The organism is Porcipelethomonas ammoniilytica, from assembly GCF_025567485.1.
GTDB lineage: Bacteria > Bacillota > Clostridia > Oscillospirales > Ruminococcaceae > Porcipelethomonas > Porcipelethomonas ammoniilytica.
This window is the reverse complement of record NZ_JAOQKH010000008.1, coordinates 1-57,671: the sequence shown is the minus strand read 5'-3', so window position 1 is coordinate 57,671 and position 57,671 is coordinate 1. Positions and strand designations below refer to the sequence as shown.

Annotated in this window: 53 protein-coding genes and 1 riboswitch (1 of these 54 running past the window's edge); of the genes, 23 read left to right on the top strand and 30 right to left on the bottom strand. The window is 36.3% G+C overall.

The window, feature by feature from the left end; translation table 11 throughout:
• Together OCV67_RS07965 and asnB are read right to left on the bottom strand one after the other, a co-directional pair.
• On the bottom strand, positions 1-426 hold the 5' portion of the coding sequence (locus OCV67_RS07965; RefSeq protein ID WP_147643455.1) for an HD domain-containing protein. 243 nt of this gene lie to the left of the window's left edge; only the first 426 of its 669 coding nucleotides appear in the window; its start codon is at positions 424-426; the stop codon falls past the left edge of the window.
• Positions 427-445: 19 nt separating this feature from the next.
• A complete protein-coding gene (asnB, locus tag OCV67_RS07960) occupies positions 446-2,320 on the bottom strand; it encodes an asparagine synthase (glutamine-hydrolyzing) (protein WP_147643454.1) in 1,875 nt (624 codons plus the stop codon).
• Positions 2,321-2,523: 203 nt separating this feature from the next.
• Here asnB and OCV67_RS07955 point away from each other — a divergent pair, with 203 nt between their 5' ends.
• The 7 genes from OCV67_RS07955 (at position 2,524) to OCV67_RS07925 (ending at position 9,259) form a co-directional block, all read left to right on the top strand.
• Entirely contained in the window at positions 2,524-3,381 is an 858-nt protein-coding gene (locus OCV67_RS07955; protein WP_147643453.1) for a GDSL-type esterase/lipase family protein, read from the top strand.
• Between the two features lie 14 nt (positions 3,382-3,395).
• Positions 3,396-3,878 (top strand): DUF4358 domain-containing protein, encoded by a 483-nt coding sequence (locus OCV67_RS07950; RefSeq protein ID WP_147643452.1) that lies wholly within the window; start codon positions 3,396-3,398, stop codon positions 3,876-3,878.
• Between the two features lie 214 nt (positions 3,879-4,092).
• On the top strand, positions 4,093-4,512 hold the full coding sequence (locus OCV67_RS07945) for a MarR family winged helix-turn-helix transcriptional regulator (RefSeq protein ID WP_147643451.1): 420 nt from the start codon (positions 4,093-4,095) through the stop codon (positions 4,510-4,512).
• 67 nt (positions 4,513-4,579) lie between these two features.
• Complete coding sequence (locus OCV67_RS07940) at positions 4,580-6,331, top strand: ABC transporter ATP-binding protein (RefSeq protein ID WP_147643450.1); 1,752 nt, start codon at positions 4,580-4,582, stop codon at positions 6,329-6,331.
• Positions 6,324-8,258 carry an ABC transporter ATP-binding protein gene (locus tag OCV67_RS07935; protein WP_147643503.1) on the top strand — a complete coding sequence of 645 codons (1,935 nt, stop codon included), beginning with the start codon at positions 6,324-6,326 and terminating at the stop codon, positions 8,256-8,258. The genes OCV67_RS07940 and OCV67_RS07935 overlap by 8 nt, the downstream gene beginning before the upstream one ends.
• Positions 8,259-8,441: 183 nt before the next feature.
• A complete protein-coding gene (locus OCV67_RS07930) occupies positions 8,442-8,891 on the top strand; it encodes a SufBD protein (RefSeq protein ID WP_147643449.1) in 450 nt (149 codons plus the stop codon).
• 35 nt (positions 8,892-8,926) lie between these two features.
• Complete coding sequence (locus OCV67_RS07925; RefSeq protein WP_147643448.1) at positions 8,927-9,259, top strand: DUF3795 domain-containing protein; 333 nt, start codon at positions 8,927-8,929, stop codon at positions 9,257-9,259.
• Positions 9,260-9,383: 124 nt separating this feature from the next.
• Here OCV67_RS07925 and secA read toward each other — a convergent pair whose 3' ends face one another.
• On the bottom strand, positions 9,384-12,113 hold the full coding sequence (gene secA, locus OCV67_RS07920) for a preprotein translocase subunit SecA (protein WP_147643447.1): 2,730 nt from the start codon (positions 12,111-12,113) through the stop codon (positions 9,384-9,386).
• Positions 12,114-12,283: 170 nt separating this feature from the next.
• A complete protein-coding gene (locus OCV67_RS07915; protein ID WP_147643446.1) occupies positions 12,284-13,852 on the bottom strand; it encodes a sodium:solute symporter family protein in 1,569 nt (522 codons plus the stop codon).
• A gap of 184 nt (positions 13,853-14,036) precedes the next feature.
• Here OCV67_RS07915 and OCV67_RS07910 point away from each other — a divergent pair, with 184 nt between their 5' ends.
• From OCV67_RS07910 to OCV67_RS07885, 6 genes are all read left to right on the top strand, one after another.
• Complete coding sequence (locus OCV67_RS07910) at positions 14,037-14,465, top strand: bis(5'-nucleosyl)-tetraphosphatase (RefSeq protein WP_147643445.1); 429 nt, start codon at positions 14,037-14,039, stop codon at positions 14,463-14,465.
• Positions 14,458-15,096: an endonuclease III gene (gene nth / locus OCV67_RS07905; RefSeq protein WP_147643444.1), complete on the top strand. Its 639-nt coding sequence runs from the start codon at positions 14,458-14,460 to the stop codon at positions 15,094-15,096. The genes OCV67_RS07910 and nth overlap by 8 nt, the downstream gene beginning before the upstream one ends.
• Positions 15,097-15,160: 64 nt before the next feature.
• Entirely contained in the window at positions 15,161-16,030 is an 870-nt protein-coding gene (locus OCV67_RS07900; RefSeq protein ID WP_147643443.1) for a DUF5685 family protein, read from the top strand.
• Between the two features lie 23 nt (positions 16,031-16,053).
• Entirely contained in the window at positions 16,054-16,749 is a 696-nt protein-coding gene (locus tag OCV67_RS07895) for a J domain-containing protein (protein WP_147643442.1), read from the top strand.
• A 54-nt stretch (positions 16,750-16,803) separates the two neighbouring features.
• Positions 16,804-17,376: a J domain-containing protein gene (locus tag OCV67_RS07890; RefSeq protein WP_147643441.1), complete on the top strand. Its 573-nt coding sequence runs from the start codon at positions 16,804-16,806 to the stop codon at positions 17,374-17,376.
• Positions 17,377-17,380: 4 nt separating this feature from the next.
• The gene (locus OCV67_RS07885) at positions 17,381-17,926 is read left to right on the top strand and encodes a hypothetical protein (RefSeq protein ID WP_147643440.1); all 546 of its coding nucleotides are present in this window, start codon (positions 17,381-17,383) and stop codon (positions 17,924-17,926) included.
• Positions 17,927-17,967: 41 nt separating this feature from the next.
• Here the strand turns inward: OCV67_RS07885 and OCV67_RS07880 are convergent, their stop codons facing one another.
• Positions 17,968-19,053 (bottom strand): leucine-rich repeat domain-containing protein, encoded by a 1,086-nt coding sequence (locus tag OCV67_RS07880; RefSeq protein WP_262644425.1) that lies wholly within the window; start codon positions 19,051-19,053, stop codon positions 17,968-17,970.
• A 148-nt stretch (positions 19,054-19,201) separates the two neighbouring features.
• Here OCV67_RS07880 and dpsA point away from each other — a divergent pair, with 148 nt between their 5' ends.
• The 6 genes from dpsA (at position 19,202) to proS (ending at position 26,670) form a co-directional block, all read left to right on the top strand.
• Positions 19,202-20,086 (top strand): dipicolinate synthase subunit DpsA, encoded by an 885-nt coding sequence (gene dpsA, locus OCV67_RS07875; protein ID WP_147643439.1) that lies wholly within the window; start codon positions 19,202-19,204, stop codon positions 20,084-20,086.
• On the top strand, positions 20,079-20,660 hold the full coding sequence (locus tag OCV67_RS07870; protein WP_147643438.1) for a dipicolinate synthase subunit B: 582 nt from the start codon (positions 20,079-20,081) through the stop codon (positions 20,658-20,660). The genes dpsA and OCV67_RS07870 overlap by 8 nt, the downstream gene beginning before the upstream one ends.
• A gap of 196 nt (positions 20,661-20,856) precedes the next feature.
• On the top strand, positions 20,857-23,532 hold the full coding sequence (locus OCV67_RS07865) for a YfhO family protein (protein WP_147643437.1): 2,676 nt from the start codon (positions 20,857-20,859) through the stop codon (positions 23,530-23,532).
• Between the two features lie 76 nt (positions 23,533-23,608).
• On the top strand, positions 23,609-24,832 hold the full coding sequence (locus OCV67_RS07860; protein WP_147643436.1) for a MarR family winged helix-turn-helix transcriptional regulator: 1,224 nt from the start codon (positions 23,609-23,611) through the stop codon (positions 24,830-24,832).
• Between the two features lie 136 nt (positions 24,833-24,968).
• Positions 24,969-25,226: a hypothetical protein gene (locus tag OCV67_RS07855; RefSeq protein ID WP_147643435.1), complete on the top strand. Its 258-nt coding sequence runs from the start codon at positions 24,969-24,971 to the stop codon at positions 25,224-25,226.
• Entirely contained in the window at positions 25,213-26,670 is a 1,458-nt protein-coding gene (gene proS / locus OCV67_RS07850) for a proline--tRNA ligase (RefSeq protein ID WP_147643434.1), read from the top strand. The genes OCV67_RS07855 and proS overlap by 14 nt, the downstream gene beginning before the upstream one ends.
• A 128-nt stretch (positions 26,671-26,798) precedes the next feature.
• On the opposite strand, the gene OCV67_RS07845 is transcribed toward proS, so the two are convergent.
• From OCV67_RS07845 to OCV67_RS07750, 20 genes are all read right to left on the bottom strand, one after another.
• On the bottom strand, positions 26,799-27,134 hold the full coding sequence (locus OCV67_RS07845; RefSeq protein WP_147643433.1) for a PadR family transcriptional regulator: 336 nt from the start codon (positions 27,132-27,134) through the stop codon (positions 26,799-26,801).
• A 113-nt stretch (positions 27,135-27,247) separates the two neighbouring features.
• Positions 27,248-28,120 carry a DUF4097 family beta strand repeat-containing protein gene (locus OCV67_RS07840; RefSeq protein ID WP_147643432.1) on the bottom strand — a complete coding sequence of 291 codons (873 nt, stop codon included), beginning with the start codon at positions 28,118-28,120 and terminating at the stop codon, positions 27,248-27,250.
• Positions 28,117-28,719, bottom strand: a complete 603-nt coding sequence (locus tag OCV67_RS07835) for a DUF1700 domain-containing protein (protein ID WP_147643431.1) — start codon at positions 28,717-28,719, stop codon at positions 28,117-28,119. Before OCV67_RS07835 ends, OCV67_RS07840 begins: the two co-directional genes overlap by 4 nt.
• A gap of 362 nt (positions 28,720-29,081) precedes the next feature.
• Positions 29,082-32,579, bottom strand: coding sequence for an AAA domain-containing protein (locus OCV67_RS07830; RefSeq protein WP_147643430.1), 3,498 nt, complete (start codon positions 32,577-32,579; stop codon positions 29,082-29,084).
• A gap of 132 nt (positions 32,580-32,711) precedes the next feature.
• Positions 32,712-33,458: a MerR family transcriptional regulator gene (locus OCV67_RS07825; RefSeq protein ID WP_262644422.1), complete on the bottom strand. Its 747-nt coding sequence runs from the start codon at positions 33,456-33,458 to the stop codon at positions 32,712-32,714.
• A gap of 115 nt (positions 33,459-33,573) precedes the next feature.
• Entirely contained in the window at positions 33,574-35,688 is a 2,115-nt protein-coding gene (locus OCV67_RS07820; protein WP_147643500.1) for a polyribonucleotide nucleotidyltransferase, read from the bottom strand.
• 165 nt (positions 35,689-35,853) lie between these two features.
• A complete protein-coding gene (gene rpsO, locus OCV67_RS07815) occupies positions 35,854-36,120 on the bottom strand; it encodes a 30S ribosomal protein S15 (protein ID WP_147643429.1) in 267 nt (88 codons plus the stop codon).
• 135 nt (positions 36,121-36,255) lie between these two features.
• Positions 36,256-37,161: a DUF624 domain-containing protein gene (locus OCV67_RS07810; protein ID WP_147643428.1), complete on the bottom strand. Its 906-nt coding sequence runs from the start codon at positions 37,159-37,161 to the stop codon at positions 36,256-36,258.
• Positions 37,162-37,181: 20 nt separating this feature from the next.
• Entirely contained in the window at positions 37,182-37,802 is a 621-nt protein-coding gene (locus OCV67_RS07805) for a hypothetical protein (RefSeq protein WP_147643427.1), read from the bottom strand.
• A 71-nt stretch (positions 37,803-37,873) separates the two neighbouring features.
• Complete coding sequence (proC, locus tag OCV67_RS07800) at positions 37,874-38,677, bottom strand: pyrroline-5-carboxylate reductase (RefSeq protein ID WP_147643426.1); 804 nt, start codon at positions 38,675-38,677, stop codon at positions 37,874-37,876.
• A 95-nt stretch (positions 38,678-38,772) separates the two neighbouring features.
• On the bottom strand, positions 38,773-39,354 hold the full coding sequence (locus tag OCV67_RS07795; RefSeq protein WP_147643425.1) for a folate family ECF transporter S component: 582 nt from the start codon (positions 39,352-39,354) through the stop codon (positions 38,773-38,775).
• A 67-nt stretch (positions 39,355-39,421) separates the two neighbouring features.
• Positions 39,422-39,526, bottom strand: a riboswitch (THF riboswitch).
• A 36-nt stretch (positions 39,527-39,562) separates the two neighbouring features.
• Positions 39,563-40,525, bottom strand: a complete 963-nt coding sequence (gene pfkA, locus OCV67_RS07790; protein ID WP_147643424.1) for a 6-phosphofructokinase — start codon at positions 40,523-40,525, stop codon at positions 39,563-39,565.
• A gap of 177 nt (positions 40,526-40,702) precedes the next feature.
• Positions 40,703-44,179, bottom strand: a complete 3,477-nt coding sequence (locus OCV67_RS07785) for a DNA polymerase III subunit alpha (protein WP_147643423.1) — start codon at positions 44,177-44,179, stop codon at positions 40,703-40,705.
• Positions 44,176-45,105 carry a DNA-binding protein WhiA gene (gene whiA, locus OCV67_RS07780; RefSeq protein ID WP_147643422.1) on the bottom strand — a complete coding sequence of 310 codons (930 nt, stop codon included), beginning with the start codon at positions 45,103-45,105 and terminating at the stop codon, positions 44,176-44,178. The genes OCV67_RS07785 and whiA overlap by 4 nt, the downstream gene beginning before the upstream one ends.
• Positions 45,106-45,127: 22 nt before the next feature.
• A complete protein-coding gene (gene rapZ, locus OCV67_RS07775; protein WP_147643421.1) occupies positions 45,128-46,009 on the bottom strand; it encodes an RNase adapter RapZ in 882 nt (293 codons plus the stop codon).
• A gap of 59 nt (positions 46,010-46,068) precedes the next feature.
• Positions 46,069-46,980, bottom strand: coding sequence for a UDP-N-acetylmuramate dehydrogenase (gene murB, locus OCV67_RS07770; protein WP_147643420.1), 912 nt, complete (start codon positions 46,978-46,980; stop codon positions 46,069-46,071).
• A gap of 19 nt (positions 46,981-46,999) precedes the next feature.
• The gene (locus tag OCV67_RS07765; RefSeq protein WP_147643419.1) at positions 47,000-47,728 is read right to left on the bottom strand and encodes a phosphatase; all 729 of its coding nucleotides are present in this window, start codon (positions 47,726-47,728) and stop codon (positions 47,000-47,002) included.
• 15 nt (positions 47,729-47,743) lie between these two features.
• On the bottom strand, positions 47,744-48,703 hold the full coding sequence (hprK, locus tag OCV67_RS07760; protein ID WP_147643418.1) for an HPr(Ser) kinase/phosphatase: 960 nt from the start codon (positions 48,701-48,703) through the stop codon (positions 47,744-47,746).
• Positions 48,704-48,885: 182 nt separating this feature from the next.
• The gene (locus OCV67_RS07755; protein WP_147643417.1) at positions 48,886-50,103 is read right to left on the bottom strand and encodes a homoserine dehydrogenase; all 1,218 of its coding nucleotides are present in this window, start codon (positions 50,101-50,103) and stop codon (positions 48,886-48,888) included.
• A gap of 24 nt (positions 50,104-50,127) precedes the next feature.
• Positions 50,128-50,571 (bottom strand): ACT domain-containing protein, encoded by a 444-nt coding sequence (locus OCV67_RS07750; protein ID WP_147643416.1) that lies wholly within the window; start codon positions 50,569-50,571, stop codon positions 50,128-50,130.
• Between the two features lie 201 nt (positions 50,572-50,772).
• Between OCV67_RS07750 and lepA the strand changes: the two genes are divergently transcribed.
• From lepA to hemW, 3 genes are read left to right on the top strand one after another with little or no spacing between them, the layout of a single operon-like run.
• Complete coding sequence (gene lepA / locus OCV67_RS07745; protein WP_147643415.1) at positions 50,773-52,575, top strand: translation elongation factor 4; 1,803 nt, start codon at positions 50,773-50,775, stop codon at positions 52,573-52,575.
• A gap of 12 nt (positions 52,576-52,587) precedes the next feature.
• On the top strand, positions 52,588-52,908 hold the full coding sequence (locus OCV67_RS07740) for a hypothetical protein (RefSeq protein WP_147643414.1): 321 nt from the start codon (positions 52,588-52,590) through the stop codon (positions 52,906-52,908).
• Positions 52,905-53,984 (top strand): radical SAM family heme chaperone HemW, encoded by a 1,080-nt coding sequence (hemW, locus tag OCV67_RS07735; RefSeq protein ID WP_147643413.1) that lies wholly within the window; start codon positions 52,905-52,907, stop codon positions 53,982-53,984. The genes OCV67_RS07740 and hemW overlap by 4 nt, the downstream gene beginning before the upstream one ends.
• A gap of 37 nt (positions 53,985-54,021) precedes the next feature.
• Here hemW and OCV67_RS07730 read toward each other — a convergent pair whose 3' ends face one another.
• From OCV67_RS07730 to OCV67_RS07715, 4 genes are all read right to left on the bottom strand, one after another.
• Complete coding sequence (locus OCV67_RS07730) at positions 54,022-54,651, bottom strand: zinc ribbon domain-containing protein (RefSeq protein WP_178085049.1); 630 nt, start codon at positions 54,649-54,651, stop codon at positions 54,022-54,024.
• Between the two features lie 107 nt (positions 54,652-54,758).
• A complete protein-coding gene (locus OCV67_RS07725) occupies positions 54,759-55,640 on the bottom strand; it encodes a hypothetical protein (protein WP_147643411.1) in 882 nt (293 codons plus the stop codon).
• A 291-nt stretch (positions 55,641-55,931) separates the two neighbouring features.
• Positions 55,932-56,357: an RNHCP domain-containing protein gene (locus tag OCV67_RS07720; protein WP_147643410.1), complete on the bottom strand. Its 426-nt coding sequence runs from the start codon at positions 56,355-56,357 to the stop codon at positions 55,932-55,934.
• A 264-nt stretch (positions 56,358-56,621) separates the two neighbouring features.
• The gene (locus OCV67_RS07715) at positions 56,622-56,726 is read right to left on the bottom strand and encodes a tyrosine-type recombinase/integrase (RefSeq protein ID WP_262644431.1); all 105 of its coding nucleotides are present in this window, start codon (positions 56,724-56,726) and stop codon (positions 56,622-56,624) included.
• A gap of 246 nt (positions 56,727-56,972) precedes the next feature.
• Between OCV67_RS07715 and OCV67_RS07710 the strand changes: the two genes are divergently transcribed.
• A complete protein-coding gene (locus OCV67_RS07710; protein ID WP_147643408.1) occupies positions 56,973-57,251 on the top strand; it encodes a transposase in 279 nt (92 codons plus the stop codon).
• A 112-nt stretch (positions 57,252-57,363) separates the two neighbouring features.
• Here the strand turns inward: OCV67_RS07710 and OCV67_RS07705 are convergent.
• Positions 57,364-57,671 (bottom strand): IS3 family transposase (locus OCV67_RS07705; RefSeq protein WP_147643407.1); only part of this gene is annotated, 308 nt, incomplete at its 5' end.

The following is a 57,671-nucleotide window of genomic DNA, read 5'->3' as shown; positions in this document are numbered from 1 at the left end:
TACGCGGCTTCTGCGCACGTCTGTTTTATCGGCAATTATAAGTGCGGCGGAAATTGCGTCAATAGGCTGTGCGGTAGATTCGTCGTGATTACCGATTGCCGATATTATTGAGCATATTTCAGAGGCTGGCATACTTAAATTATCCAGAAGTCTGAATGCCATAACTGCTCCGCTTTGCGCATGGTCAATACGGTTTATGACATTACCGATGTCATGCATTATACCTGCAATTCTGGCAAGCTCAATTTGTCGTTCATCATATCCCAGTTCAGATAGAATCATACTTGCATGTTGCGCTACTATTTCCACATGAGCAAAGGAATGTTCAGTGTAACCCTGAGCTTTTAAAGCTTGATCCGCCCTTCTTATATATTCCATAATATCGGGATTTTGCTTAATATATTTATATGTTACAATACTTGCCATTAATTTTTCGCCTTTCGGATTATTTTACAAATTCTGAATTTTCAAAGTACACATTGTACCATACAAGAAAAGTATATATAGTCCATATTTTTCTGCTGTTGTCCGCCTTGCCGTTTTTGTGATCGTCAAGAAGCTTTACGATCATATCTGTGTTAAAGAATTTATTTGCCGCATTTCCTGTAAAGCTTGATTTTACAATATTATAATACTTATCCTCTTTAAGCCATACACGAATCGGAACAGGAAATCCGAGCTTTTTCTTTGCAGCCGTTTTAGCAGTCTGAGGAGGGGTATCCTTTTTGGCGGCAAGGCGCATAGCATACTTTGTAATGTATTTAGTATCTGCGTCTGTTTGTTCTTTATGTGTTACTCTGTAACGGCGCGGAATTTTTTCAGCAACTGCCATAACTTCCTTGTCAAGGAAAGGTACCCGAAGCTCCAGAGAATTTGCCATACTCATTTTATCGGCTTTAAGCAGAATATCGCCTGTCATCCACATGTGCAGATCAAGGTACTGCATTTTAGTAACATCGTCTTTATTTTTGACTTTATCATAAAATGGCTTTGTAATTTCAGTCGGATCAGGAGCGTTTGTTTTAATTTTCAGGAGTTTTTTTCTTTCTTCAGGAGTAAACATATACGCGTTTCCGATAAATCTTTCTTCAAGGTCTTTGCCTTTTCTGATAAAGAAATTTACTCCTCTGTGAGCCGGAAGCTTTCCGGCCGCTGCGCCTATACCTCTTTTAATTCCTCTTGGAAGTTTGTCATAAAAAGTACCGTCAGGTTCGCTGTATACGTTATATCCGCCGAAAATTTCATCTGCGCCTTCGCCTGATAAAACAACCTTTAATTTTTGCGACGCAAGATTGCATACAAAGTATAGCGCTACAGCCGCAGGATCGGCAAGCGGTTCGTCCATGTGATACTGAATTTTTGAAAGAGAACTCCAGTATTCCTCCGGAGTTATAACTTTACTTGTGTTGGCTTTTCCGATAGCTTTTGAAAAATCCTTTGCCCAACCGATTTCATTGTACTTTTCATCGTTTCCGAATCCTACGGTAAAGGTCTTATCAACGTCTGCAATAGCGGCTACATAACTTGAATCTACGCCGCTTGAAAGAAAGCTTCCGACTTCAACGTCGGCGATTTTATGCGCTTCAACCGAGTTATGAAAAATATCCGAGATTTTATTTACCCAGCTGTCGAGATCAGGCTTTTCATCGGCTTCAAATTTTATTTCCCAGTAACGTTCAATTTTTAAGTTTCCGTCTTTATAGGTAAAACAGTGAGCAGCTGGAAGCTTAAATACGTTTTTGAAAAATGTTTCATTGCATGGAGAATACTGAAATGTAAGGTAATTTTCTAAAGCATCCTCATTCATTTCTTTTTTAAAATGAGGATGAGGAAGAAAACTTTTTATTTCAGACCCGAATAAAAAGCTTTTACCGGAGAGAGAATAATACAGCGGTTTTATTCCGAAAAAGTCACGTGCGCCAAAAAGCTCTTTTGTATTTTTATCCCATATAACAAATGCAAACATACCCCTTAACATATTAAGCAGATTTTTACCGTATTCTTCATAACCGTGAAGAAGAACTTCAGAGTCGGTTTTTGTTTTGAATTTATGGCCGGCAGCAATCAGTTTTTCACGTATACTTTGAAAATTATATATTTCACCGTTAAATAAAAGAACTTTTGAACCGTCTTCATTTAATATAGGCTGATCGCCCTGAGCAAGGTCAATAATACTGAGACGTCTGAATCCAAGTGCGATACCGTCATCAATGTAAGTACCGCCTGAATCGGGTCCTCTGTGAATTATTTTATTCATCATGTTTTCAAGCACGATATTAGAGTTATTTATATAGTTAGTAAAACCAACAAATCCACACATATTTGTATCCTCCAGTTAAAAATTATTTACAAATGCTTACCTTATATTATACTATATGTTGGAGAACTTTGCAATAATTATACAGATTTAATTCTTAAAAAACTATTGCAAAAATTTTGCTGTTGAGGTATAATAATTTTATGGGAATTTATAGAGAAAAAAGAAAAAATATGTTGTAAACTGTATTATAGGAGCATGAGAAAATGTCGGGAAAACGGCGCAGAACTTATACGTATGTGAAAAGCAGCAGCGGTCCGCTGATAAGATTCAGATTCAAAGTGGTTTTTATTATATTTATTATTGTGACTGCCGTTTGCTTTTTTATTTATATGACAGGAGCCAATTTAGGTAATGATGAAACGGAAAACAATATGTTCTTATCGTCTGATGTATCAAAAACAGAAAGTATTGCTGATGATTCTCCTGATAAAGTAAAAGAAATAATAAATCCTGTTCCGTTATCTGAACCACTTACGGAAACTTATTTTGGAAAATGTGCATTTGTCGGGGATTCTATAACTGTCGGATTATCTGATTATCAGTTAGTACCCATAAAAAATGTTTATGCAGAAATTGGCATGAACATTGAAAAAATAAATACTGATACAATTCAGACCCAATTTGGTCAAACAACAGTGCTTGAAGGACTTAAACAGGCGAAGCCTGAAAATATTTATATAATGCTTGGCAGTAACGGAATTGCGTGGCTGTCTGTAAGCGATATGATTTCTTATTATTCCGAATTTGTTGACAGTGTTAAACAGAACCTTCCGGATTCAAATATTTATATACTTTCAATTCCCCCTGTCACAGCTGCAAGAGAATCGGCTGAAGAAGAACCAATATTAAATTCAGATATAGACAAATATAATTCTGAATTACTTAAAATGGCTGATGAAAAGAAAATATATTATGTTGATATTAATACTGCTCTTAAAGGTAATGACGGTAAATTTCCTGAAGAAAATGCCGCTGAAGACGGTATGCATTTTAAAAAGACAACGTACAGTATTATGCTTGACTATATTTTATCTCATACAGCTAATAATAAAAATATATAAAGGGGAAATTAAAAATGTACAGAACAAAAAGAAGAATTGCCGGCGCTTTTGCAGTTACGTTTATGGTTTTTGCATTAGCTGGCTGCGAAAAGGATTCAAATGAAAATGTCAAGACTTCAAAACCGGTAAGTGAAATTACTGCAGAGGTTATTGACTGCGGTATTGAATTTCCGGAAATGGTTGAAGTAAGCGAGGACAATTTTCAGTTCAGATACAATCTGGAGGACGGGGATTATTCTGAATATTCAGTCTGGTGGGCAGGCTCCGGTGGAGATGCTGATGAAATATGTCTGATAAAAGCTGAAGATACTCAAAAGGTTAAAAAAGCAGTAGCGGAAAGGATTGAAAGCCAAAAAGGCGTTTTTAAAGACTATGTGAAAGAGCAATATGATAAGCTCTGTGATGCTGAAATAAATACAAAGGGTAATTATGTATACTGGATATGCACAAATGATAACAAAAAGGCGGAAAATATAATTCTGTCGTATTTTGAATAAATACATATAAATGCCAAATACCTGTAACAGGGGGTAAGAATATAAAGAACTAACTGATTTTTTGATAAGTCAGTTAGCTCTTTTTGTTTTGTTCGGATTCAGCCCCTGCCACTATTAAAAATTGACATATGAAAAATCTTTCAACCTACTTGACAAAATACGAACTGCACGCTATAATATATAGCGTGCTACACATTTTAAAGGAGGAACGATTGTGCCACAAAAGGACATTGGATATTTGATTAAAAACATTAACGACAAGTTAAAGGTCAAAGCGGACGCTGACTTAAAGCATAGTAATTTAACCTTAGCGCAAAGCCGTGTACTGACTTTTTTAGCCAGTCAAGACGGTCAGGCCACACAAAAAGAAATTGAAATATTTTTAGAGGTTTCCCACCCGACGATTGTCGGTATTATTTCACGTATGGAACAGAACGGACATCTGATCTGCTGGGTTGATAAAAAGGATAAGAGAAACAAAATCGTTGCACTGACTGAACAAGCAAAAGCTTTGAGCGATGAAATGGAACAAAGAATTTCCGCCACTGAAAGAAGACTGCTTACTTCACTTTCAGAAGAGGAAATAGAAAAATTAAAACAAATGCTTTTGACCATCTATAACAATTTAGAATGATAAGCCGATGAATTTCGGCTTTTATTTAAACAGAATATGTAGCACGCTACATAAAAAGGAGGAAACTATGATTAGAACATTGGCTCGGAGCCTGCGTGAATACAAAAGAGGCTCTGCTCTCACAATTTTTTTATCTATACTTGAAGCGGCTTTTGAAATTCTCATACCGCTTTGTATGGCGGAAGTGATTGACAAAGGCGTTGATCTCGGCAATATGAGTAACGTATGGAAATATGGTATTGCTCTTTTGATATTTGCTGCTTTTCAACTTATTACGGGCGTACTATCGGCGCACATTGCTGCCAAAACCTCTGTTGGATTTTCTGCCAATCTACGACAAGATATGTACGATAATGTGCAAACCTTTGCCTTTTCCAACATCGATAAGTTCTCGACGGCTTCCATCGTAACCCGTCTGACAACGGATGTTACAAACATTCAAAATGCATATCAGATGCTCATTCGCATGGCAATCAGAGGACCTGTTATGCTTGTTTTTTCTATGATTGTATCATTTCGTATTAACAGTACGATAGCTTGGATTTTTCTTACTGTCATTCCTATTATGGCATTGCTGCTTCTTTTGATTATCAAAAAAGTCAATCCGATTTTTAACCGTGTTTTTCATACTTATGATGAACTTAATAATATAGTTCAAGAAAATGTGCGGGGCATTCGCGTTGTTAAATCCTTTAACCATGAGGATTATGAAATCGACAAATTCAAAGGTATATCCAAAAGCATTTATAACGATTTTGCAAAGGGAGAAAGACTACTAGCCTTTAACTCCCCAATTATGCAGTTTTTTATGTATGCTTGTATGATACTTATTTCGTGGATAGGTGCAAAGGCGGTCATTGCAAGCGGTAACAATGCCGATTTGGGAATGACAACAGGCGATTTGACAGCTTTGTTTTCTTATGCGACACAGATCCTGATGAGCCTTATGATGCTTTCAATGATTTTCGCTATGCTGACAATCTCCCTTGCATCTGCCCGTCGTATCGCAGAAATATTAGCAGAAAAAACAGATATTGCAAATCCCGTTAATCCTAAAATGACTGTGCAAGACGGTTCTATGCGTTTTGAAAATGTAGATTTTGTTTATGCTTCAAAAGCAGATAAAAAAGTGCTTGACAACATCAATCTTTCAATTGCGTCGGGCGAAACGGTCGGCATTATCGGCGGTACGGGTTCCTCCAAATCGAGCCTTGTGCAGTTAATCCCCCGCCTCTACGATGTTACAAAAGGCAAAATTACCATAGGCGGTGTTGATGTCAGAGATTATGACCTTGACACCTTACGAAATGCTGTTGCTATGGTGCTTCAGAAAAATGAGCTTTTTTCGGGTACCATCAAAGAAAATTTGCGTTGGGGCAATGAAAATGCAACTGATAAAGAAATAGAACACGCCTGCCGTCTTGCCTGCGCTGATGAATTTATAATGACTTTCCCCGACAAATATGGCACACATATTGAGCAAGGCGGAACGAATGTATCAGGCGGTCAAAAACAGCGTCTTTGCATTGCACGTGCGCTCTTAAAAAAGCCAAAGGTTTTGATTTTGGATGACTCCACCAGTGCAGTAGATACTAAAACCGACGCTTTCATCCAAAAATCTTTCGCAGAGTATATTCCTGATACCACGAAAATCATTATTGCCCAGCGTGTAAGCTCTGTACAGCACGCAGACCAAATCATCGTTTTGGATGATGGTAAGGTAGCTGCTATCGGAAAGCATGATGAACTTTTAAAAGATTGCGATATTTATCGTGAGGTATATGCATCACAGAAGAAAGGAAACGGTGAAAATGAATAAAAAAGAAAAAACACCTATGATTGACATACCTGAAGGTGTGCCGCAAAAAGCTGGGTTCGACTTAAAAACACTTGGCAGATTGCTTTCTTATATGAAAGATTACAAAGGACAACTGATTTTTGTTGTGGTTTGTATCTTATTAAGTGCTGTTGCCTCTGCCGCTTCTTCGTTGTTCCTGCAATCACTGATTGATGATTATATTGTACCTCTGCTTGGAACATCACAACCGATGTTTCATGAGCTGCTAAAGGCTCTTGTAGTGATTGGGTTCATATATTTGATCGGCGTAATTTCCACTTTGTTTTATAATCAGGTCATGGTCACAATAGCGCAGGGAACGCTAAAAAAAATCCGTGACGAAATGTTTGAAAAAATGCAAAGGCTTCCGATCCGCACCTTTGACACACGCACTCACGGTGATATTATGAGCCTTTACACCAACGATACCGACACACTTCGTCAGATGATCGCCCAGTCTATGGCACAGCTTATCTCGTCAGTGTTTACCATTGTTGCAGTATTTATTTGTATGCTTTATATCAGCGTATGGCTGACACTTGTTGCAGTATTCATTATGTTTTTAATTTTGCAGATTGTAAAAATGATAACGAATAAAATTAGTATCTATTTTATAATGCAACAAAAAACTCTTGCAGATGTAAACGGCTATGTGGAAGAAATGGTAAATGGACAAAGGGTTATTAAAGTCTTTTGCCACGAAGAAAAAGCGAAAAAAGAATTGCGGGAGAAAAATAAAGATTGGGCAATGAGCGCATCTAAGGCAAACGGTTACGCCAACTCTATCATGCCAATGATGAACGCACTTGGTTATATGCAGTATGTAATTATTGCTATTCTCGGTAGTTTTATGGGAATTTACGGCATAACCAATTTGGGACTGACGGGAACGGGAACGCTTACCCTCGGTATGATTGCTTCTTTCCTTACGCTGTCCCGCAGCTTTACAAATCCAGTGTCACAGATTTCAAATCAGTTTAATTTTATTGTCACCGCCCTTGCAGGCGCTTCCCGCATCTTCGCATTTATGGATGAAGAGCCTGAAACTGATGACGGCTATGTAACGCTTGTCAATGCAAAAGAAGAAAACGGAGTGATTACAGAGACTGAACAACGTACAGGGCTTTGGGCATGGAAACACCCGCACAGCGACGGAACCGTTACTTATACAAAGCTTGAGGGCAGGGTTATTCTCGACAACGTTGATTTTGGCTATGTTCCTGAGAAACAGGTTCTATATGATATTTCACTTTATGCAGAGCCAGGGCAAAAGATTGCTTTTGTCGGTGCAACAGGCGCAGGAAAAACAACGATTACCAATCTGATTAACCGATTTTATGATATTGCTGACGGCAAAATCCGCTATGACGGTATCAACATCAATAAGATCAAAAAGACTGACCTGCGCCGTTCGCTAGGAATCGTGCTTCAGGAAGTCAACCTCTTTACAGGGTCGGTTATGGAGAATTTGCGTTACGGCAATCCCGATGCCACCGATGAGGACTGTATTGCCGCCGCAAAGCTTGCTAACGCCGACGGATTTATCCGAATGCTCCCGCAAGGCTACAACACCATCTTAAAGGGTGACGGCAGTGGATTTTCACAGGGACAGCGGCAGTTGATTTCCATTGCCCGTGCCGCCGTATCTGACCCGCCTGTTATGATTTTGGATGAAGCGACCTCCTCTATTGACACCCGAACCGAGGCTTTGGTGCAGGACGGAATGGATAAACTGATGAGAGGCAGAACTGTGTTTGTGATTGCACACAGGCTTTCCACAGTGCAAAATTCAGATGTAATCATGGTACTTGACCACGGGCATATCATCGAACGGGGTAGCCACGAAAAACTTATTGCCGAAAAAGGCACTTACTATCAGCTTTACACAGGTGCCTTTGAGTTGGAGTAAAGGTGATATCTGAATATCAAAAATTTCAGCACCGTTTGTTTTCTAAGGCTTGATTTTCTAAGCAAAATCGCTTATAATTAAATTGAAAACATAACTATTATCCGCAGTTGCAAAGCAAATGTAATTACGTTTTATAAAGCAGTTACAGAATATGAAAAATTGTTATTTGAGATGGAGGATATTGTGTCAATTAATATTGCAGAAACATTTGAATTATTGTTTGATAAAAATAATAATGTTGCATACAAGGCATTACAGATATTGCAAAAGGAAAGTGAAGAAACAGATTGTGTTTATTCTTATATGGATAGATTAAGCGATATGCTTGACAGTGATAATTCTTATATTCGCACAAGAGGACTTACACTACTTGCCTATAATGCAAAATGGGATAAAGATTACAAAATTGATGAAATCATTGATAAATATTTAAAACATATAACAGATGTTAAACCAATTACTGCTAGACAGTGTATTAAGTTGCTACCGATTGTTGCAAAGCATAAGCCAGAATTGAAAAATGATATTCTTTCCGCACTTAATAAAGCAAGTATATCTATTTATGACGATAGTATGCAACCATTGGTTTATAGGGATATTCAAAAATCATTAAAGGAAATATACAAATTATAAAAACACCAAATCAGGATTTTAGGAGGTACTTAACCATGAGGAATATGATTGCATATTGCGGACTGGACTGTGAAAAATGTGACGCATATCTTGCAACAATCAATAACGACCAAGCATTGCGTGCGAAAACCGCAAAGTTATGGGCTGAGTTAAATAATGCTCCCATTCTGCCCGAACATATTAACTGTGAAGGATGTCGTGTTGATGGGATGAAAACTGTATACTGTGATAATCTTTGCAATATTCGCCAGTGTGCATTGAAAAAAGGCGTAACAACATGCGGTAACTGCCCAGACTTAGCAAAATGTCAGATTGTAGAAGTGATTACATCAAACAATCCCGACGCTCTGAAAAATCTGGAAGGATAAACTATATAGTTTAACAATTTCCAGAGGGAAATTTTATTGAAATATCATACAAAAGCATATGGATACAATGGTTTAAACATAATAAAAAAGGGAACGAATCAAACTCCGTTCCCTTTAATTTTAACTACTGCTGTTCTTTCATACCGCAGCATTTTTTATATTTCTTGCCTGAGCCACACGGACACGGATCATTATCAGCTGGTTTCTTTTTAGTCATTCTGATACTTCCCGCATTAGGTGCGTCCGGTTTAGCAATCTGTTCACGCTGAATAGGAGCATTCTTCTGAATTCTTACTGTAAGCAGCATTCTGATCGTATCCTCACGGATTGATTCAACCATAGCGTCAAACATTTCAAAGCCTTCATACCTGTATTCAACAACCGGATTTTTCTGACCGAATGCACGAAGTCCGATACCCTTTTTCAATTCAGCCATATCGTCAATGTGATTCATCCACTTTGTATCAACAACCTTAAGAAGGATGACCCTTTCAAGCTCACGAATAAGCTGTCCGCCGAATTCTTCTTCCTTACGGGCGTAAATTGTTTTCATACGATCCTCAAGAAGTTCCACAATAGAATTTTTAGTAACATCATCAATCTGATTTTCATCATAATCCAGATCTTCATCATTAAGAACCCAACCCATAAAATGATCTTTCAGACCGATAATATTCCAGTTTTCTTTTTCCACATCGTCGACAAGATAATTATTAACAGAATCAACTGCAAGATCATGCATCATATTGAGAATATAATCATGCAGATCCTCGCCGTCAAGAACCTGTGAACGCTGATTATAGATAATCTCACGCTGCTTATTCAAAACGTCGTCATAGTTCAGAACATTCTTTCTGATACTAAAGTTTCTTCCTTCAACCTTCTTCTGTGATGATTCAATAATTCTTGTAAGCATCTTGCTTTCAATAGGCATATTTTCTTCCACATTAAGCGTATTCATCATGTTTTCAAGTCTGTCGCCGGCGAAAATACGCATAAGATCGTCCTCTACAGACAGGAAGAAACGGCTTTCGCCCTCATCGCCCTGACGTCCGGAACGTCCTCTGAGCTGATTATCAATACGTCTTGATTCATGGCGCTCAGTACCCAGAATATAAAGACCGCCTGCGGCTTTAACATCCTTAGCCTTTTCTTTTACCTCAGCATTGAATTTATCATAAAGTTCCTTGTAAACTACCCTGGCAGCTAAGATCTCCTCATCGTCAGTATCTGCAAAGCCTACAGCTTCATTGATAATATCTTCTTCGTATTCTCTCTTACGCATTTCAGCTTTAGCAAGAAATTCTGCATTACCGCCAAGCATAATATCAGTACCACGTCCTGCCATGTTTGTAGCAATCGTTACAGCACCCAGCTTACCTGCCTGAGCAACGATCTCAGCTTCCTTGGCATGATATTTAGCGTTCAGTACTTCGTGCTTTATGCCCTTTCTCTTCAGCATTGCCGAAAGAATTTCAGATTTTTCAATTGAAATCGTACCAACCAGTACGGGTTGTCCTTTTTTATGACATTCAACTATCTGATCAATAATTGCACTGAATTTTCCTGCTTCTGTTCTATAAACCTGATCTGAATGATCCACACGAATAACAGGTTTATTTGTAGGAATTGCAATAACGTCCAGCTTATAGATCTCCCTGAATTCGTCTTCTTCGGTCATAGCAGTACCTGTCATACCCGACAGCTTTTTATAAAGACGGAAATAATTCTGGAAAGTAATAGTTGCAAGTGTTTTTGATTCGTTAGCAATTTTAACGCCTTCTTTAGCCTCAATAGCCTGATGCAGACCGTCGTTGAAACGGCGTCCAAGCATAAGGCGTCCGGTAAATTCGTCAACGATTATTACTTCTCCGTCTTTTACAACATAATCTATATCTACATGCATAACTCCGTGAGCCTTCAGCGCCTGATTAATATGATGCAGCAGCGTCATATTATCTGGATCCATAAGGTTATCAACATTAAAATACTTTTCAGCTTTTTTAACGCCCGAACGTGTAATTGTAGCAGTTTTAGCCTTTTCATCTATAATATAATCAACATTTTCATTAATTTCGTCCTGATCCTGTTTATCATCAATTTCAACTACAGTTGTGGACACAAGATTCTTGACAAATTTATCAACAATATCGTAAAGCTCTGTAGACTTGTCCCCTTTACCGGAAATAATAAGCGGAGTTCTTGCTTCGTCAATAAGAATAGAGTCAACCTCGTCGACAATTGCAAAGTTAGGCTTTCTCTGTACTCTGTCCTTGGCATATATCACCATATTATCACGCAGATAATCAAAACCCAGCTCATTATTTGTAGCATATGTAACATCACAGTTGTATGCAGCACGGCGTTCTTCATTTGTCAGTCCATGAAGAATACAGCCGACAGTAAGTCCTAAAAATCTTAAAACCTTACCCATTTCATCGGACTGCGTTTTTGCAAGATAATCGTTAACAGTTACAACATGAACGCCTTTTCCAGAAAGAGCGTTAAGATAAGAAGCAACGCATGCAACAAGAGTTTTACCTTCACCGGTTTTCATTTCCGCAATACGTCCCTGATGAAGAACTATAGCACCGATAAGCTGTACTGGAAACGGTTTTTTACCCAAAACTCTATCTGCCGCTTCACGAACGGTAGCAAGCGCTTCCGGAAGGATCATATCAAGGTTCTCACCTGTTTCGAGCCTGTCCTTAAAATTCTGTGTCTGCGCTTTAAGTTCAGTATCAGACATTGCGGCATACTGATCTTCCAGTTTTAAAACACTTTCCTTAATAGGTTCTATTCTTGCAAGTTCCTTAGTACTGTAGGAGCCAAAAATTTTTCCAAAAATTCCCATTAACATTATCCGCCTTTACTAAAATTATATTTTACGCTGCCGCCAGAAACATGACCGGCACTGTTTTACAGTCATTATGTAACAAATCAACTGCAATTTAATACTCATATAATATTTTATAACAATTTCATATCTTTGTCAATAGGAATTTTGTTAAAAACAATTAAATATCATTTTAAATCATAGCAGCTGAAAACACTGTCAAGATGTTTTTCATCAGGTTTGACGGTAAATAAGCTTACCAGCGGAACTACAACAATTGAAAGAATCATTGTAATTGCGCCTGCATTTATAGGAGACGCAAGATTCAGTGGGAACGACGCAGCAGTCTTTGCAAGCTCAGGGAACCAGCCGAAGCCGAATAAAATCATATGTCCCACTGTCAGACCGATTCCCAGTACAAAGCTGGTCCAGACAGATGCTTTTGTAATTTTTTTGCTGAAAAGTCCGAACATAAAAGGCCCTAAAAATGCTCCTGCCAAAGCACCCCATGAATAAGACATAAGCGTTGAAATAGACGCATTTTTATTAAATGCAATTATAACAGAAATAATTAAAAATACCGCAATCAGCACACGCATTATAATTATTTCTTTTTTATCATCATGTTTTTTCATTTTAGGCTTAATAAAGTCTATAGTAAGCGTAGAGCTTGATGTAAGAACCAGCGAAGATAGTGTGGACATGGAAGCTGACAGCACCAGTACCACCACAAGACCGATAAGCAGATCTGGCAGAGCCGCTTTGAGTACCGCCGGGATCATTGCGTCAAATTCGGGTTTTCCGTTGGAGTTAACGCCGATTAAAGATTTTGAAGTATCTGAACTGTCAAGAGTACAGAATAGTCTGTCAAAACCGCCCAGAAGATAAGAACCACCCGCAACAACAAGAGCAAAAAGCGTTGAAATAATAGTTCCCTTTTTTATTGAACCTTCATCTTTAATTGCATAAAATTTATGTATCATCTGAGGAAGTCCCCATGTGCCCAGAGACGTCAATATAATAACTCCCAACAGGTTTATAGGATCAGGTCCGAATAGCTTGTCGAAGCCGCCGCCGTCGGCTTCGATCTCACCCAGCTTAGCGATTGATTCTGTAAAACCGCCCTGATTGTTTACCGTACAGACTACAACAGCTATAATCCCTGCAAGCATAACTATTCCCTGAACAAAATCGTTTATTGCCGTCGCAGCATATCCCCCAAGAATTACATATATTGCAGTAATTATCGCCATAGCAATAATAAAAATTTTATATGATCCCTCTGAATCAAGATTAAACGCCATGTTAAACAGTCTCGACAACCCATTGTAAACCGACGCTGTATAAGGAATCAGAAAAATAAATACAATAAGTGCGGAAGCAATTTTCAACCCCTTAGAATCAAAACGTTTTTCAAAAAATTCCGGCATTGTTTTAGCATTTAAATGATTAGACATAATTCTTGTTCTTTTGCCCAGAACCATCCACGCAAGAGCGCTTCCTATCAGCGCATTACCTACGCCTATCCATGCCGCAGATACGCCGTAGCTCCAGCCGAACTGTCCGGCATAGCCTATAAAAACTACAGCTGAAAAGTAAGAAGTACCGTAAGCAAACGCTGTAAGCCATGAACCTACATTTCTTCCTCCCAGAACAAAATCATTTACGGATTTTGTTTTTTTGGTTGTGTAAAGTCCTATGCCCATCATTACAGCTATGTAAATTACAAGCATACTAATTGTTAAAGCAGTCGTCATATTTTTATCTCCTTTATAAGTTTGTGGCTTTAAACCAGTAAAGCATTAATTATTTTACCAGTTTTTCTGATATTTGTCAATATATTTTCTTTGTTTTAGCAGAAAAATAAATGTTGAAGTCAGAGAAAACATTTGGTATAATAAATACATACTGATTTTAATTAAATAACTGGAGAATTATATAATGAAAATGAAAAAAAACGAATTGCAGAGCTTTGATGAAAAAACCTGCGGTTCTGTAATGTTTACAAGAGAAAACGGTATAAAGAAATATCTGCTAATAAAAAACGACAGCGGTCATATAGGCTTTCCGAAGGGACATGTTGAATACGGTGAAAGCGAAGCCGAAACTGCTGAAAGAGAAGTTTTTGAAGAAACCGGACTGAAAATTAAAATAAATACCGATACCCGTCAGGAATACACTTATGAAAATAAAGATTCCATAGTAAAAAACTGCATTTATTTCTGCAGCGAATTTAAAAATCAAACAATAAAATTACAGCAGGAGGAAATCTCGCAAAGCTGGCTGGTTGAGTACGATAAAGCAATGATGCTTTTAAATTATCCTCAGGATAAAATCATTCTTGAAAAGGCGGACAAAATGTATGACTAAAAAAGAAAAAGCACTGCTTGCCTGTGAAGCGCTTGAAAAAATCTATCCGGACGTTGAATGCTCCTTAAATTTTACCAAACCGTATGAGCTTATGATCGCAACCAGGCTTTCCGCACAGTGTACCGACGCCAGAGTAAATATCGTGACTGAAACTCTTTTTAAAAAATACCCCACTCTGGAATCCTTTGCCGAAGCTGATTTATCAGAGCTTGAGGAAGTCGTAAAGCCATGCGGATTTTATCATACCAAAGCTAAAAGCATAAAAGAAATGGCAAATCAGCTTATCAATGATTTCGGCGGAGAAATTCCGCAGACTATGGAAGAACTTCTTACTATTTCCGGCATCGGACGCAAAACAGCAAATCTTTTGCTTGGGGATATTTACGGAAAGCCGTCTATTGTTACCGACACACATTTCATTAGAATAACCGGACGGCTGGGTCTTACAAAAAATACAGAGCCTAAAAAAGTCGAAATGGATCTGGTAAAATTGATTCCGCCTGAAATTTCATCTCATTTCTGTCATCAGGTAGTACAGTTCGGGAGAGATATCTGCAAAGCAAGAAAACCGGAATGCTCACAGTGCCCTTGCAGCGAGTTTTGTCAGTATTACAGCAAATTGAAAAAATAACTTGTTGACAATATGCATGAATCCTGTTAAAATATAATTTATAAAATGTAAAGGGGGAATTTTTTTGTTTGGATATATCCGCCCCTTTAAACCGTATATGCGATTCTATGAATTTGAAATTTATAATGCATTCTATTGCGGATTATGCAAAAATCTCGGAAAAAATTACGGTCAGATTTATCGTCTTATGCTAAGCTATGATTTTGCTTTTCTTGGTATTCTTCATAATGCCGTAAACAATACGTGCAATAAAATAGAACGTCAGCACTGCATTATTCATCCGTTAAGCAAAAAAGCCTGTATATGCTGCGTCAGTAATCTGGACTACACCGCTTCTGCGGCAGTTATATCCATTTACCATAAAATCTGCGATACCATAATTGATAGTAACTTTATTATATCGGCATTTTTCAGAATAGTAAGATTTATACTGAAACCGGGATATAAAAAAGCTAAGTTAAAATATCCAAATTTGTGCAGCGGTATTGAATTTTATATGTCGGAACAGTCCAGAATAGAAAATGAACAATGTACCTCCATAGACCATGCCTGCGAACCTACCGCACAAATAATGTCTCTTATTGCGCAAGGCATATCTGAAAATCCGGAGGACAAGAAGTATCTTTCAGGACTAGGATACCATTTAGGAAGGTTCACATACATTGCCGACGCTTCTGATGATTTGGAAAAAGATATAAAAAACGGCAACTATAATCCCCTGTTTCTTAATTTTCAAGATATTGAGGAAGCCAAAAAATTTGCTGAGGAAAATATAAATATGTCAGTGGGAATGATTGCTGAATTTTACAGTAAAATAAATATTCATAAATTTAAAGAAATAATAGATAATATAATATATCTTGGATTGCCAAATTATAAATTGACCAATAAAAAAGAACGTAAAAAATTTAAAAATAATCTAACTGAGGTCTAATATTATTAAGAACGGAGCTATCAATGACGAATCCATATGAAATTTTAGGTGTAAAATCTGATGCCGGCAAGTCGGAAATAGACGCCGCATACAACCGTCTTATTACCGAATATAAAAATTCAGGCAGTTCAGATAAAATACAGGAGCTTACAACAGCTTATAATCAGGCTGTAAACCAGTATAATGAAAGTATAGTTCTTGGAAATACCGTTTCTCAGACCATTAATCCTTACTACGCCCCGTCTGACAGCGTCAATATAAATGTACATAAAGTCTCTGACAAATCGAATAATTATTGTTCTTCTGAAAATAATACTGATGATAAAAAATCAGAATGTCAAAATTCAGAAAACGTAAATGTTTATACTAATGATGTTTTCGGTTCTGTCAGGCAATTTATTGATATGGAACGGTATATTGAAGCTGAAAATCTTCTCAACAGCATAAACTATAAGGATACCGCTTTATGGCATTATCTTTACGGTAAAATGTGTTACGGCAGAGGATGGATGAATCAGGCAGCAGTACATTTCCAGAGAGCATATACACTGGAACCTTCAAACCAGCAATACAGGGAGGAAAATATGCGGATTAATAATATGAAATTAAACTCCTCTAAAGTTCCGAAAGCAGTTATAGCCGGAGGTATCGCAGTATGTGCACTGAGAATATGCTATTATACCTCTCCCATATTAATAAATTTTTGTGACGATTTATAAAAAAATAAAAGGTAAGCCTACGACCGTAAACAGAGGCAGAACTGGAGATAAAAAATGACAGATCCATATAAAGTATTAGGAATTTCACCGCAGGCAAGTGATGAAGAAGTAAAAACCGCTTACAGAAAGTTGTCTCAGCAATATCACCCTGACCATCATGCGGACAGCGTCATGGAAGAAATAGCAAATCAAAAAATGGCAGAAATTAATGCGGCATACGATCAGATAATGAATATGAGGCGAAGCGGAACTACTTATCAAAACTCAAATTCATCTTATACCGATATCAGAAGCATGATCGAAAACGGTAATTATACTGCTGCGGACAATATTCTGGAACAAAACAGAAACGATGCAAATGCAGAATGGAACTTTCTCAAAGGTACGGTATGCCTTTCAAGAGGTTGGCTGAACGACGCATATTCTTACTTTGAAAAGGCAGTCAGAATTGAACCCTCAAACCGTGAATATCAGGCGGCGTACACGCAGATGCAAAGCAAAAGGAACGGACAGATGTACGGTAATCCGTACAACACAGCCGGAAATAATACCAACAGCACAGCCAACACTTTATGCAATCTGTGCCAATGCATGATATGCGCCGACTGTCTGTGCGACTGTTTTTAATATTATGAATAACGTAAGCTATAAAGTTGCTTTGGGTGGAGTGATTTCGTCACTATGCCTTCTTGCAATGTTTCTAACAAGTGTTGCTCCGTTTCTGTATCTCACGCTTCCAATGATTGCCGGCGCTTTGATAACAATCATTGTAGTAGAAGTAAATATGTCATGGGCGTTTCTGACATATGTCGCAGTTAGTCTGCTTTCAATATTTGTTACTCCTAATAAGGAAGCCGCAGTAATTTTTATTCTTTTTTTCGGACATTATCCTATAATAAAGCAAAAACTTGAAAGTATTCATACCAAATTATTAAAATGGATACTGAAATTTATTATATTTAATATTTGCATTGTAATTGATTATCAGATTACACTGCATCTTCTGGGAATAGACGATTTTGCAGATGATTTTGCAATGTTTGGTAAATTCGGGATTTATATACTCTGGTTTTTAACAAATATTATTTTTATTGTCTATGACTATGCTTTAAGCGGCTGTATCGAAATGTACATAAAATATCTTAAACCAAAAATATTTGGAAACAAACCAAAATAAAAACATACCGCAGTGGAAACAGACTCCACTGCGGTATGTTTTTATATAATTTTCCTTTTTAATATAATTAAATCAAAAATATTCAATTTGCTATCCTTATATAAATCATACTTTATAAATTCTTCTTCCATTAAATTCCCTGATTTTACTAGCCATTTCTGAAATTTTACTATATCTGATACCGTTATAACAATTGGCTTTTCTCCTAATGATTCAAAATTTTTGTCATATTTTTCTGCATATTCCTGAGCTGTTGAATTTTCATATCCATAAATTGTACCTTTGAAAAAATAATTACCATTTTGATCAGCCATTGTATATATTGTTTCCTGACTGTCAGCAATTTCACATTTAGGATTTTCTATTGTTATATTTTTTAGATCTGTGCACCACATAAATGCACTCTCTCCTATACTAATTACACTATCGGGTATTGTTATACTTACCAAACTTGTACCAGCGAATGCACTGTTTCCAATTGATATAACGCTGTCTGGAATTTCTATACTTGTCAAGTTACAATAAGAAAATGTTTTGTCACCAATTGATGTAATTCCCTCTGGTATCGTTATGCTTTCCAGGATATCGCAATAATAAAATGCACCGTTTCCAATTGATGCAACACTGTCTGGAATTGTTATGCTTGTCAAGCTTGTACAATACTCTAATGCATAATTTCCAATTGACGTAACACTATTTGGAATTGTTATACTTGTCAAACTTGTACAATACCCAAATGCGTTAACTCCTATTGATGTAACCCTGTCTGGGATTGATATGCTTGTTAAGTTTTTGCAATAAAAAAATGCAAGATCTCCAATCGAAGTAACACTTTCCGGGATTGTTATGCTTGTTAAATTTTCACAGCCATAAAATGCTTCCTCAATTATTGTAACCGGAAGTCCTTTTATTTTGCTCGGAATTTCAACTTCTGTTACCGATTGATCACAATCGGTAATTTTAACATAATCAAAAACTCCGTCCATGTCTTCATCAACAGTAACATAAGTCATACTATCATATATTCCCTCATCTGCTTCAACAATGAAGGATTGTCCCCCGGCAAAGGCTGCCAAAACCAATGCCAATGCAGCTGCTGAACTCAAAAGTTTTCTTACAATATTCAACAATAATCACCATACCTTCATATTTATACTGATATTTTACCATACATGTTTATTTATGTCAATAAAATATATTTCAAGATTTCTTCACCCATAAAATCTAAACCGCATATTATATAAAAGAAAATCTAATGGGAAACGAGGGCTTGTTATGAATAAGGAAAATGTATTTCTGGTAGTAGGCGGAGATTTGCGTCAGGTCTATACTGCAAAAAAACTGGCTGAAAATAATAAGGTATACGCTGCAGGATTTGACAATAACATTATAGGCGACATCAATGTAATACATGTTGATCACAAACTGGAACTTCCGGAAATTGCAGATTATATAATTCTTCCTCTGCCTGCATCACAAAACGGAGTTTTTGTAAATGCGCCGTTTTGCAGAAACAATATTCCCCTGACAAGTCTGGCTCCGCTTCTTAAATGCGACGGAATAATTTTCGGCGGAAAAATTGACCCTTCAACCATGAAGATTTTCAATAAATGCGGAATTAAGACAGTTGATTATTTTGAAAGAGAAGAGCTTAATGTCCTGAATGCAGTTCCTACAGCAGAAGGCGCTGTTCAGATTGCTATGGAAGAAATGGCTTCTACTATATATGGTCAAAAGGTACTGATAACCGGTTTCGGAAGAATTTCAAAAGTACTTATAAAGATACTAAACGGATTAGGCGCTGATATCACAGTTACAGCAAGAAAATATTCTGATTTGTCATGGGCTGAAATTTACGGCTGCAAAACCGTTCATACATCGGCTCTTGAAAATATTATCGGAGAATATGACTTGATTTTCAATACTGTTCCGGCTGTAATACTAAACGAAAAATGCCTGAACCAAATAAAAAATGATGCCCTTATAATAGATCTTGCTTCAAAACCGGGAGGCGTTGATTTTGATACTGCCGGAAAGCTTGGACTGAAAGTCGTTTGGGCGTTATCACTGCCCGGAAAAATTGCGCCTGTTACCTCCGGAGAAATAATCGCCTGTACTATCCTTAACATCCTGAAGGAGAGGAGATACACGGATGACTGACCTTTCAAATGTTAAAATCGGTTTTGCAGTAACAGGTTCATTCTGTACATTTGAAAAAGCATTTGCAGAAGCTGAAAAACTAAGAAAAGCCGGTGCAGAGCTTATCCCTGTTATGTCTTATAACGCTTCTTCAATTGATTCAAGATTCGGAGAAGCTGTAAATAACATAAAAAAACTCGAAAATATCTGCGGACGAAAAGTTATTAATACAATTGACGGCGCAGAACCTATCGGTCCCCAAAAAATGACTGATATTATAGTTGTCTGTCCATGCACCGGTAATACATGTGCAAAGCTTGCCATGAGTATTACAGATACACCTGTTACAATGGCAGTAAAATCTCATATCAGAAACGGCAAACCGGTAGTTATTGCACTTGCATCAAACGATTCATTAGCCGGTTCAATGAAAAATATAGGACATCTGATGAATATGAAAAATTATTATTTTGTTCCCGTTTATCAGGACGACTATCATAAAAAGCCAACCTCGGCAGTTTGTGATTTTTCAAGACTTGAAGAAACAATAATTAATGCTCTTAATCAAAAACAAATCCAGCCAATATTATGCTGAATATATTAATATGAAAATAATTTCTGACCGGTATTTATTATATCGGTCAGAAATCAATTTATAAACATATTATACAAAAAAATATTAATAGTATTGTTTTTTTGAAAAATATGATAAAAAATACTTGATTTTCTTATAATTATAAGTTATAATGGAATAAGAAAAAAATTTTAAAAAAGAGATCAGAGAATTTAGGATGACAACAAAAAAATATTATGGTATTTTATTACCGCCTGTTATAACTTTATGTTTAATAGGTTTTTTCTTTATGTTTTTCGGGATTTTTCCATTTGGAAATAAAACTGTATCATGGTGCGACATGAACCAGCAGACCATACCTTTATTGATGGATTTAAAAGATATTCTTGAAGGTAAAAGCAGTATTTTTTACAGTACGGGAAATGCCGGAGGAATGAATTTCTGGGGCGTGTTTCTCTTTTTTATAGCCAGTCCGTTTTATCTGCTGGTAATATTTATTGAAAAATCTCACTTGATTTATTTTGTAAATATATTGTTTGCTGTCAAGCTTACAGTATCTTCTATAACAGCAGCAATTTATTTTAAATATTCACATAAAAAACTTAAAACCGGTTACGTTGTTATACTAAGCGTCATGTACGCTCTCTGCGGTTATGGCATAATGTATTATCAAACCTTGGTATGGCTTGATATAATGTACCTTTTTCCTCTGCTCGTTATGTCAATTGAAAAGATGTGCACACAAAACAAATCAGCAATGTACTGTGCAGTTCTTTCTCTTATGGTAGCGATCAATTATTACTTATCTTTTATGATCGTTATTTACATTATGATTTCAGTTCCGCTGTTTATTTATATCAGATGCAGATCAAATCAGCGTAAAAAAGCTGCGTTTTCTTTTATATCCTCAAGCTTTATTTCTCTGCTGATCACTGCTCCGGTATGGCTGTGTTCATTCCTTCAGATTTCAGAATCTGCAAGAGGCGGCAATACTATTTCAGGAATTATGTATGATAATATGTTTAAAAATACAGGAAATAAGCTGTCTGTTATAATGTGTACCGCTTTGTGTGCCGCTGTAATTCCTTTTTTTATTAAAAATAAAATTACCAGAAAAAAAAGCGTACAATATAATCTTATTTTACTGGCGTTTATGACGGCTCCTGTGTTTCTGGATCCAATAAATAAGATGTGGCATACAGGAAGCTATCAATGCTTTCCGCTTAGATATGGATTTATAATTATTTTCACATTGCTTACTCTGTCAGCCCATTACTTTGAGTCGATCGGCGAATACGGTAAAACATCATACGGTTTCGCCGTTATTCTGATTATTCTTGTATTAAGCTTTTTTGCCGTCAGCGTATACACTGTAAAAACTAAAAAAAATACGCTGACAAGCTATGTTAATATATTGCATATCAGTAAAGATTCTCTGAAAATCCTTATAACTCTTGCTGTTTTTGCATGCTTGATTTATATTATAAGCATAATTACAGTACGGCAAAAGCTTCTGAGTTATAAAATGTTTTGTCTGATTATATCCGGCGTATTTATAACTGAATTTTCAATAAGCGCATCAGTTAATATCGGATATGCCGTAAACGACGGTGAAATTTTTACAAGCAGCGCAAGCCTTGAAAATAAAACCGCTCAAGAACCATATTACAGAACAAAAACCGAAAAAAAGTATCTCCATGTAAATATGATAGGCGGACTGGGTTATAATTCCATATCCCATTATACTTCCCTTACTTCAGAACAGTACATGTATGCTATGAAAAAACTTGGCTATTCATCATATTGGATGGAAGTGGGTTCAAACGGAGGAACAATTCTTACAGACGCTTTACTTTCCATAAAGTATTCCATAGGAGAATATTTTGGTTTTAACTCCTGCCAAAGCATTATTAAAACCGACAGTAAGCTTAAAATAGCTGAAAACAAGATATGTTGTCCTATAGGAATTCTTAGCAATACGGCTCCTGAAAAAATGAGTGATCTGGATTTTGACGACAGGTTTTCCGTCCAGAGCGAGCTTGCAGAAAGACTTCTCGGCAGTGATGAAATGCTGCATAAATATAACAGCTCATATATAGCTGACGGTACCGTTAAATACAAAAACGGAAAATATATAATAACAGCTGCCGAACCTGATAAAGCTCTTTGTCAGATAAGATACTCACTTAATATAAAAGAAAATCAAATACTGTATTTTGACGTATTTGACAGGCTCAGCAACAACATTTCCGAAAATTATTATGAATCTGTTAAGGTTTACGTAAACGGTAACTGTATCACATCAAGTTACCCTTCGCAAAAAAATAACGGTATTTTAAAGCTTGGAGAATTTAATAATGAAAGTGTCGAAATAATAATTATAATGACAAAAGATATTGCTGTTAAATCATTCGGCGTTTTCGGCATTGAAACTGAAACGTTTAAGTATTACACAGATAAATTACAGGGATGCGATTTTTATTCCCATGGCAGATTTATTACCGCAAATCTTAATGCTGAACATGAAAGCTATTTATATATGGCTATTCCCTATGACAAAGGTCTTACTGCTTATATAAACGGCAAAAAAACAACTCTTTATAAAGTAAACGACAGTTTTTGCGCAGTTAAGCTGCGATCGGGAAAAAACAGTATTAAGCTTTCATTTATGCCGTCTGGAATGGTTATCAGTCTTATGATGCTTATAGCAGGAATTGTAACTACTATAGTGTGGAAACTTAAGCTGTCTCGTCTTTCAAGACCAAGGCAAATATTATGCAAATTGTCTTCATTATTTTGTATTATTTGCTTTACAGGAACTTTTATATTTATTTACATTATACCTACGGCTTTACGTTTAGCTGTGTGGATTTCTGATTTGATTTCAAAATAAGCTGTTATATAATTTGTCCTCTCATAATTATATCAGCTGTGAAATATAAAAAATAAGAAAAAAGGTGGTAAATTAAATGGAATTACAAGGTATCAGTAAACTGGATTTGAAAAAAAGAAACCGAATGCAAATTTTAAGAGTTATCAGAGAATCGGGTCCTATTTCCAGAGTCGATATTGCAAGTTCTATGAAAATCACAAGAGCAGCAGTTACGATAATAACAAATGAAATGATCAATGAAGGCGTACTTTACGAAGTCGGCGAAGCGCCTGTTTCATTGGAAAATCTTCAGAAGGGCAGACGAAAGATTCTGATCGATATCAACGAAAATTTTAAGTTTGCATTCGGAGCTTCCATAAGTGATGAATTGATCTGTGTAGGTCTAACAAATCTGAACGGTAAAATCATGGATAAAACCAACACTAAAATTACTGAGAATATGACTGCTGAAGATATTCTTGAATATATAACTGCAGCATGCAAAAATATTATGCAGAACAGCTGTCTTGACTCTTCTCAAATTATTGGTCTTGGACTTGGAATACAAACAGATATGTGCAGTAAAATGAAAGTATATTTTAAAGACGGAAAACTCGATTATACTCCGGTTACTGAAGTATTATCAGATAAACTTGGCTTCGATGTTATCTGCGCTAATCTTTCAAGCGTTCTTGCACTGGCAAACCAAATGCAGGATGTTAAAGATCGCAAGGGTAACTATGCTTTCATTCAGCTTGGAAAACATGTAAATCTCTCTATACTCCTTGAAAATGAAATAATGAATGAGAATGTTTATTATACCAATCATGTTGAAAATATGATCGTTAATCCGGGCGGAAGAAAAATTGACGGATATCCTGACGGCTCCGTCAAGGCTGAACTGACATACGATGCAATAATTAACAAATACCGTGAAATTTATTCAAAGGAAAATACTCCGATTCTCTGGGAAATAACAAACGGTGATGCAAACAAAATATATTACAAAACCCTATGTGCGGCAGCCGCTAAAGGTGATGCAAAAATGCTTGAAGTTTTAGACGGAATACTTGGATGCCTGGCAGTACTTATTAATAATATTTCAACTGCATTTTTTACAAGAAGTACAATACTCCATGGTTTCAATATGAATGACTGGATGTTCGAATATTTTAAAAAACACCTTATAAACTACTGCGGTGAAGAAACAGCAAAAAAAGTACGGTTAAGCTGCGTTGAAGAAAATCTTGAATTCAAAGGCGGAAACTGTATAGTAATAGCAGAAAACTTTTATAACAAAGGCGGTTTGTACGAAGAATAAACAAAAAATTAAAGCAGCTCAGATTAACTAAGCTGCTTTTTTATCAATAATCTTTGACTATTATTTCCGAAAATCTTGAAATTTATTGAAAATATGATATAATATAAAGAAGTAATGATATAAAGGGGTGAATTACATGAGTGAAACCATTACTTATTTGATTAAATTCTGCGCAATGTTTTTTCTTATATTGCTGCTAATCTTTATACTAGCAGTAGTAACACCGAAGCTTGCATCAAAAATTGATAAACTTATTTCCAGAATCATTAAACCAAAACCCGAAAGGGTGGATGATAATATATATAAAGTTAAAAGTATTTATGATATACCTGAAAAAAAAGACACTGTTGAAAAAAATAATGAAAACGGAGATATTGAAAATGGCAAAGAATAATTCAAAAATGGTTGAAGCAATTACTCCTATGGATGAGGATTTTGCAAAATGGTACACCGATATTGTAAAAAAAGCTGAGCTTATTGAATATACCAGCGTTAAAGGCTGTATGGTCATCAGACCATATGCTTATGCAATCTGGGAAAATATTCAGAAAATACTTGATGGAATGTTTAAAGAAACCGGTCATGAAAATGTGTGCATGCCTATGTTCATTCCCGAAAGTCTTTTACAGAAGGAAAAAGATCATGTAGAAGGATTTGCACCTGAAGTTGCATGGGTCACATACGGCGGAAGTGAAAAGCTTGAAGACAGACTTTGCGTTCGTCCTACTTCTGAAACACTTTTCTGTGAACATTATTCACACATTATTCACTCTTACCGTGATCTGCCAAAATTATATAATCAATGGGTAAGCGTTGTAAGATGGGAAAAGACAACACGTCCTTTCCTTCGTTCAAGAGAGTTTTTATGGCAGGAAGGACACACCATTCATGCTACGGCAAAAGAAGCTATTGAAGAAACAGAAAGAATGCTTAATGTGTATGCAGACTTCTGTGAAAAAAGTCTTGCAATGCCTGTAGTTAAAGGTAAGAAAACTGAAAGCGACAAATTTGCAGGTGCTGTTTCAACTTATGCAATTGAAGCTCTTATGCATGACGGTAAAGCTCTTCAGGCAGGTACGTCACATTATTTTGGAGACGGTTTTGCAAAAGCTTTTGATATTGAATACACTGATAAAGAAAATAAAAAAGTATTTCCTCATCAGACAAGCTGGGGCGTTACTACACGTCTTATAGGTGCAATAATAATGACTCACGGCGACGACAGCGGACTTGTACTTCCTCCTGCCATAGCTCCTATACAGGCAGTTATTGTTCCGATAGCTCAGCATAAAGAAGGAGTACTTGACAAGGCTAATGAGCTTCTGGAAAGTCTTAAAGCTTGCGGTATACGTGCAAAGCTTGACGACAGCGATAATTCACCGGGCTGGAAATTTGCAGAGTATGAAATGAAAGGAGTACCTGTCAGAATTGAAATAGGCCCTAAGGACATTGAAAATAACCAGTGTGTTATTGTAACACGCCATAATCGTGAAAAGACAATTGTCTCCATTGAAAATCTGTCTGATATATTCTGTAAAGCTGTTTCCGATAAGCTTCAGGAGGTTCACGACGGAATGTATCAAAAGGCTCTTGAAAACAGAAAAAAGAAAACCTACTCATGCACTACAATTGAAGAAATTATTAGCGCTCTTGAACAAAACGGAGACGGCTTTATCAAAGCAATGTGGTGCGGAGACGAAGCTTGCGAAGACGCTGTTAAGGAAAAAACCGGCGTTGGTTCACGCTGTATTCCTTTTGAACAGGAAAACCTCTCTGACAAATGCGTTTGCTGCGGAAAGCCTGCTAAATGTATGGTATACTGGGGCAAAGCTTATTAAATAAAAAAGAACCTGTACTTACATAAATTTTTGTGCAGGTTCTTTATATAAAAAGAAATAATCCCCTGAATACATATTCAGGGGATTATCTTTTGAGCAGATTTATTCAATTGAATACTCCAAATAAATCATTCACCAGTATAATTTAATATTTTATGAATACCCTCTGTAATAGACAGATATTCTCCATAAATAGCATCAAGATATTCAATACCAGCTTGCTCAATGTGGTAATAAACTCTAACACGACGTTTACCAATTAATTCTTTTCTGTCAGAAATCATTCCTTTATCAATCAAACGATAAAGACTTGGGTACATCGTGCCTTCCTTCAAAATAAACAGACCTTCGCTGCGCTTTTCAAGTTCTTGAGTCAACTGATATCCATACATGTCATCTTCTTTTAACAGATGGAGAATAAGCAATTCAGTCATACCACGTTTTAAATTTTCTTGTATCTTCACAATATCACCTCTATATAATATTAAACCATAAAAATTGATTTTTGTCAATAGCTATTTTAAAAAAATAGTATATTTTTTTATGATTTTGTTTTTTTTTAAAGAATAAATTATTTTTATTCAATAATAAAATTAATTTCTCCCATACTGCAATCTGTTTTAAAATAATATTTTCCGTCTTTATTTTGAGGATTTTCTATATTATTAACACTAACATTGCCTTTGAGAACATTAAAATTATAATCAGATTCGTTACCGTATAAGGTAGCGTTAACATCGCCCATACTGCACACTATGCTGCAATTGCCTTTAATAATACCCGAAAGCGTCAGGTCACAAAATTTGTTTTCTATCTTCACTGATTCACTTACAAAATTACAAAACTCTGCATCTCCGGATCTCAGCGTCAAATCAGCTGCAGCAGCGTCAACATTCATACAGCTTATGCCTCCCCCCTTATTGTCGATTTTAACATAATCACAGGTAAGATTAGTAATATTACTGCTGCCTGTTCCGCAGTCTATAAATATTCTTTCTGCCGTAATATAGCTTAATTCAGATGAACCGTATCTGCTGTTTATCTGAACATCTTTAAAGTTAAGCGAAGCGGGTATATAAATATTTATTTTCCCTTGCTTATGAAGAAAGCCGGGTATAAATGTTGTCTGATACCATTTTTTAGTCTCATATCTGAGTTTAAAAGTATTATTAGTAGTAGAATAATCCAGAAATTGCTTTGAAATATTGTCCGCCTTAATATTAAATTCCTCAACATCATTAGTACAAACTATATTTATATCAGCCAAAGAAACATTTATATCAAGATTAAAGACTCCGGAAGAAGGAACATTTGCTTCAAAATCAGTCAGTTCCAAGGATTTCACATAATCTCCCTTTGCTCCCATAGCAAGTCCTATAACAGCAAGAACAATGCCAACAACTAAAACAGCGGAGGGAATTATTACTTTTAATTTCTTTTTTATTTTCATACCTTAACCGCCTTTCTGCCAATTAATTTATTAAATAATAAAATAAGACTTTTAACAGTTAATTTGAAAATATAAAAAACCAAATTCATCACCGGAACAAATAAAAGTACAGCCGCACTAGCCATCACCATTCCGGTTCCCATAAAAAATAAACCCACTGAAGTATTATTGCTTATGTAAGGTATGCTCATACAAAATAAAACAATTCCTGCAACTGCCATAAGCAGAAGTATTCCGGCGGCAGCTATAAAGAGTGCAGTAGCTGCTAACGCAATGATCAGCGTGACTCCTCCCCACACAGGAAATAGCAGTATTGTCATTAATAAAGCTGTTCTCCTCTGAGATTTAGTCATTTTCCCTTTAGCTTTTTTTACATTTGACCTTGTCTGATTAAGCATACCTGAAATAGTATTCTTATTCTTTAAAATTTTTTCTGCCAGTTCTTTGGGACTTCCAAGATTTTTAATAACATTATATTCGTTTTCGGGTCCGGCGTCAGTAAAATATTTATCATAATACCTCAGAGCTGCATTACGCTCCTTTGCCGGAAGCGGATGAAGATAAGCTTTAAGTTTTGAAAGATAATCATACTTTGTCATTTTACGCTGTTTCTCCCTTGTTATATATGTTCTATCTATTATATATTATTCTTCGCCATAATGAATATCATAACATCTAAGATTTATCCGCACAATGCATATACATACATTTCACATGACATTACACAATACCAATTTATATTATATACCAAATAAATAAAAAAGTCAACGAGCAAAAATAAAACTTTTATAAATTTATATCCAAAGACAATATCCTGCACCTCTCAGGCGGCAAATATCTTTAAATTCTTGGAAACGGTTCACTGAATCTGTTTCATAAACAGTATGATTTTTCACAGCAGAAATTTGAAACAAAAAAGCGGACAAACTGTCCGCTTGCTTATCCGCATAATACCTTTTTACTATTGTTTATAAATTTCAACTGTACAATTTAATGCTTCCTCACCATGTGGTTTTATCTGTATCAATTGATTCCGGTATTCTATAAGATTCTCTTTCTTCAGATACTGAACTCTGTTTTTTATAAACACTGGAGCTATTCCCAAAACATTAGAAATATTTTTAACGGAAAGATACTCGTTTTTAAATTCCAAAGCTGCTTTAAGTATAAAATAATCCAGAATATTTATGTTATTTTCATTATTACCGTATTCTGTTTCATCATTATAATTCTGATAAATTGAAGATTCATATGCCGATGTTTCGAAATTATTATCATTACTATCAGAATTAACATATAATTCAGGCAGATCTTCAGCGTTTTTCAGTCCGTCCAGCTTTTTAATTATATTATAAACAGTTTCAAACATTTTAGATGTTTCATTATTACCTGATTTAATAAAGTTATCCGAACTTCCTACAATAATTAAAAGTTCCTTAGCTCTTGACAAAGCCACATTAATTCTGCGACTGTCTCTGGCAAAACCTATGGCGTGCTCATTATTATTTCTAGCAAAGCTTATTAAAATTATATCTTCTTCCATACCCTGAAAACGGTCCACTGAACCAATTCTCAAAGTTATATGTCCGAATCGCTTATAATAACCGTTATTAATCAGTTTTTCCTCAATAAGCTTGACTTGAGCATCATAAAAGGTAATAATACCTATACTTTTATGTGAATTGTTATCGGTCAGATTCTTTTCTAATAAACATAGGATTTTTTTAATGCATTCAGCTTCAAACTCATTAGAATAACTTTTATTATTTTTCTTTTCATAATACTTTTCTATATTAGGCACGTCATACCAAATCACATGATTGTCAGCATTGATCCCACGTCCCTGACAGCAATGCCGTTTAAATTCAGACGCAGGCGATTCCAGTCTTCCAGCGTCTGTATTTACATAAAACTGATTTATCAGCGCCGCAATATCCTTATGCATACGATATTGCCTGAAAAGCATAGTTCTCATATCTGTTCCGGACTTTTCATAGAGTTCTTCAAACAAACTTACTTTAATAAGCTTTTTCAGCTGATCATCATCTTCTTCAATTTCATCGTATGCATTCTGGTCAATAAACGGCGGAAGCTGTTTATGGTCTCCAACTAAAATAATTTTCCTGCCTTTAAGCATAGGGAGTATAATATCAGGAGGAGTACTTTTACTTGCTTCGTCAATTATCACCACGTCAAAAGACGGATAATTTTCATTAAAGTCCTTTGTACCGCTTTGTATACACGTAATTCCTATAACGTTTGCATTTTCAATGTAAAGTTTTTTCAATTCGCTGTAGTTATTTGAGCTTTCGTCTGAAATCCTGTTTCTCCATTCATCAAGCAGCTTCTTCCATTTTTTATATCGGTTATATCTAATACTGTAATATCTGTTTACATTATATTCAAGTTCGTCAAGATTAATTTTCTCAAAATCAAAGTTCTTTAATGCGGCAGAATAAAAATCATCCTTTATATGTTCTTTAAAATACTCAACCGAATACTTATAATCCCGAACTGCATTCATACAATCATTATATATCTTTTCATACTTACCTTTAAAGCTGTAGTATTGAGCGTCATAATCCTCTCCCAATGCATCAAGGCAAAAGTGAAAGGACTCAACATTATCTGTAAATTCCCTATCAGTTTTTAAATTATAAATTTTGTCACATATTCTTATTGTTTTAAGCTGAATGCTCATTATTAGATTTTCAGCACGTCTATAATAAATCGCAGCAACCTGATTCCATTTATGACCGAATATAAGTCTTTTTATTCCGTAAGGTTCAGAATCAAGTATTCTTTCCCCCTCTTCATAAAGAGACTGAACCATTTCTCTGTCGGCATAATAAAAAACCCCCTCATAGGCAGTACGTTCAATTATTCTGCTGCTGACCGTCTCTGTTATATAACGGAACTGAGAAACGAATTTTTCAGTATATTCATTATAAAATTTCATATCAGCTTCATACTCACGAATCATATCCAAATCCGCTTTAATATCCATATATTTATCTTCTAAATCATTATAAATACTGTTAGGCAATTTAAAATCAGGAGGATAACAATCCCTTGCTTTATTTGCTTTTTCCAGATCGTCATTTTCATAAGCGTCGGTTATAAGCTCAAAAAAATCTGCTCTCTGCTTTTTGGCGTCCTCTAATACATTCTGAAAAAAGTAAAGCTGTGATTCATGAAAATTCTTATTTTTCTCTAACTCTTTAATATTTTCCGCAAGCTCCAGCAATTCAGGAAAGCGTTCCTTCGATTCTTTTAAAAACGTCAGACGACCTGTTAAATTCTTATCCATTTTCTTAGTAGCTTCTGATATCTGTGAAATCCATGTCCTGACAACATTATCCTCTACAAACGGAAGTCCTTCTTCTTCAACCCTTAAAGCGTCACCCTTTCGCAGTACTCTTATATCTGCATGATTCATTACCCTTGAAATAGCATTATCAACCGCAAGATTAGACTGTGATACAATAAGCGTTTTCAATCCTCTAACAGCATTCTGATAGCAGATTTCAGCTATAACGGTAGTTTTTCCTGTTCCGGGAGGACCTTGTATCAAATATAAATCTTCTGCATTAAGCGCCCCTTCAACAGCGCTTATCTGTTCAGGATTCATTGTTTTTGTAAGAAGATTTTCCACAGTTAAGATTACATTTTCTCCGATTTCACGATTAGCTTTTTTAGGATCAAACAAAAATTCCGGCAGACGGCGGTTTACAGCTTCGCCTTTACAGAGCTTGTCCAGTCCGGACTTCATTCTTTTACATGTAATATCAACTGCCCCATCATATATAATCAAATGTGTTCCGGCAGTCAAACGGGACATAATTTTTGAAAGCTCACTGCCGAACGGCTGTATGAATAAAACTTGGCTTTCATACCGTTCAACCTTACCGAATCCCCATGAAGGCTGATTTTTTTCATCTAAAAAACCAACGCTAAGATTACGTATAACTGCACTAGGTTTCAAATTACTTGTAATAATAATTATTTTTTCGTTTTTCACTTCAGCACTGTCGCATGTAAATTTATATGAATTTTGTTCAGCCTTTTTCTGCATTGATTCAATATAATCGTACCACATCGCAAACCGCTGCTTGATTTCTTCATTTATATATGTAAAATCTTCACTTTTTTCCTGTAAAAAAACAAGATTCAGTTTTCTTCCGTCAGTTATGGTTTTATCTGTCACAGATGTACAGAAAAAATTATTGTGCTCCAAGCCTCCTGAAAGTACAATATTTTTGCCGTCAAAAATAAATCCCAGACATACTGTCTTACCGTCAATAACAGCGGCGGTAATCTCAAAGGTCTTATTATCCGGAAACATTATTAAAGGCAGTTCATATTTTGAATTGTATTTTACATTACTGTACTGTTTCAATTCGTCTATCGCTCTGGGTGACATACTCAAATTAAGATGTAATGTTTTAGTATTATCCATATAACCGCCTCCAATACTCAATTAAAATTATTATAGCATAAAGCGAACAATATTACAATTATTATAATATACAAAAATACCGTGTAATTCGATACACGGTATTCCTATAAATATATTTCCGGTCAGTTTTAATTAACAATTGCAATACACCTTTATGGCTTCTGACATAAATTCAGCAGTACCATTTCCGTAATTGTCAATATTAATTCTGAAACGTTCATCTTTTGTATACATTTCACCTAATCCGTAAAGAATTTCATTATTGCAGAGATAGTAATTCTCAGTGATAAACTCCTGCCACTTCTTTACAATTGCTTGTACTGAACTGTCAGATGGATTTACACCATTTTTCATACAATCTGCAAACTCTAAAATGATATCTTTCATATCAGAGTTTATCATATCCCATTTTGACTTTGTATAAGATGCAGTCTTTTCTGTATATTCCTTGTATGAATTTGTATTTCCCCACTTTTCTTTAGCTTCCTGTGCATATTTTTCACGAGCCTTTTCAAATTCACTGTTGTCAAATAAATTAGGATTCACAACAATTTCTCCTTTCACCGCACTATCAAGAGCCTTTATTAGCCGTTCCAAACGATCTTTTTTCAATGTCAGAAGTCTCTTCTGCTCTATAAGTGCTTTCCGTTTATTATAATTTGGAGAAGACAGAATTTCTGCAATACTTTTTAAAGAAAAATCAAGCTCACGATAAAATAAAATCTCCTGCATTCGCTCCAGAGAACGTTCATCATAACAACGATAACCATTTTGTTCGTCAACAAAAGATGGATTAAGCAAGCCTATTTCATCATAATAGTGCAGTGTGCGCACACTGACTCCCGTTAACTTTGCAAATTCTCTAATATGCATTTTCATATTTCCGCCTCCTTGATTATGAGTATACACTATAACGTAACGTGAATGTCAATAGGTATAAATAAAATTTTATTAAAAAACTCCCCTGCAAAACGCAGAGGAGTAAATTTCTGTATTATTGATTTTTCTTAGATTCAAGATCAGCAAGAGCGTCTTTTCTGGAAAGATTTATTCTGCCTTGCTTGTCAATTTCAACAACCTTAACAACAATTTCATCACCGATCGAAACAACGTCCTCGACCTTTTCAACTCTTGCCTTATCAAGCTTTGAAATGTGAACCAGACCGTCCTTACCCGGAGCAATTTCAACAAATGCACCGAATGACATAATTCGTACAACCTTACCCTTGTAAATAGAACCTACTTCCGGTCCGGCAGCGATTGTATGAACAATTGACAGTGCTTTATTACACTTATCAAGATCAACTCCGGAAACAAATACACTTCCGTCCTCATTAATATCAATCTTTACATCACATTCAGCAGTAATTTTCTGAATAACCTTTCCGCCCTGACCGATTACATCTCTTATCTTTTCAACATCAATCTTTGTCTGAAGCATTTTCGGAGCATACTTATTTACAGTCTCTCTCGGCTGAGGAATAGCCTTCAACATAATCTCGTCAAGGATATAAAGTCTTGCTTTTCTTGTCTTTTCAAAAGCTTCTTTAATAATCGCAGGAGTAAGACCGTCAACCTTGATATCAACCTGAATCGCAGTAATACCCTTATGAGTACCGCCGACTTTAAAGTCCATATCACCGAAGAAATCTTCCAGTCCCTGAATATCAACCATTGTCATAAATTCGTCGCTGTCAGGCTTTGTAATAAGTCCGCATGAAATACCTGCAACCGGCGCTTTGATCGGTACGCCTGCGTCCATAAGAGCCAATGTAGAGCCGCAGATTGAACCCTGTGATGTTGAACCGTTTGAAGAAAGTACTTCTGATACAAGTCTCAGTGCATAAGGAAATTCCTCCACTGACGGAATTACAGGCTCTAACGCTCTCTCAGCCAAAGCTCCGTGACCGATTTCACGTCTGCCAGGACCTCTGCTCGGCTTTGTTTCGCCTACAGAATATGAAGGAAAATTATAGTGATGCATATATCTCTTAGACTCTTCTTCATCAAGACCGTCAATTCTCTGTGCTTCACTTATTGGTCCTAATGTAGCAATTGTAAGAACCTGAGTTTGTCCTCTTGTAAACAGTCCGGAACCGTGAACTCTCGGCAGTACGCCTACTTCAGCAGCCAATGGTCTGATCTCATCAATACCTCTTCCGTCCACACGCTTGCCTTCATAAAGCCAGTTTCTTACGATTTTCTTCTGAAGCTTATAAATACATTCATCAATCATTGCAGTCTGTTCAGGATAAACCTCGTCAAACTTTTCATGAATATCGTCCTTAATAGGCTGAAGTCTTTCCTCACGAATATTTTTATCATTTGTATCAAGAGCAAATTTTACTCTTTCAGACGCAAATTCTTCAATTGAGTCAAACATATCGTGATCGACTTCCTGTGACTCAAATTCAAATTTCTTCTTTCCGATTTGTGCCTGAATGTCACTGATAAATGCAACTATTTTTTTGATTTCCTCATGACCCTTTAAAATTGCATCAAGCATTATATCGTCTTCAACCTGATTAGCGCCCGCTTCAATCATAACGATTTTTTCAGCAGAACCTGCAACAGTAAGATTAAGATCGGTTTTAGCTCTCTGCTCCAGATTTGGATTAAGAACGATTTCACCGTCAACAAGTCCCACACTGATTCCGGCAATAGGACCATTCCACGGAATATCAGAAATTGAAATAGCGATTGCCGTAGCGATCATACCCGTAATTTCAGGGGAACAATCAGGATCAACTGCAAGAACAGTCATTACTACTGATACATCATTTCTCATATCTTTAGGGAAAAGCGGACGAATAGGTCTGTCCACCATTCTTGAAGTAAGGATAGCCTTTTCAGACGGCTTGCCCTCTCTCTTAGTAAATGATCCCGGAATTTTACCTACTGAATATAGTCTTTCCTCATAATCCACTGATAGAGGGAAGAAATCAACACCTTCTCTTGGTTTTGGGCTTGCTGTAACATTTGCCATAACTACTGTTTCACCGTAATGTACCCAGCATGAGCCATTTGACAACTCGCATGTCTTTCCGGTTTCAACAATCAATTCTCTGCCTGCAAACTGTGTTTTAAAAGTTTTGTAATTTTCAAACATAAATAAACTGCCTCCGTTTTCAGTAGCAGCTTTAGCAATAAATCCTGAATCCCCAAAATGAGAGTCACGATTTAATGCTAAAATTACCACTACTGCACCTATTTTTTTATTCTTTGAATAGCTTAAAAGGCAGAAAGGATTCCTCCCGACTGCCTTTTATAAAACTTACTTACGGATACCAAGCTTTTCAATAATTGCACGATATCTGTTAATGTCCTTCTTCTTAAGGTAGTTGAGAAGATTTCTTCTGTGACCTACCATTTTCAAAAGACCTCTTCTTGAGTGATGGTCTTTCTTGTGAACCTTAAGATGTTCTGTCAGATCGTTGATTCTTCTTGTAAGAATAGCGATCTGTACTTCAGGAGAACCTGTATCATTCTCATGAGTCTTATTAGCTTCAATAACCGCTGTTTTTTCTTCTTTTAAAAGCATATTTTTCACCTCTTTAAATATTTATGCTGATAACTTAGAAAAAGGCAGGCAAATTCCCAGTTGGGCTTAATCCTTAATCCAAGTACAAAGCATATTTAATATTATACCACACTTTACCTCATTTGTAAAGAGTTTTTATGAAATAATTTTACCTTTTTTCCCTTTACTCTTTTCAATCGGCTTTTCACTGCCGCCCTTATCTTCAAAAATCACTTCTTCATCATCAGTATCCGCTGTACCTATTTCAGGATTTACTTCTCCTCTTTGTTCATAATAAGGGTTAATAACATATTTCTGAACAACAGTATAAGAATTAAAGCATATTATAAAGCATATTATCGCTGCCGGTACAAACGGCAAAAGTAAAATAAAACTCAGATTCCAGATGATCGCCACAATAAACACGCCTGTAATAAGAAGTGTAATAAGCAATGTCAAAAGATTTTTCTTTAACGCAACCAGTGAAAGTACTAAGGAATTTTTCAAAATATTTTTAAAGGAAACATCAGTCGATATGATCATCAAAAAAGTATAGAAATTCATCATTACCGCAATGAGCGCCATACTTGCGCAAATTACAAATAAAATCAATAACAGGTTATTTCCTGTTTCCCTTGCCATTTTTACATACACATACATTGCCGTACTGATAATTGCGAAAAATAATATATCTATTACTCCCATTGCCAATGACTTCTTATAATTTTCAGTAAACGACTTTTTAAAATCAGTTAAAATAAACGCATGCTTTTCTACAGTAAAATTTCTGAGTATCTTGAACATTCCCGAAGTTGCAGGACCTATTGTAAGTACAAAAGCAATTAAACAAACCGCCAGCATAAGAGTAGTTACAGTAGCGCTTGAAACACGTATAACAGCGTATAATGCCAATACTACCGGTATGAAAAAAAGTGAATATAAAATATTAACTTCGATCAGCTTCCAGAACTTTCTGAAAAAAATCTCAAAAAATCTAAGTATCCCCTTTTTTTTCGGTGCATTTTTTGGAATCCCCACTCCTGTATTATTATTACCAAACAATTTTTACACTCCTTGAAATATCAGGGATTTAAAAGTATCCCCGTAAAAAAATATGTAATTATACTGTCCGCCGCCGCCGCAAGCAGACTTAAAGCAATAAGAACGATAAATTTTACAGTAAAAAGCTTAATTCCAGAACGCTTGTCTTCTTCGACATTTTTATTAAGTGCAAAATTCATAAACATATTAGAAAATTTTATTGATTCTCTGGCACCCAGTATTAAAATTACTGAACTTACTGCCGCAAACGGAAACAGCATTATAAGTATCGCTAGAAAGCCCTTTATGCCCAGCATAAGATAAAAAACTGACGCTGAAACACCTGTTGAAACGCCTCTGTATATTATACCTGCAATAGTTAACGGTTGTCCCAATGCAGAAAAGCCGCATATATACTGTATTGTCAAAGCTGCTGCCAAAGGCAGAAAGGCGTTAATATAAATTTGAATTATTGTTTTCACTTCAGACGTTTTAAGAAGATTCTGAGTTAAAACGCTTTTGCTTACCGCATCCAGACTATCCGCAGAGCATACTATTACCGTCCCCGCAACTATACCTCCCGATATAAGCAATAAAAGCAGTCCCAGACTAAGCTTTCTTCTTTGTGTTCCTGTAAGATTTGTCTTGTCCGATATTTTCATATACACCATTCCTTTTCAATTCAGCTAACAAGCCTTTTTAAAAAGGATATGCCGGACAATCTGAATTTATACTACTTTGATAATTCGTATGCTCGTTTTGTACATGCCTCACAGGCATTATTTACAGTATTCAGCAAATTTCCCTTGTTAAGCTCTTCCAATCCGGCAAGAGTAGTACCGCCCGGGGAGGAAACCATTTTTATAAGCTCATCTATAGTATAACCGGAATCAGTAATCATTTTAGCCGAACCTATAAGACTTTGTGCAAAAAGCTTCTTTGCAACTTCTCCGTCAATACCTTCCTTAACGGCATAATCAATAAACCCCTTTGCATAAAGGTATATAAATGCCGGACTGCTTCCGTTTACAGCAATTATTTCTTTCATTTTGCTTTCATCAATAACAGCAGTTTTACCGCATGCTTTAAAAATACTGCATACAAAATCAAATTCCTGCTGAGACACTTGACTGTCCTTTGCCAGCGCCGAAGCTCCCTCATTTAACAAAAGCGGAGTATTAGGCATAACAATAACCGTTTTTACGTTTGTTCCTGTAGCTTTTTTTACAAAATCGCTGTTTATTCCTGCCGCAATTGAAATAAGTACGGTATCATCTGTTATTTTCTGACCGATAGAATTAAGAACTCCTTCTATTACCTGAGGCTTAACAGCCAGAAAAACATATTTGCATGCCGAAACGACTTCAGAACCGTTAACGCATTTATTTACTCCGAATTTTTTTAAAGGTTCAATTTTAAGCGAATCCTGATCAGCGGCAAACAACTGAATCTGATTATTCAAACTGCTGTTTAAAATACCTTTCATTATGGCAGTTCCCATATTTCCGGCACCTATGAATCCGACATTAATTTTCATAATAACAAATCCTTTCATAAAAAAATCACTTGTATAATTATAACTCAAAAAAGCTAAAATAACAAGTGATTTTATAAAACTTTATATTTCTTTTATTATACGGCTTTTTTTATGCCGAAAACCTTCCTGTACGCCATAAGAATTATAGGCATAACAATTGAAAGAAGTACAACATCAACCGGAAGCTGTATTGCATTTTTTATAATTCGTGATGTAAACATTGCCCAGAAACTCCCTGTTCCGTATAAAGCGCATATAAAATATGTATTCAGACATAAATTACAAATCAAAACAACAAGAATCTTTGAAATAGCACACCTTATTGTCATAAATCTGCCTATTTCTGCTTTGTATAAACAAATTCCGTAAATAAAGCCTGCCATAATTTGTACAAGAGTAAAACCCGGGTGATATGCGCCTCCGGTTTTATTTGCAAGCATAAACCCTAATATGTCTGTAATACCTCCTGCAATTGCCGCAGGTATTGGTCCAAACAACATTCCTATAGATGCCAATGCCAAAAAGCTAAAAGATATTTTTATATTCTCCCCTATAGGAATCATGACAAATATACTTAGCAGTACATGTACTGCTATCAACATTCCCGTCATGACAATGCACCTTAGATTCGTTAATTCTTTTGCCGAATCACTAAAAATTGCTAAAAACCTTTTCATAAAAAACCTCCTAAATTTGTGCTGATTTGCACAAAGGAGCCATTATGAAAAGGTTTACCTTTATGCATACAGCGGGATGCGAAAACTGTACCGCAAGTCTTTTTTAAGGCTCTTCGTCCCGACAGCAACTCCCCGTCTGCCGGACACTTCACGCACAGCTTTCTACTCTGATGCCAATATTCGTATGATTTTCCGGTTTGACTGCTTATTAAAAAGCAATTTCGCCGGCAATATGATAAAGCTCTTCCTCGAAAGGCTTTTTCATCGATAATGCTTCCTGAATGTCAAAGTCAACAATTTTGCTGTTTTGCATTCCAACTACTCTGTTGCCTATTCCCTGTGAAAGGAGTTCAACAGCATAGTAAGCCATCTGACTTGCTACAACTCTGTCTCTTACTGTAGGAGCACCGCCTCTTTGAACGTGTCCGAGAATTGTAGTTCTTGCTTCAATACCTGTTTTATCCTGAAGTGTTCTTGCAATTTCATCAGAATGACCAACACCTTCAGATACAACAATAATAAAGTGCTGTTTACCTGTTTTTCTTGATTCAAGCATTTTCTTTGCAACCTTATCAAGATCATAAGGGATTTCGCTTGTAATTACATATGTCGCACCGCAGGCAATACCAGCGTTTAACGCAATATATCCGGCTCCTCTGCCCATTACCTCTACAACACTGCATCTGTCATGTGACTGTGTTGTATCCCTGAGCTTGTCAACCATTTCTACGACAGTATTCATTGCCGTATCGTAACCTATAGTGTATTCCGTACAGGAAATATCGTTGTCAATTGTACCCGGAAGACCTACACAAAGAATTCCCTTTGCAGAAAGATCTGCCGCACCTCTGAAAGAACCGTCTCCGCCGATAACAACAATACCCTCAAGACCCAGTTCTTCGCATTTTGCTCTTGCCTTTTCAACGCCTTCTTCAGTTCTGAATTCAGGACACCTTGCAGTATACAGCATTGTACCGCCTCTCTGAATAATGTCCGATACGCTGCGTTCATTCATTTCAAACACATCGCCGTTAATAAGACCGTTGTATCCTCTGCGGATACCATAAACCTGCATGCCCTTTCTGATTGCCGCTCTTGTAACTGCTCTTACTGCCGCATTCATTCCCGGGGCGTCGCCGCCGCTTGTTAAAACACCGATTTTTTTAATCATTATTATAACTCCTATCCGCCTTCAGGCAATTGATCTCAGTTTACCGTCTGAAACCGATAAATGACAAGCGTTGTATTTCACGCAAATCCACTATATACTATTTTACTACATTTCAGATTTTTGTCAAGTGTTTTCAGCTGAAAATAGGAAAAGTTTCGGAAATATTGTAAAGTATGCTTAATTGATAAGTCCTATATCATTTACATTTAATATTTCACATAGTTTATCCAAAACGTCGTCTTTAATACTTATTTTATTAAAATCCTTTAATCTCAAATATTTTTTTAGATCTGTCAGATAAAAACAAACCTCATTTTCTCCGCTGTATTGTCTGATTATTTCAGCCGTTGAGCGTATAATGTCCTTCTGACTGCTTTTAACCTTAATACACAGCCTTTTCGAACTTAATATATTGTCAAATTCATTTTCATCAAAAATACTATCAGCAATAACAGAGTACCCGTAAGAATTCTTTGACGATACTTTGCCTACAACATATAAAACATTCCCATAAACCAGTTTCTTTTCATATTTTGCATAAGTTTCAGGAAATAAAGTACACTCAACCGAGCCGCTGGTATCCTGTAAAGTCAAAAATCCCATTTTTTTGCCTGTTGAAGTATATTTTACAGTTATATCGTCCATTGCTCCAAAAAAACTTATAACCTGATTTTTTGAATATACTCCTTCTTTCAAATTGCTCTGAACATGCAAAGCGTCCGGTATATGCATAAGCTTCAGTGCCGTTTTATACGGATCCGCAGGGTGACCGGATATATACATTCCTGTTGCAAATTTTTCAAAACAAAGCAGATCTGCATAACGATATTCCTCTTCCGGTTTAAACTCAACATCAACCGCCGTCGGACTATTTTCCTCTGAAAACAGTCCCATCTGTCCCTCAAGATTGGATTTTGAAAAGCTGCTTGCACTATCCATAAGAAATTCATAATTGCTGATCATCTGACGTCGGTTTGCACCAAGTCCGTCAAATGCTCCGGACTTAATCAAATATTCAACAGAAACCTTGCTGACTCCTATTTCTGCGGAACGACTGCAAAAATCCTGTAAATTTTTAAATTCCCCGTTCTCGTTACGTTCCTTAAGAATACCGCTTATAACACCCATTCCCAGAGTTTTTATTGCAAGAAGTCCATAACGTATTCCGCTTTCTTCAGAAGTAAAATAAGCAGAACTTTTATTTATATCCGGTTTCAGTACCTTTATATTATTTTTTCTGCACTCGTCAACATATTCTATCAATTTATCAGTATAATCCAAAACACTTGACATAAGTGCCGCCATATACTCCTTAGTATAATGACATTTCAGAAAAGCTGTCTGATATGCAAGATAAGCATAAGCGGCAGCATGAGACTTATTGAAAGCATATGACGCAAATCCGCTCATTTCATCAAATATTTCATTTGCGTCCTTCTCATCTATTCCGTTGGCAACTGCACCCACGCAGTTTACTGTACCGTCAGGATTCTTATCTCCGTAAACAAAGCTATGACGTTCTTTTTCCATCACACTGTGCTTTTTCTTAGCCATTGCACGACGCACAAGATCAGCACGTCCATAGGAATACCCTGCAAGAGTACGGCAGATTTCCATTACCTGTTCCTGATATACCATACAGCCGTAAGTTACATCAAGAATATTTTTCAGCATAGGGTGCTTGTACTTTATATTTTCCGGATTATGTTTGTTGCTGATATATTTAGGAATAGATTCAGAAGGTCCGGGACGGTAAAGAGATATTACAGCTATCAGATCTTCAAGATTTTCAGGTATCAGCTGAGAAAGAACCCTCCTCATACCTGCACTTTCAAATTGGAAAACACCCGTTGTTTTTCCCTGTGACATCATGCGATAAACTTCACTGTCTTCAAATGAAATTTTATTTATATCAAATTCAGGAACTTTTTTTCTTATTTCTTCCACGCAATGTTTTATTACAGTTAAGTTGCGAAGTCCTAAAAAATCCATTTTAAGCAGACCCAAGCTTTCCAGCGCAGTCATAGTATACTGAGTTACAACAGCGTCACCGCTTTTTTTGACCGGTACCAAATCGGTAACCGGAACTCCGGAAATAACCACTCCTGCCGCATGGATGGAATCGTTTCTGGGCATACCCTCAATTTTCATTGACATATCAATAAGCTTATGTGCAGAATAATTGGAATCGTAAAGCTCTTTCAACTCTTTGCTTTTTTCCAGCGCCTGAGCAATAGTTATATTCAAGTCTCTCGGAACAAGTGAAGAAACGTCGTTTCTGAATTTTACAGACAGTCCCATAGTTCTTCCGGTATCCTTAATAGCCGCTCTGGCTTTAAGCGTATCGAAAGCTATGATCTGAGACACACGGTCACTGCCGTACTTTTCAACTACATAATCAATGACCTTCTGCCGTCCCTCTATGCAGAAATCAATGTCAAAGTCCGGCATACTAACTCTTTCCGGATTTAAAAACCTTTCAAACAATAAATTATATTTTATAGGATCAATATCAGTGATTTCTATACAGTAAGCACAAATACTTCCTGCCCCCGATCCTCTTCCCGGACCGACGGGAATATTATTGTCCTTTGAGTATTTGACAAAATCCCATACGATCAGATAGTAATCCACATATCCCATACCGATTATGATATCAAGCTCATAATCCATTCGTTTTTTTATATTTTCAGAAAAATTTTCACCGTATCTTTTTTTCAATCCGTCATAGCAAAGCTTTCTGAAAAATGCTATATTATCGTCTTCACCGTCAATATGAAATTTAGGCAGCTTTATTACTCCGAATTCAAACTCAACATTGCATTTATCAGCTATTATCGAAGTATTCACAATTGCTTCGGGAAAGTTTCTAAAAAGCTCGCTCATTTCCTGTCCGCTTTTCAGATAAAACTCCTCGGTAGGAAATTTAAGACTGTTCGGCTCATAAATAGTCTTTTTTATCTGTATGCACATCAGAACATTCTGCATTTCAGCGTCTTCTTTTTCAATATAATGCACATCATTTGTAGCAACAAGAGGAATACCCGTCTCTTTTGAAAGACGGCAGATAAGCGGAATAATATTTTTCTGCTCGCTTATTCCATGATCCTGAATTTCAAGATAGTAATTACCATCACCAAAAATCTCCAAATATTTCAGCGCTGTTTTTTTAGCGCCCTCATAATTGTTATTAACAAGCTGTCTGGGTATTTCTCCTGCAAGACAAGCCGAAAGACAAATAAGTCCCTCACTGTACTTTTCCAAAAGTTCTACATCAACCCTTGGCTTACTGTAAAATCCTTCAGTATAACCCAATGAAACAAGCTTAATAAGATTCTGATATCCTTTATTATTTTTACATAGCAAAACCAAATGATAAGGACGGCTGTCAAGCTTTGACTCCCTGTCAAATCTTGTACGAGGAGCTACATAAACTTCACACCCTATTATCGGCTTTATTCCGGCTTTAAGCGCCTCCTGATAGAACTCAACAGCTCCGTACATTACTCCGTGATCAGTGACAGCTATTGCTTTTTGTCCCATTTCAGCCGCTTTTTTCACTAACTGAGGGATACGGCATGCACCGTCCAAAAGACTGTATTCACTATGAACATGTAAATGTACAAAGCTGTTATTGTTTTCATTATTATTCATAGAACACCATTATTATTTTCTTTTTTTCTTATCTCATCTGCAAATCTTGAAATCTTCTGAAATCTTCTGGTAACACCGGAACGACCTATTGGCTTTGAAAGCATTTCACCGATCTCCTGAAGGCTCATTTCCGGATTGTCCAGCCTGATTCTGGATACCTCCTGCAAGTCAGCAGAAAGTTTGTCAAATTCTCCATGTTCCATAATAAATTCAATATCATGAATCTGCCTAGAAGCTGCCGCAATTACTTTGTCAATGTTGGCGGAATCACAGTTTGCAATACGGTTTGCTTTATTTCTTACGTCCTTGTAGATTTTTATATTTATCAGATCTATAGTACCCTGCCTGGCGCCGATAAACGTCAGTATATCTTCAATGTTTTCGCTGTCCTTTACATACAGCACCGTCAATCCCTTTCGGACTGTTTTTCCCGATTCAATACCAAGACTTAAAAGTATGTCATGCAGATCCTTATAAAGCTGTTCGTTGGGAACAGTAAACTCAAGATGATACTCCTTATAGGGATCGCTGACGCTTCCGCATATAAAAAATACTCCTGCAAGAAAAACGTTTAAACTATTATTAACTATATTTTTTAAATTTATTTCACGTCTTTCAATATTAATATTATATGTTTGCTGAATACGGCTCACAGACTGCTTATCTTCTATACTCAAAGCGTATGCTTTATTTCCGTTTTTTCTCGAACCGGTTTCAATTTTCACTTTGATCTCATTATTAAAAATACTTTTTACAAGCATTTCAAAAAGCAACGCAAATTCTTCACACTCAGTACTAAAACTTATATGACTGTCAGTAAGTCCCTTGCAATAAAGCAGAATTCCATAAAGACAAGCATATCTTTTATCCTTATCTGTTATGCCTTTACACAATTCTTTTTTTACATCATTAGAAAAGGATGCCAATTAAAGGACCTCCTTTAATTAATTATGTTCGATAATAACTGATGTCCTTGTTAATATCCCTATGACTTTTCTGTACCCTCAATCCCTGCTTTGAAAGATAATCTGCTACCAATTCAGTAAAAGTAATGGATCTGTGTTTTCCGCCCGTACATCCAAAAGAAATTACCAGCTGGCTTTTTCCTTCATGTACATACAATGGAATAAGAAAATCAAGCAAATCTTTTATTTTTTCAAGAAGCTTTTTCGATTGCTCGAATCCCATAACATATTCCCTGACGCTTGAGTCACAACCGGTCATAGGCCTTAATTCCTTGACATAATAAGGATTCGGCAGACATCTTACGTCAAAAACAAGATCGGATTCAGTTGAAACTCCGTATTTATATCCGAACGACATAATTTTTATAATCATTGAATCACTATTCTTTTCAAGGAAAAGCGACTTCACCTCTTCTTTAAGCTGTGAAGTGGATAAATAAGAAGATTCAACATAATAATCCGCTACTTCCCTCAAAGGATTAAGCTGTTCGCGCTCAAAGGCTATAGCCTTATGCAGACAGCTGCTGAATTTTTCATCAAGAGGATGCTTTCTTCGGGTCTCCTTATAACGTTTAATAATAACCTCGTCATTAGCTTCAAGATAAAGAATTTTAACGTCAAGATCGGCAATATCCTTTAATATTTTCCAGCGGTCAAATATCTCACCGAACATATCTCCTGATCTTATGTCAACTGCTACCGCAACACGGTCCAGCTGACCTTTTGAGTGCATACATATATCTGCAAATTTAGTTAAAAGCTGAGGAGGAATATTGTCTATACAATAAAATCCTATGTCCTCCAAAACATTCATTGCACATGATTTTCCGGAACCCGACATACCGGTTACAATAACAAACTGCATAGCTTACAGCGTCCTAAACAGACGCCTTTCCCTCCTTTATATTTTTATGGATAAATGATTTATTTTAAAATTATCGGTTCAAGCTCAAGACTGTAGCCTGTTTTTTCATAAACGCATTTTTTTACCTTATCAGTCAATTCAATTACGTCTTCAAAAGTTGCGCCGCCTTTATTTATAACAAATCCGCTGTGCTTTGTACTCACTTCCGCACCGCCCACGTTCAACCCTTTAAGTCCGCATTGTTCTATAAGCAGTGAAGCATAGCTTCCCTCCGGACGCTTAAACGTACTTCCGGCACTTGGAAAATCCAGCGGCTGTTTATCTTTTCTTTTATGCATAAGCTCATTCATTTTTTCACGTATCTGTTCCCTATCTCCTTTATTCAGGGAAAAAGTCACGTCAGTTATAACCCAATCCGGATTTTCACTGAAAACGCTATGCCTGTAAGAAAGCGACATTTCAGCCGACTCAGCTGAGCATATTTCACATTTTTCATTTAAGTAATGTGCCGATGTCACAACATCTTTCAGTTCTCCTCCGTACGCTCCGGCATTCATAAATAAAGCGCCTCCCACAGTTCCCGGAATTCCGTAAGCAAATTCCAGTCCGGACAAAGAATTTTCCATAGCATAAATGCAAAGCTCGCTCAATGATGTTCCGGACGTACAGAAAATTTCAGTTTCTCCGGTTTTTTCAATATGCGAGAAATCCTTTGAAATTTTAAGTATAACACCGTCAAAGCCGTTATCGTCGGCAAGAATGTTGCTTCCTTTACCCAATACAAAAAATCTTATATTTTGTTTTTTGAGAAATTTCAGTATTTCAGCCAATGTATCCGAAGAATTTATATTTATGAGTATCTTACAGCTTCCGCCTATTTTAAACGTAGTATGTTTTTTTAACGGTTCTTCCGTTTTATATTCACAGCAAAGCTTACGGCACAGGCCGCACAATTCGTTTGTATATGGCATAAAGCTTCTCTCTCTCTGATTATTTTTTTAAAATTATATTATGCTTTTTTGAAACATATTCCAGTACTTTATCAGCGTCCCTGTTGAAAATCAGCTTTTCAGGAAAATCAACAGATTCAAGAATTTTTTCAGTCAGAGGAGTCTGACCTATAAGTCCGGCATAATGACAGTCTGTATTAACAGTTATTTCCGTTTCATATTTTTTACATGCCCTGAGCATCGCAATACAGTTTTCTTCCGTACTTCTTCTATACTGAAAAGAGCTTTCATTAAGTTCAATAAATTTACCATATTCTTTACATGTTTTTGCAATCACTTCAAAATCCACAGGATACCTGAATACGGTACAGTGTCCGATAACATCAATAGCCGCATTATTTTTTACCGCATTTACATATGCGGCAGTATTTTCCTTTTCAGTACCCGGCTTAATTACCGGTACATGACATGAAGCCACCACCCATTGCAAATTGGAAAGATCAAATTCCGTCATATCAATATCCCCCTCGGAAGATTTGATATTTACTTCTGCGCCTCTTAAAACCGTCACTCCGTTTATTTTCTGAGGAAGAACCGATAGATTATGAAAATGCCATACATGAGGCGCATCGGGCATTGACATAGCATGATCCGTAAGGGCAAAAGCTTTCAGTCCGCATTTATCAGCCGCTGCCGCCATTTCATTAACGGTTGAATACGCATGACTGGACGCCAAAGAATGACAGTGTAAATCAGCTTCAATTATCATATATTTACCTCTTAATTAAAATTGTTCGTAATTCTTGACCGTTTCCGTTCCTTCCATATCAAGTCCCAGCTTATCAAGAAGTTCCTGAGCCGCATTATAACCCATTTTCTTCTGTCTGTTGTTCATAGCTGCAACCTCTAAAATAACCGCAAGGTTACGTCCTGGTTTTACGGGAATTGTAAGAGACGGTACTTTGACCCCAAGAATAGACGTGTATTGATTGTCGACGCCCATTCTGTCATAGACTTTTTCAGGATTCCAAAGTTCCATTTCAACAATAAGATCAATTTTTTCAGTCAGCTTTACGGCTCCCATACCAAACAGTCTTCTGGCATTTATAATGCCGATGCCTCTAAGCTCAAGAAAGTGACGGATATTATCCGGCGAACTTCCCACAAGACTGATATTGGAAACTTTTTTTATTTCAACTGCATCGTCAGCAACAAGACGGTGACCTCTTTTTACAAGTTCTATTGCAGTTTCACTTTTACCTACTCCGCTTTCTCCTGTAATAAAAACGCCTTCGCCGTAAATTTCAATCAATACTCCATGACGTGTAATTCTGGGCGCAAGATTCAGATTCAGAAAGGCTATCAAACCGGACATAAAATTTGAAGTACTTTCCTTGCTTCTCAGCAGCGGAACTTCATATTCCTTTGCCAGTTCAAGCATTTCTGCAAAATAAGGAAGTTCTCTTGTAATAATAAGTGCCGGAAGTTTTTGTGAAAAAAGCTTATCAAGGGTTTCACGTCTGGTTTTTTCATCTATTGTAGATAAATACGCAAACTCCATTTTCCCGATGATCTGAATTCGTTCCGGATTAAAATATTCATAAAATCCCATAAGCTGCAAACCCGGACGGTTTACATCGTTTTCATCTATAAATATTTCCTCCGCATCCTTAGGAACAAAAATCGATTCAAGCTTAAATTCATCAATAATTTTTTTCAATGATACCTTAAATTTATCTGCCATAACTTCCTCCGTTACTAATTTTCAAAATCGGTTATTATAATTATACTATACCCTGATTATTTTTTCAATACATGAAACAATATTTAATTTTTATTTTACAATACTTATTTCCGTTCTTTTCAGTATAATAAAAAAGAGACCGCTTACGGCATATACGCAGCAATCTCTTTTTTATCACATTATCAGAGTACCGGAAGAACCGATACAACATTTATGCCATTAGCTTCAAACCTTGCTGAGATTTCTTCAGCTGATTTCAGCGTAATCACATCGGTAACAAAAGCAGTCTGGTTTGTTTCTTCACAGATAAATTCAGCGTTGCCTGCGATCTCACTGATTTTTTCTATGCTGTCTGTTTCAACTCTGAAATAAACCTTAGCTTCAAGCATTCTGTAATCTTCAACAAAACTGTTGTCTGAAACGGAATTCCACATCTGTGAAAATACTGTTCTGTCGTGCTTTACAGACTCAATAACATCTGCTAACACTGCGCTTGCCGTAGGCAGCTTACCTGCGCCTCTGCCGTAGAACATAGTCTTGTCAATGCCGTCGCCATATACCATTACAGCGTTAAAAACATCGTCGACCCTTGACATAAGATTATCAAAAGGAACGATCATAGGCATAACTGTAGGAAGAATTTTACCGTTCTCCAGTTCTTTGACCCTAGCAATCAGTTTGATAGCGCCAAATTTACTTACTATTTGAACATCTTCAAGCTTTACATCTGTGATACCCTTTGTATATACGCTTTCAGGATAAACATGTTTACCGTAAACCAAAGACGAAATAATACAGATTTTTCTGCATGCATCGTGCCCTTCAACATCAGCAGCAGGATTTCTTTCTGCATAGCCTAAATCCTGAGCAAGCTTAAGCGCATCGTCAAATTTCATACCGTCAACAATCATTTTGGTAAGAATGAAGTTAGTTGTACCGTTTAAAATTCCGGCAACTTCAGTTATATCATTTGCCGCAAGACATCTGTGCAGCGGACGAATGATCGGAATGGCTCCGCCAACGCTTGCTTCAAAGTAGTAATTACAGTTATTTTCCTTTGCAAGCTTTAAAAGTTCATCGCCTTTAGCGGCAACAAGTTCCTTATTGGAAGTAGATACGCTTATACCTCTGGAAAGGCATTCCTTAGTAAATGTAAATGCCGGTTCAACTCCGCCCATACACTCCGCAGCAGCTGTAATTTCACTGTCACCGACTATATCATCTATACTCTTGACAAACTTGTCCGCATAAGGACTGTCCGGAAATTCTCTTATATCCAGAATATATTTAACGTCCATTTCATGTCCGGCTTTTTGTTCGATCTTTTCTTTGTTTTTATAAAACAATTCTACAACTCCGGAACCGACAACACCATAACCTAATACTGCAAATTTAGACATAACTTCCTCCATACATATAATATATCATTCTCCTGAAAGCAGTTGAATATCCACAACACCTTTCAGCTGCGCAATAATTAATTTAATTGCCTGTGCTTCATCAAAGCTTTCCTTTAACCGCAAAGAAATAGTAACAGTTGCAACGCCGTCAATTGGAATACTTTGATTGACAGTCAGTATATTTGCATTTAAATTGTGAAGAGACACCAAAACGCTGGACAATACACCCGGTTCATCTCTCAGCAGCATATAAAGAGTTATGATTTTCTGCATAAGCTTTTCTTCATAAGAATAAACACTGTTTCTGTATTTATAATAAGCGCTTCTCGATACCCCAACACGCTTACACGCAGCCGCAGAGCTTTTCTCTTCCTTGTTGGCAAGAAGCTTTTTAACCTCCAGAACTTTAATTATAACCTCAGGTAAAACTTCTGATTCAACAACAATTAAATGTGATTTATTTTTCATGTATATTCCTCATAATATAACAGAAATATTTAAAGTCCACCTGTGACATACAAATGTACTTGCGATATACACTATACCACAATTTTGAATTTATGTCAAGTAATCAGATTAAAAAACACAGCTCAATTATAATTCCGGTTTACAAATTTTCATTTATATGGTATAATAATTTCAAGTATAAAAAAACAGGAGGAACACGAATTGGCAAATGAAAATATCCGCAATTTCTGCATTATTGCCCATATAGACCACGGCAAGTCAACTCTTGCCGACAGAATTCTTGAAAAAACCTATACAGTTGCCCAGCGTGACATGGAAGAACAGCTCCTTGACAACATGGACATTGAAAGAGAACGTGGAATTACCATTAAAGCCCGTTCTGTCAGACTTAATTATAAAGCTCTGGACGGAAAAGAATATGTTTTTAATCTCATCGACACTCCCGGACATGTTGACTTCAATTACGAGGTTTCACGTTCTCTTGCAGCATGCGAAGGCGCAGTGCTGGTAGTTGACGCATCACAGGGAATCGAAGCCCAGACACTGGCAAATACTTATCTTGCTATCGAACACGATCTGGAAGTACTTCCTGTTGTAAATAAAATAGACCTGCCGTCAGCCGATCCGGAAAGAGTCTGCGAAGAAATTGAAAGCGTTATCGGTATTCCTGCAATGGACGCTCCGAGAATTTCCGCAAAAGCGGGAATAAATATTGAAGCTGTACTTGAACAGATCGTCAAAGACGTTCCGCCGCCGTCAGGTGATGAAAACAAACCATTAAAAGCACTTATTTTTGACAGTTACTATGACGCATACAAGGGCGTTATTATTTATGTAAGAATCAAAGAAGGAACAGTAAAAACCGGCGATACTATCAGACTTATGGCAACCGGTGCTGAATTTACTGTTGTTGAAGCCGGATATATGGACGCCAATAATCATATTAATCAGGGCATATTGTCTGCCGGAGAAGTAGGCTATATCTCTGCTTCAATAAAAAGTATAGGCGATACACAGGTGGGCGATACTGTTACAAATGCAGACAATCCATGCGATGAAGCTCTTCCGGGATATCGAAAAGTTAATCCTATGGTTTATTCGGGTATATATCCCGCTGACGGTGCTAAGTACGAGGATTTACGTGAAGCATTAGAAAAACTTCAGCTCAATGATGCTTCCCTTGCCTTTGAACCGGAAACTTCTATCGCTTTGGGATTTGGCTTCAGATGTGGATTTTTAGGACTGCTCCACATGGAAATTATCCAGGAACGTCTGGAACGTGAATATAATCTCGACCTGATTACAACTGCACCATCGGTAATTTATAAAGTCAAGCTTAACAGCGGCGAAACGATTTACATCGACAATCCTACCAATTATCCTGATCCCGGAACAATTGCAGAAGCGGAAGAACCTATTGTAAAAGCTGAGGTTTTAGCTCCGTCTGATTTTGTAGGTAATATTATGGAACTTTGTCAGGAACGCAGAGGCGTGTTTAAAGACATGAAATATCTTGATGAGTCAAGAGTTGCCCTTCACTATGAACTGCCTTTAAACGAAATTGTCTATGATTTCTTTGACGCACTTAAATCCCGTACAAAAGGCTATGCATCCTTCGACTATGAAATGACAGGCTATGCGCCGTCCAAGCTTGTAAAGCTTGATATTCTTCTTAACGGCGAGATCGTAGACGCTCTTTCATTTATTGTCCATACCGACAGAGCTTACAGCCGTGGAAGAAAAATGGTTGAAAAGCTCAAGGAAAACATTCCAAGACAGCTTTTTGAAGTACCTATCCAAGCGGCAATCGGAGGTAAGATAATTGCAAGAGAAACTATAAAAGCAATGCGAAAAGACGTACTTGCAAAGTGCTACGGCGGCGATATTACACGTAAAAAAAAGCTTCTTGAAAAGCAAAAGGAAGGTAAAAAAAGAATGCGCCAGCTTGGTACTGTAACAGTACCGCAGGAAGCGTTCATGAGCGTATTGAAATTAGATGAATAAAAGGTGAATAAAATGAAAAAATTTGAATGTCCTCATTGTGGTGAAAAAACTATAAGTCCCATAAAAAAAGCATTTGCAGGAAATCAGAAGTCTAAAGGCGTTGTCTGCCCCAAATGCGGCGGTCACTGCACTAATGATATGAAATCGGCAGTTTTTCATACAATTACAGACTTTATAATGCTTGTGTTCGTAATCATATTTTATTTTGCAATGCCAAGCGGCACTAATTTCTTTTACATGGCAGCGGCAATTATTATTACTTTTGTCATTAACAGAATCGCAGACGCATTTTTCTTTTCCCTTGCGCCAAGCATGAGACTTGATATAAAATGACACCTATAGGTATTTATATACACGTGCCTTTCTGTGCCCGAAAATGTCCGTACTGTGATTTCTATTCATGCGCCTATAATCTAACGGCTGCTGAAAAATATACCGATGCAGTTATCCGTGATATCAAAAATCTTCCGGATAACATTTATGCCAATACCCTATATTTCGGCGGCGGTACACCGTCTCTCCTGTCTGCTGATATGCTGAATAAAATTCTTGATGCATTATCTCATCACTGCCATTTTATAAATCCTGAAATAACTTTAGAAGTAAATCCCTGTACTGTTACTGAAGAAAAGCTTTTCCAATACAGTAAAATAGGAATTAACAGACTTTCTTTCGGCGTTCAGTCTGTTCACAATGACGAGCTTAAATTCCTAGGGCGTATGCATTCATGGGAAAAAGCTGAAAAAATTATAAATTCAGCTCAAAATATCGGATTTAAAAATATTTCATGCGATATTATGATCGGTCTTTCCGGACAATCTATTGAAAAATTAAAATTAACTATCCATAAAATTGCAGAACTATCCATACAACATTTCTCCGCTTATATACTTAAAATAGAAGAAAATACACCGTTCAATACTCCGGATATTATCAATTCTTTACCTGATGACGATCATATTTCCGACTTGTATCTTTTTATGGCCGAAGAACTTCAAAAACTCGGATACAATCAATATGAAATATCTAATTTTTCCAAAATGGGATTTGAAAGCAAACATAACTTAAAGTATTGGAAATGCCAGGAATATATCGGTCTGGGTCCGTCTGCACATTCATATTTTAATGGCAAAAGATACTTTATTCCATCGGACTTGAATAAATATTTGAATAGTACTGAAACAATTTTAACTGATGAAAATCCAGGCAGTGACGATGAAAAAATTATGCTTGGACTAAGATTGACTGAAGGAATCAATATAAATGATTTTCCATCCAGAAAAGCATTATTCTTGGAAAAAGCAAAAGTATTTAATAAATTTAATTTAATAGAAATTAAAAATAATTTTATAAAACTAACTCCAAAAGGATTTCTTGTTTCAAACAGCATTATAAACGAATTTATATGAAAAAAGAGCAGTTATAACTGCTCTTTTAATTTATGTATTAAAATATCGAATCCATAAGACACCAGTCACCTTCTATTTTATACACTTTAATGGTTGTAGTATCTTCATCCTTATCATCGTCGCCCTTAATCTTCATTTTAACTTTAAGTTCATAACCCTTAGAAACTCTGACCTTTTCATCATATTTATCCTTGATACTGTCCTCAAGATCCTCAAGGTCATCCTTGTCAATTTTATCTTTATCCTTTATCTTATAAGAAATTTTGATATCATCACCGTATTCTTCTTCAAGCATACCAGTAATTAACTCCATTGATTCATCAAGGTCATCATAAATATCACTTTTATTTTCATCTTCATACTGATATTCAATTAAAAATTCAGGCATTGCCTTATACAAATATTTCCCTTTGCCTGTTTCCATAGCCTTCACCATATTGTCAACAGGTTTCTTATATCCGCCGCCAAACAGCAAATTAACAAGAACAATAAGAATAACAAGAATAACTGCTGCCGCAGCTATTATCACCGCCACCGCCTTATTTGTATTTTTAACCGTGTCCGTACCTCCGGAAGTTACACCTCCGCCCTGAGCAGCACCGCAAAAGGTACAGATATCAGCGCTGTCTTCAATTTCCTTACCGCATTGCATACAAAATTTACTCATATTTACCCCCATATTTATTTTTTTATATAATATCACAAATTAAACAAAATGTCAATCTATCACCTAAAATTTCAGCATCAGCGACAAAACATAATTTGTCCAATTTGTTATTTTGATAAATCATTAATAATTTTTCTAAGTGTCTCAATGGAATGGTCATGATTTTTCTTCGTATCTTTCTCAGAGCTGAGATTTGTAGTCACTTTACGAATTCCTATGTACAGATCATCCGGAACAGTATTTTCCTCATAACCGATAAGCTCAGCAAATTTTGTATCTTTAAGATACAGTCCATAGCCTTTTACATACGGACAGTCAGGAAAATATACCTCAAGATTTTCCAGGGTATTTTCAGGCTGAATCAAATCGCTGGATTTACTGTCTGCTATAATCATCATAGTTTCACCCAACTGAAATTGTGTTGAAAGATTGGTTAAATTATTCTCATAACCATACAGACTTTGAGTATTTTCCGATTCATCATCAGAAATAGGAATATAAATAATATTTACATACTGCTTTTCATCGTCATTATAATCATCTACATAACTATCAAAAACATCGCACATTGATTTATAATGAGAATATAAGTCAGTATCATTGCTAAGAAGCAATACATTTATATCCGCTTTGACCGTAGTAACTTTATCATAAATCAAAAAAGCGGCAATTAAAATAAAAAATGAAAAAATTCCAAGCCACCATTTGTTGTGATAAATAAAATTTTTGAATTTCTGCCATAAATTATAATGTTTTTTTTCATCAGACGACAAATCAAGTATGTCAGATTCTTTTATTATTCCCTGCTTAATTTTAAGAAGTTCAATTTTTTCTTCCTCAAGCTTATGTGAATATTCCTCCCTTTCAATTTCTTCTTCCTTTTCCAGACGAAGACGCTCTTCTTCATTCTTCTTTTTTTCTTTTTCATTAACCATATGAACAGTTTCCAGAATCCCTGGCTGTTTTTTATTTTTTTCCTTATCCTGCATATTTTCTCCTTAAAAATGTACAGGGATACACTTTATTCAAAATGTACCCCTATTTATGTTATTTCTCAGCTTCGTTTTTCACTATAGGACGCATGTCGGGACGAAATCGGTCATATTGATATAGACTTCTGCTAACCCCTACAACACTCTTTATCCTCTATTATCAGATTTACAAGCAATTATTTTCCCTACATAACCCAATCATTAACAGAACGAATGGTGTAAAATTTTATGTAGATAATATAAATTCTTCTGCCTGACTTCTGATTTTATAATACTATTGTTAATAGACTATCTCAGCGAACCTTCTCCACCCATCAATCTTGTCATTTCTTCTATGTGTTCCAATGGGAATGGTGGTTCACACAGAGGTTTTAATGCAATCGACATCATTTTCATCGGATTGTCATCTGCCGCCACACGATTTGACGACATTGTTCCACACCTACAACAACGATGTATGATTGCCCATTCTCTGTTTTTTCTTACCCACACTGCAACAGGTTCCATTATGCCACCGCAGTCTGAAGCTCTGTCTCCGGGTTCTATATCCAGATGAAGACTGCTAAGGCAATTCGGGCAGTGGTTTCTATGATTACCTTCTGCGCCTTCCGGTACAACTAGTCTTCCACAAATCCTACAGGTAAATGTTTCATTACACGGATGGGTTTTATAATAATTTTTATCATATTTTTTTCGTTTATTTTCACGGTTCATTTTAATTCCTCCTGAAAGTTTTTATAGTTTTATAAAAACTGCCGAGAGGATTGCAATTTTACTGTATGCAAGCCTCCCGGCTTGCTACAATTACACATCTATTGTTAATCAAACAATATTCTCCTTTCAGAATTCAGCATTATTCTATTTTAATGCTTTATACAACAGCGGGCAATTACAAAGCAGAACTGTTCGCTGTATTGTTAATTATACGATTTTTACGCCCTGCACACCTTTGAAGCAGTGCTGTTCTAACGCTTTCAATCATTGGCACAGTTCTTGTACGTTATTTTCAAAGTCAATATCTTTCCAACGCAAACCAGTTGCTTCACCGACTCGTAAATCTGTTCCCAACATTAGCGCAAAAATGTGCTGCGACTCATTTCTTTAAGAACTCTTTCTCTATTGTCTTTTCTTTTTTCTGCCATAAAAGCTCCTTTCATATGACAGAAAACTTATACATTATATTATAACATATCAGCTTTCAACTTTCAATACCTAAATTGAAAAAGATTTTGAGATATAATCATCAAATTGTTTTCGCTGGTGCTATACTAAAAAAGTGGACAGCAAAAAGCGAAAGATGGTATAATAATAAAAAAAGGAGAGAAACACATGGAAAACACTAAGTATACAGAGGAATTCAAGCAAAGCATAGTAAGCTTGTATGAATCCGGAAAAAGCAGCACGCAGATATGCAAAGAATATGGAATGAGCAGTTCCACATTGCATAAATGGATCAAAAAATATACAAAAGTTCAGGTTTCAGAAACTGAAACCATGACCATGGCTGAAATCAAAAAAATGCAAAAGAAATTAGCCTTGCTTGAGGAGGAAAATATAATATTAAAAAAAGCAATGGCTATCTTCTCAAGGGAATCCGGGAAAGAGTAGAACTGATCTCCCGGCTTTCAAAGGAGCATTCCATCAAACTTCTGTGCAAAGTTTTGAAGGTAGCCAGAAGTGGACCATAGTCAATAATCTGGACACAAAAAGGCGAAAAGAATTAAGAAGAAAGTAAAGATTTTTCAAAATGAATGGGTGACAAATAATTAATAGCCGAGTGAATGCGATTAAGATTATAAAAGCCATTAATATAATCAAAGAGTCTGATATTAGCCTCATAGAAAGAAGAATAGTGTTTGAGGTAGACTTCTTCCTTTTTCAAAACAGAATGGAAGGCTTCCATGGGAGCGTTATCAAAAGGACAGTCCTTTTTACTGTAAGAAAGTCTGAAGCCCATCCTCTCAGCAGCCGCAATATACTCAGAAGAAGTATACTGGCTTCCACGGTCGCTGTGAAGAATAACATTAT

What these genes read in the sequence shown, in the direction of transcription:
- asnB (WP_147643454.1), bottom strand. Translation starts at nt 2,320, where the DNA reads ATGTGTGGATTTGTTGGTTTTACTAACTATATAAATAACTCTAATATC.
- OCV67_RS07955 (WP_147643453.1), top strand. Translation starts at nt 2,524, where the DNA reads ATGTCGGGAAAACGGCGCAGAACTTATACGTATGTGAAAAGCAGCAGC.
- OCV67_RS07950 (WP_147643452.1), top strand. Translation starts at nt 3,396, where the DNA reads ATGTACAGAACAAAAAGAAGAATTGCCGGCGCTTTTGCAGTTACGTTT.
- OCV67_RS07940 (WP_147643450.1), top strand. Translation starts at nt 4,580, where the DNA reads ATGATTAGAACATTGGCTCGGAGCCTGCGTGAATACAAAAGAGGCTCT.
- OCV67_RS07935 (WP_147643503.1), top strand. Translation starts at nt 6,324, where the DNA reads ATGAATAAAAAAGAAAAAACACCTATGATTGACATACCTGAAGGTGTG.
- OCV67_RS07925 (WP_147643448.1), top strand. Translation starts at nt 8,927, where the DNA reads ATGAGGAATATGATTGCATATTGCGGACTGGACTGTGAAAAATGTGAC.
- secA (WP_147643447.1), bottom strand. Translation starts at nt 12,113, where the DNA reads ATGGGAATTTTTGGAAAAATTTTTGGCTCCTACAGTACTAAGGAACTT.
- OCV67_RS07915 (WP_147643446.1), bottom strand. Translation starts at nt 13,852, where the DNA reads ATGACGACTGCTTTAACAATTAGTATGCTTGTAATTTACATAGCTGTA.
- OCV67_RS07910 (WP_147643445.1), top strand. Translation starts at nt 14,037, where the DNA reads ATGAAAATGAAAAAAAACGAATTGCAGAGCTTTGATGAAAAAACCTGC.
- nth (WP_147643444.1), top strand. Translation starts at nt 14,458, where the DNA reads ATGACTAAAAAAGAAAAAGCACTGCTTGCCTGTGAAGCGCTTGAAAAA.
- OCV67_RS07895 (WP_147643442.1), top strand. Translation starts at nt 16,054, where the DNA reads ATGACGAATCCATATGAAATTTTAGGTGTAAAATCTGATGCCGGCAAG.
- OCV67_RS07890 (WP_147643441.1), top strand. Translation starts at nt 16,804, where the DNA reads ATGACAGATCCATATAAAGTATTAGGAATTTCACCGCAGGCAAGTGAT.
- OCV67_RS07885 (WP_147643440.1), top strand. Translation starts at nt 17,381, where the DNA reads ATGAATAACGTAAGCTATAAAGTTGCTTTGGGTGGAGTGATTTCGTCA.
- dpsA (WP_147643439.1), top strand. Translation starts at nt 19,202, where the DNA reads ATGAATAAGGAAAATGTATTTCTGGTAGTAGGCGGAGATTTGCGTCAG.
- OCV67_RS07870 (WP_147643438.1), top strand. Translation starts at nt 20,079, where the DNA reads ATGACTGACCTTTCAAATGTTAAAATCGGTTTTGCAGTAACAGGTTCA.
- OCV67_RS07865 (WP_147643437.1), top strand. Translation starts at nt 20,857, where the DNA reads ATGACAACAAAAAAATATTATGGTATTTTATTACCGCCTGTTATAACT.
- OCV67_RS07860 (WP_147643436.1), top strand. Translation starts at nt 23,609, where the DNA reads ATGGAATTACAAGGTATCAGTAAACTGGATTTGAAAAAAAGAAACCGA.
- OCV67_RS07855 (WP_147643435.1), top strand. Translation starts at nt 24,969, where the DNA reads ATGAGTGAAACCATTACTTATTTGATTAAATTCTGCGCAATGTTTTTT.
- proS (WP_147643434.1), top strand. Translation starts at nt 25,213, where the DNA reads ATGGCAAAGAATAATTCAAAAATGGTTGAAGCAATTACTCCTATGGAT.
- OCV67_RS07840 (WP_147643432.1), bottom strand. Translation starts at nt 28,120, where the DNA reads ATGAAAATAAAAAAGAAATTAAAAGTAATAATTCCCTCCGCTGTTTTA.
- OCV67_RS07835 (WP_147643431.1), bottom strand. Translation starts at nt 28,719, where the DNA reads ATGACAAAGTATGATTATCTTTCAAAACTTAAAGCTTATCTTCATCCG.
- OCV67_RS07830 (WP_147643430.1), bottom strand. Translation starts at nt 32,579, where the DNA reads ATGGATAATACTAAAACATTACATCTTAATTTGAGTATGTCACCCAGA.
- OCV67_RS07825 (WP_262644422.1), bottom strand. Translation starts at nt 33,458, where the DNA reads ATGAAAATGCATATTAGAGAATTTGCAAAGTTAACGGGAGTCAGTGTG.
- OCV67_RS07820 (WP_147643500.1), bottom strand. Translation starts at nt 35,688, where the DNA reads ATGTTTGAAAATTACAAAACTTTTAAAACACAGTTTGCAGGCAGAGAA.
- rpsO (WP_147643429.1), bottom strand. Translation starts at nt 36,120, where the DNA reads ATGCTTTTAAAAGAAGAAAAAACAGCGGTTATTGAAGCTAATAAGACT.
- OCV67_RS07805 (WP_147643427.1), bottom strand. Translation starts at nt 37,802, where the DNA reads ATGAAAATATCGGACAAGACAAATCTTACAGGAACACAAAGAAGAAAG.
- proC (WP_147643426.1), bottom strand. Translation starts at nt 38,677, where the DNA reads ATGAAAATTAATGTCGGATTCATAGGTGCCGGAAATATGGGAACTGCC.
- OCV67_RS07795 (WP_147643425.1), bottom strand. Translation starts at nt 39,354, where the DNA reads ATGAAAAGGTTTTTAGCAATTTTTAGTGATTCGGCAAAAGAATTAACG.
- pfkA (WP_147643424.1), bottom strand. Translation starts at nt 40,525, where the DNA reads ATGATTAAAAAAATCGGTGTTTTAACAAGCGGCGGCGACGCCCCGGGA.
- OCV67_RS07785 (WP_147643423.1), bottom strand. Translation starts at nt 44,179, where the DNA reads ATGAATAATAATGAAAACAATAACAGCTTTGTACATTTACATGTTCAT.
- rapZ (WP_147643421.1), bottom strand. Translation starts at nt 46,009, where the DNA reads ATGCAGTTTGTTATTGTAACCGGTATGTCGGGTTCCGGAAAATCATGT.
- murB (WP_147643420.1), bottom strand. Translation starts at nt 46,980, where the DNA reads ATGCCATATACAAACGAATTGTGCGGCCTGTGCCGTAAGCTTTGCTGT.
- OCV67_RS07765 (WP_147643419.1), bottom strand. Translation starts at nt 47,728, where the DNA reads ATGATAATTGAAGCTGATTTACACTGTCATTCTTTGGCGTCCAGTCAT.
- hprK (WP_147643418.1), bottom strand. Translation starts at nt 48,703, where the DNA reads ATGGCAGATAAATTTAAGGTATCATTGAAAAAAATTATTGATGAATTT.
- OCV67_RS07755 (WP_147643417.1), bottom strand. Translation starts at nt 50,103, where the DNA reads ATGTCTAAATTTGCAGTATTAGGTTATGGTGTTGTCGGTTCCGGAGTT.
- OCV67_RS07750 (WP_147643416.1), bottom strand. Translation starts at nt 50,571, where the DNA reads ATGAAAAATAAATCACATTTAATTGTTGTTGAATCAGAAGTTTTACCT.
- OCV67_RS07740 (WP_147643414.1), top strand. Translation starts at nt 52,588, where the DNA reads ATGAAAAAATTTGAATGTCCTCATTGTGGTGAAAAAACTATAAGTCCC.
- hemW (WP_147643413.1), top strand. Translation starts at nt 52,905, where the DNA reads ATGACACCTATAGGTATTTATATACACGTGCCTTTCTGTGCCCGAAAA.
- OCV67_RS07730 (WP_178085049.1), bottom strand. Translation starts at nt 54,651, where the DNA reads ATGAGTAAATTTTGTATGCAATGCGGTAAGGAAATTGAAGACAGCGCT.
- OCV67_RS07725 (WP_147643411.1), bottom strand. Translation starts at nt 55,640, where the DNA reads ATGCAGGATAAGGAAAAAAATAAAAAACAGCCAGGGATTCTGGAAACT.
- OCV67_RS07720 (WP_147643410.1), bottom strand. Translation starts at nt 56,357, where the DNA reads ATGAACCGTGAAAATAAACGAAAAAAATATGATAAAAATTATTATAAA.
- OCV67_RS07710 (WP_147643408.1), top strand. Translation starts at nt 56,973, where the DNA reads ATGGAAAACACTAAGTATACAGAGGAATTCAAGCAAAGCATAGTAAGC.